Here is a 54,314-nt window from a genome sequence, read left to right on the forward strand (position 1 = left end):
GCCTGCTCTTCGCGCGGATCGGCAAGCCGCACTGTCCCGAGTGCGGCCGGCCGATCGCCCGGCAGTCGCCGCAGGCCATCGTCGACAAGGTGCTCGAACTGCCCGAGGGCAGCCGCTTCCAGGTGCTCTCCCCGCTGGTGCGCGAGCGCAAGGGCGAGTTCGTCGATCTCTTCGCCGACCTCCAGACCAAGGGCTACAGCCGGGCGCGGGTCGACGGGGAGACGATCCAGCTCGCCGAGCCGCCGAAGCTCAAGAAGCAGGAGAAGCACACCATCGAGGTGGTCGTCGACCGCCTCACGGTCAAGGACACCGCCAAGCGGCGGCTGACCGACTCCGTCGAGACCGCCCTCGGGCTCTCCGGCGGCATGGTCATCCTCGACTTCGTCGACCTGGACGCGGACGACCCGCAGCGCGAGCGGATGTACTCCGAGCATCTCTACTGCGCCTACGACGATCTGTCCTTCGAGGAGCTGGAGCCCCGCTCCTTCTCCTTCAACTCGCCCTTCGGCGCCTGCCCGGAGTGCACCGGCATCGGCACCCGTATGGAGGTCGACCCCGAGCTGATCGTCCCCGACGAGGACAGGTCGCTCGACGAGGGAGCGATCCACCCCTGGTCGCACGGCCACACCAAGGAGTACTTCGGCCGCCTGGTGGGCGCGCTGGCGGACGCCCTCGGGTTCCGGACGGACATCCCGTGGGCCGGGCTGCCGCAGCGTGCCAAGAAGGCCCTGCTGCACGGCCACAAGACCCAGATCGAGGTCCGCTACCGCAACCGGTACGGCCGCGAGCGCGCGTACACCACCGCCTTCGAGGGCGCCCTGCCGTTCGTCAAGCGGCGGCACAGCGAGGCGGAGAGCGACAGCAGCCGGGAGCGCTTCGAGGGCTATATGCGCGAGGTGCCCTGCCCGACCTGTGAGGGGACGCGGCTCAAGCCGGTCGTGCTCGCCGTCACGGTGCAGCAGAAGTCGATCGCCGAGGTCGCGGCCATGTCGATCAGTGACTGCGCCGACTTCCTGCGCGGGATGAAGCTCGACGCCCGGGACAAGAAGATCGCCGAGCGGGTCCTCAAGGAGGTCAACGAACGGCTGAAGTTCCTGGTGGACGTCGGCCTGGACTACCTCTCGCTGAACCGCGCCGCGGGCACCCTCTCCGGCGGTGAGGCACAGCGCATCCGCCTCGCCACCCAGATCGGCTCTGGTCTGGTCGGCGTGCTCTACGTCCTGGACGAGCCGTCCATCGGCCTGCACCAGCGCGACAACCACCGGCTGATCGAGACGCTGGTACGGCTGCGCGACATGGGCAACACCCTGATCGTCGTGGAGCACGACGAGGACACCATCAAGGTCGCCGACTGGGTCGTGGACATCGGCCCGGGTGCGGGCGAGCACGGCGGCAAGGTCGTGCACAGCGGCCCGATGAAGCAACTGCTGGCCAACAAGGAGTCGATCACCGGCCAGTATCTGTCCGGGAAGAAGGCCATCCCGACGCCGGAGATCCGCCGTCCCGCCGACCCCACCCGGCAGCTGACCGTCCACGGTGCGAAGGAGAACAACCTCCGCGACATCGACGTCTCCTTCCCGCTCGGGGTCCTCTCCGCCGTCACCGGCGTCTCCGGATCCGGCAAGTCGACGCTGGTCAACGACATCCTCTACACCCACCTGGCGCGCGAGCTGAACGGCGCCAAGTCGGTGCCGGGCCGGCACACCCGGGTGGCGGGCGACGACCTGGTGGACAAGGTCGTCCATGTCGACCAGTCGCCCATCGGCCGTACCCCCCGCTCCAACCCGGCCACGTACACCGGCGTCTTCGACCACGTCCGCAAGCTGTTCGCGGAGACGATGGAGGCCAAGGTCCGCGGCTATCTGCCGGGGCGCTTCTCCTTCAACGTCAAGGGCGGCCGCTGCGAGAACTGCTCCGGCGACGGCACGATCAAGATCGAGATGAACTTCCTGCCGGATGTGTACGTACCGTGCGAGGTCTGCCACGGTGCGCGCTACAACCGAGAGACGCTGGAGGTGCATTACAAGGGCAAGTCCATCGCCGAGGTGCTGGACATGCCCATCGAGGAGGCGCTGGGCTTCTTCGAGGCGGTGCCGACCATCGCCCGCCATCTCAAGACGCTCCACGAGGTCGGCCTCGGGTACGTCCGGCTCGGGCAGTCCGCACCGACCCTCTCGGGCGGCGAGGCGCAGCGCGTCAAGCTGGCGAGCGAGCTCCAGAAGCGTTCGACGGGCAGCACGGTCTATGTCCTGGACGAGCCGACCACCGGTCTGCACTTCGACGACATCAGCAAGCTCATCAGGGTGCTGTCCGGCCTGGTCGACAAGGGCAACACGGTGATCGTCATCGAGCACAACCTCGATGTGATCAAGACCGCCGACTGGGTCATCGACATGGGCCCGGAGGGCGGCAACGGCGGCGGAATGGTCGTCGCCGAAGGCACGCCGGAGGGCGTCGCGGCGGTCCCGGCCAGCCACACCGGCAAGTTCCTGCGGGAGATCCTCGGCGACCGCGTCAGCGATGCCGCGACGACGGGGAAGCCGGCGAAGAAGGCCGCGGCGGCGAAGAAGCCGGCCGCCAAGAAGGCCGCCGCGAAGAAGCCGGCCGCCAAGAAGGCGACGACGCGGGCCCGCCGGACCTCCTGACGCGCCGCCCGGCTCCGGGACGGGCCGCCGCCGATCCGCCACGGCGGACGGGGGCGGCCCGTTCCCCGTGAGGGACAGCATCCGGGGCCCGGCTCGGGAACGAATCCGGGCCGGGCGCGGCCGTCGTCGGCGGCGGGTACGAAGGAGACGCCGCCGACGGCGAGTACCGAGGGTCCGAGGGCGGCACAGGGCCGGTACGAGGGCGGGGGAGGGGCGGGGCCGGTACACCCGCCGCCCCTCCCGGCACCCTCGTGTCCGCTACGGCGCGAGCTCCGTCGCGTACGGCGGTTCCGCCCCGGCGCGGGAGCAGGTGACCGCGGCGGCGCGGGCGGCGAAGCCGAGGATGTCGCGCCAGTCGTCGGTGCCGAGCGCGGCGATGGCGGCGGGCGAGAGCGCGTCGTGGGCGTCCAGCCGGTGCAGCAGTGCGGCGTTGACCGTGTCGCCCGCGCCTATGGTGTCGACGACCTCGACCCGCCTGCCGGGAACCGTCACCGCGCACCCGCCCGGCGTCCGCACCGTCAGCCCGTCGCCGCCCCGGGTGATCACGATCGCCGCCGGGCCCGCGTCCAGCCACTGCCGCAGCGCGGCGGCGACGTCCCGGTCCGCCCCGTCGCCCGCGCCGGACCCGGCTCCGGACCCGTCCGGCGCCTCCGCCAGCCAGTACGCGTCCTCCGCCGAGAGTTTCAGCAGGGTGAGGTGCGGGAGCCAGGAGCGGAACCGGGCACGGTAGGCGTCGGGATCCGGGATCAGACCGGGGCGGATGTTGGGGTCGAGCGCGGTGCAGACGCCCCGCCCGGCCTCCCGGCGCAGCAGGGCCTCGTACGCGCTCGCGCCCGGTTCCAGGACGAGCGAGCAGGTGCCCAGGGAGAGCGCGCGGACCCCGGTGGGCAGCGAGGGCGGCAGGGTGAAGAGACGGTCTGCGGTGCCGTCCGCGTAGAAGCCGTAGCCCGCCGAGCCGTCCGGACCGACGTCCGCCAGCGCGAGGGTGGTCGGCTCGGGGCCGCGCTGCACCAGAGAGGTGTCCACCCCGCCGGTCCGCAGTCCGTGCAGCAGCGCTTCGCCGAAGGCGTCGGTCGAGATCCGGGAGCAGAACGCGGTGGGCGAGCCGAGCCGCCCGAGCGCGACCGCGGTGTTGTACGGCCCGCCGCCGCGGCGGGGCAGCAGCGCGGGCAGCCGGCCGTCCCGGGGCGGCTCCGGGGAGCTGGGGACGAGGTCGATCAGCGCCTCGCCGGCGACGACGATCACGGGGTGCGGTTCCTCTCGCGGGCGTCCCGGGCGGTGGCCGGGGCAGGGAGCGGCGAAGGCCGGTACCGCGGTCCGGCACGGCCTCGTCCAGACGATCATGCAGCTCCGTGCGGCCCGCGGTCCACCGGTCCGGGCCCGCCGGAAGCGGAAGGATCTGTGCCGGTATCGTCGGGAGCCGGAATCCGCCGGCCCGCAGCTCGCACCCCGGCACCCGACCTCTGGAGTAGCCATGAGCCAGCCCCCCGCCCGCCGAACCGTGCTGCGCGGGGCCGCGCTGGCGGGTGCCGCCGGCTTCGGGCTGGCGGCCTGCTCCGCGGAGAGCTCGGGCGGCGCCGCGTCGGCGGTGCCCACCGCGCCGGTCGACCTGGGGGCCGCCACCGCGGTACCGGTCGGCGGCGCCAAGCTCTACCGCGAGGACCGGCTGCTCGTCTCCCAGCCCACCAAGGGCGAGTTCAAGTGCTTCAGCGCCAAGTGCACCCACGCGGGCTGCGTCCTGTCCGAGGTCGACAAGAAGCAGGGCACCTGCCCCTGCCACGGCAGCCGCTTCGACGTCACCACCGGCGAGGTCATCCAGGGCCCGGCGACCGCCCCACTCCCCGAGGTCCCGGTCCAGGCCAAGAACGGCAAGCTGATCGCGGGCTGAACGGGCTGAACGGGCTGAACGGGCTGAACGGGCTGAACGGGCTGAACGGGCTGGACGGGCTGAGCGGGGGAGCGGGCGGGGCCTGCGGGCCGGTGCCGGGGATCGCGGCGGCCGGGGCCTCTCCCACCGGCCGTCCGCCCGGCCCCGTCGCGTACCGGCCGGACACCGGTAGTCCGCCACCGGTCACCGGCCGCCGCTCACCGGGGGCCGTACGCGGCCCCGTCAGCCCCAGTCCCACCTGATGCCGAGAATCCCCGGCCGGACCCCCTGCTCCACCAGATGGACGGCGCGGTGCCGGCCGTTCAGCGTCAGCTCCTGCTGGGCGCTGCGCGGCGCGCCCGCCGAGACCTGGGCGAAGCGGTGGCAGCGCACCGGCAGCGCCGTCTCGTCGAAACGCACCTGAAGGACGTACTGGCCGCCCGCGAAGCTGAAACCGCGGATGTACTCGGCGCTCGGGCCGCCGCTGCCGTCCTCGAAGGCGTACCCGAAGACATGGGTGTCACCGGCGCGCAGCCGGGCGTCGAAGAGTAACTCGGCGACGATCACCCCGGTGCCCGCGTCGCCGCGCACCCGCCCCAGCCGGCAGTTCTCCGCGGCCCGCACCGTCACCCGGGACGGATCGCAGCCCGCGTCGCCGTGGTGGATGGCGACATAGCGGTCCACGCCGTCCCGGTGCGCGCGGACGGTCTGCAACGATTCGCGTCCGCTCAGCTCACGGCGCGGCCCGATGCGGACCCGCTCATGGTGCCCGACCGTGTGCAGCCCGCCGTCCGCGGGCGCCTCCAGCGCGGCGAACAGCTGCTGGAGCGTGTCGACGGGGGCGACCAGCGAACGGTAGCTGCGGCCGGTCGGCCGGTCGGGTTCCGGGCGGGTGGCGCCCTCGGGCACCAGCAGGCGGTGCAGCGAGCGCGCGGGCAGTTCGAGGACCTCCTCCAGGGCGCGCACCGCCCGCAGGGACTCGGGGCGCTGCGGGCGCCGGGCCCCCTGCTGCCAGTAACTCAGGCTGGTCACCCCGACCTTGATGCCACGCTGGGCGAGTTTGTGCTGGACGCGGTGGAGCGCGAGGCCCCGTGCGCTGAGCGCGCTGCGCAGCGCGAGATGGAACGGGCCGGTCCGCAGCAGCTGGGCCAGCTCGGCCGACTCGGGTGTGTTCTGTGCCATTTCCTCAACCCTCCGGCGCGCGGGTGAATGTTCACAACCGGATTGCACGCCGCGCGCGCTCCCTGCCTGTTCGCTGAAGTACGCCGGGCACCGGACGTTCACATCCTTGCCCGTTCGTCCACACCCCCGTGTCACCCCGCATTGAAGCGTGTTGACCTGCATACGACAACACCCGATGCTCCTCAACAGCATCCGGATGCGCTCCTCTCCCTCGCACACCCCCTCGTTCGGGAGGAACGCCATGACCCGTGCACCGCTCATACACCGTTCGCGCCGCCGATGGCTGTCGGCCGCGGCGCTCACCGCCGCGGCGCTCATCTCGCTGCCGGGAACGACCGCCTCGGCGGTCACCCCCACGGCGCCGGTGCCCCACGCCGCCGCCGGGCAGCCCGCCGCCAAGGCCCCCGCGCTCCGTACCGCCAATCGCCTGAACATCTCCATGCAGGCCCAGGAGAAGACCAACTGGTGCTGGGCGGGCTCCGGCAACACCATCGCGGCCTGGTACGGCAGGAACTACAGCCAGAACCAGTTCTGCAACGCCGCCTTCAACCGCCAGCAGAACACCGCCTGCCCCAACAACCAGGCCACACTCGGCAATGTGCAGAATGCCTTCCGGTGGATGGGCATCAACTCCGGCTCGTATGTGACCGGTTATCTGCGCTACAGCACCGTGCAGAGTGAGATCAACGCCAACCGGCCCGTCGAGACCCGTATCGAATGGTCCTCGGGCGGCGGCCATATGCATGTGCTCTACGGCTTCGACACGAGCCGGAACTGGGTCTACTGGGGCGACCCATGGGCGACCAACAACCGCTACAACTGGGGTGATTTCGACTACTACGTGAACGGCAGCTCCTTCTCCTGGACCCACTCCCTCTACCGGATAGGAGCCTGAGGCCATGACGAAGCGCACCGTCGTCCGCACCGCCGCCACCGGGACGCTCGCCGCCGCCCTCATCGGCCTCGCGCCGCAGGCCGCACTGGCCGCCACGGCGCCCGCCCCGCCGCCGGCCCCGGCCCGTGCGAGCATCGCCGCCGCCCACGACGCGGCTGCCGCCCCCGCGACGCTGGACACCCTCGCCCGCTTCTTCGCCAGTGACGGCGCCGGCGGCGGCCGGGCTCGCGCCGCCGCGCCGGCCGGGGAGCCGGCCGCCCCGCGCATCGAGGGCGCCGCGGTCCCCGTCTACGTCCTGTCGCCGGACTTCGTCCGCGGCAAGGCCGATGCCCCCGTCGCCCGGCTGGAGTTCGTCGCCAGCAAGGCCGTCGCCGCCGACGGCCGGAAGGCTTCGGTGTGGACCGTGCAGCGGGGCGCCGCCTGGAAGGTGGTCAACATCGCCAGCGGCGACGACGAGACCCGCTACGCCGCGGCCGGCGCCGCGAAGGCCGGTACCGGCGGCACGGTCTTCCGCGAACCGCAGATCAACGCCTGGTACGTGCAGCGCGGCGACCGGATCGAGCCGCTGGACGCGGCGGCCGAGCAGGCGGTCGGCGCCGCCGGCACCACCGTCGCCGCCTACCGGCAGCGGGTGGCGAAGGCGTACGGCGACAAGCTCCCCGGCTCCGCCTACGACAAGCGTGGCGAGGCCGGCGGCTACGGGCCGCAGACCGCCCCGCGGGCGCCCGGTACCGAAGCGGGCTCCCATGAGCAGACCGTCGCGGCCGGTACCGACGCCGCCGGCGACAGCCCGGTGACCACCGCCTCGGCGGTGGCGGGCGCCGCGGCCCTGGCGGCGCTCGGCCTCTCCGGCACCGTGGCGCTGCGGCGCCGGCGCCACCGCTGAGCGCCGGCCGGGCCCCCGCCGAGCCGTCCGCCGCCCGCGGCCGGACGGCGGCATCCGCCGCCCGGCGCCCGATGAACCCGCAGGGGCCCCGGCCCGGCCATGACGCCGGGCCGCGGCCCCTGCGATCCAGCCCCGGTGCGCCGCCGCGCGCCGGGGCCGCGCCGTCGGTCCGGCCCCGGCGCGCCGTGCGCCACCCGGCCGGGCCCCGCCCGCCGCCCGGAGCGGTGCGGGCACAGTGATTGTCAGCGGCGGTCAGTAGGGTGGTGGGCATGGCAGACCCCAGCAGCTACCGACCCAAGCCGGGACAGATCCCCGACTCGCCGGGGGTCTATAAATTCCGCGACGAGCACGGCCGGGTCATCTACGTCGGCAAGGCCAAGAGCCTGCGCCAGCGCCTGGCCAGCTACTTCCAGGACCTGGCCGGCCTCCACCCGCGCACCCGCACGATGGTCACCACCGCCGCCTCCGTGGAATGGACCGTCGTCTCCACCGAGGTCGAGGCGCTCCAGCTCGAATACAGCTGGATCAAGGAGTTCGACCCCCGATTCAACGTCAAGTACCGCGACGACAAGAGCTATCCCTATCTCGCGGTGACCCTCAACGAAGAGTTCCCCCGCGTCCAGGTCATGCGCGGCGCCAAGAAGAAGGGCGTGCGCTACTTCGGCCCGTACGGCCACGCCTGGGCCATCCGGGAGACCGTCGACCTGATGCTGCGCGTCTTCCCGGTGCGCACCTGCTCCGCCGGTGTCTTCAAACGCTCCGCCCAGATCGGCCGCCCCTGCCTGCTCGGCTACATCGGCAAGTGCTCGGCACCCTGCGTCGAGCGGATCTCCGCCCAGGAACACCGCGAACTCGCCGAGGAGTTCTGCGACTTCATGGCCGGCCGCACCGGCGCCTACCTCCGCCGCCTGGAGCGCCGGATGCAGGAGGCCGCCGAGGAGATGGAGTACGAGCGCGCCGCCCGGCTGCGCGACGACATAGTGGCGCTCAAGCGGGCGATGGAGAAGAGCGCCGTGGTGCTCGCCGACGCCACCGACGCCGACCTGATCGCGCTCGCCGAGGACGAACTCGAAGCCGCCGTCCAGATCTTCCACGTCCGCGGCGGCCGGGTCCGCGGCCAGCGCGGCTGGGTCACCGACAAGGTGGAGGCCGTCAGCACCGCCGGCCTCGTCGAACACGCCCTCCAGCAGCTCTACGGCGAGGAGAAGGGCGACGCCGTCCCCAAGGAAGTCCTGGTCCCGGCGCTCCCCGAGCACGTCGAGCCGATCCAGCAGTGGCTCTCCGCCCGCCGCGGCTCCCAGGTCTCGCTGCGCATCCCGCAGCGCGGCGACAAGAAGGACCTGATGGCCACGGTCCAGCGCAACGCCCAGCAGGCGCTGGCCCTGCACAAGACCAAGCGCGCCTCCGACCTGACCACCCGCTCCCGCGCCCTGGAGGAGATCGCCCAGGCCCTCGGCCTGGACTCGGTCCCGCTGCGCATCGAGTGCTTCGACATCTCCCATCTCCAGGGCGACGACGTCGTCGCCTCGATGGTGGTCTTCGAGGACGGCCTCGCCCGCAAGAGCGAGTACCGCCGCTTCCAGATCAAGAGCTTCGCGGGCCAGGACGACGTCCGGTCCATGCACGAGGTCATCGGCCGCCGCTTCAAGCGCTACCTCCAGGAGAAGCAGAAGTCCGGTGAGTGGACCGAGGAGCCGCCCGCCGGCGCCGCCCCGGACGCGGGCGGCCCGCCGGACACCGCCGCGGATCTGGAGCCGGACCCCATGGCCGGCCGCCCCGTGGACGAGGAGGGCCGCCCCAAGCGCTTCGCCTACCCGCCGCAGCTCGTCGTCGTCGACGGCGGCGCCCCCCAGGTCGCCGCCGCCCGCCGGGCCCTGGACGAGCTCGGCATCGACGACGTCGCCGTCTGCGGTCTGGCCAAGCGGCTCGAAGAGGTCTGGCTGCCCGAGGACGACGACCCGGTCGTGCTGCCGCGCAGCAGCGAGGGCCTCTACCTCCTCCAGCGCGTCCGCGACGAAGCGCACCGCTTCGCCATCACCTACCAGCGCACCAAACGCGCCAAGCGGCTGAAGGCGTCGCCCCTCGACGCCGTCACCGGTCTCGGCGACAGTCGCCGCCAGGCACTGCTCAAACACTTCGGTTCGCTGAAGAGGCTGCGGGCCGCGACGATCGACGAGATCTGCGAGGTCCCGGGCGTCGGCCGCAAGACCGCGGAGACGGTCGCGGCGGCGCTGGCCGCGGCGGCACCGGCCGGTCCCGCGGTGAACACCGCCACAGGAGAGATCATTGAGGATGACGAGGCCCCACCGGCCGCGTTGTCAGCAGAACGGGGGCAGGACAGATGAACACGCACGAAACGCAGGAAACCGAGAGAGACGGTGCACAGGTGAGTACGGGCACGATGCGTGAGTCCGATCAGGGCGAGAGCGCCGCGATCCCCGAGCTGGTGATCATCTCCGGTATGTCGGGCGCCGGCCGGAGCACGGCCGCGAAGTGCCTGGAGGACCTCGGCTGGTTCGTCGTCGACAACATCCCGCCCGAGCTGATCCCGCCGATGGTCGAGCTGGGCGCCCGTTCGCAGGGCAATGTCGCGCGGATCGCCGTCGTCGTCGACGTCCGCGGCCGCCGCTTCTTCGACAACCTCAAGACGTCGCTCGCCACCCTCGACGCACAGAACGTCAAGCGCCGCATCGTCTTCCTGGAGTCCTCCGACGAGGCACTGGTGCGCCGCTTCGAGTCGGTGCGCCGCCCGCACCCCCTCCAGGGCGACGGCCGGATCGTCGACGGCATCGCCGCCGAGCGCGATCTGCTGCGCGAGCTGCGCGGCGACGCCGACCTCGTCATCGACACCTCCAGCCTCAACGTCCACGAGCTGCGCGCCAAGATGGACGCCCAGTTCGCCGGGGAGGAGGTCCCCGAGCTGCGCGCCACGGTCATGTCCTTCGGCTTCAAATACGGCCTCCCGGTCGACGCCGACATGGTCATCGACTGCCGCTTCATCCCCAACCCGCACTGGGTCCCGGAGCTGCGCCCCTTCACCGGCCTCAACGAAGAGGTCTCCGACTACGTCTTCAACCAGCCCGGCTCCAAGGAGTTCCTCGACGGCTACGCCGAGCTGCTCCGTCTCGTCGCCGAGGGCTACCGCCGCGAGGGCAAGCGCTATGTGACCATCGCGGTCGGCTGTACGGGCGGTAAGCACCGCAGCGTCGCGATGTCCGAGAAGCTGGCCCGCAGGCTGGTCTCCGAAGGTGTGGAGACCGTCATCGTCCACCGGGACATGGGGCGCGAGTGACCGGGCGCGCGCTGCGACTGCGCCGGGTCCGCAGGCTCGTACCGAGCGGCCGCACGGCCAAGGGCGCCACACCCAAGGTGGTGGCGCTCGGCGGCGGCATGGGCCTGTCCGCCTCGCTCGCCGCGCTCCGCCGGATCACCGGCGATCTGACCGCCGTGGTCACCGTCGCCGACGACGGCGGCTCCAGCGGCCGGCTCCGCGACGAACTGGGCGTCCTGCCGCCCGGCGATCTGCGCAAGGCGCTGGCCGCCCTGTGCGGCGACGACGACTGGGGCCAGACCTGGGCCCGGGTCATCCAGCACCGGTTCCAGAGCGAGGGCGAGCTGCACAACCACGCCGTCGGCAATCTGCTGATCGTCGCCCTGTGGGAGCAGCTCGGCGACCACGTCCAGGCCCTCGACCTGGTCGGCAAACTGCTCGGCGCGCACGGCCGGGTGCTGCCCATGTCGGCGGTGCCCCTGGAGCTCCAGGCCCAGGTCAAGGGACACCACGAGGGTCACCCGGACGAGATCGTCACGGTCCGTGGCCAGGCGACCGTCGCGCTCACCCGCGGTGAGGTGCAGTCCGTCCATGTCGTCCCCGAGGACCCCCCGGCCGTCCCCGAGGTGGTCACCGCGGTCCGCGACGCCGACTGGGTAGTACTGGGCCCCGGCTCCTGGTTCTCCTCCGTCATCCCGCATCTGCTGGTGCCCGAACTCCGCGTGGCCCTGGAGGAGACCAAGGCCCGTAAGGTCCTCTCGCTCAACCTCGCGCCCCAGCCCGGCGAAACCGATGGCTTCTCACCGCAGCGTCATTTGGAGGTTTTGGCCCGACACGCCCCTAAACTCGCCTTCGACGTGGTGCTGGCCGACAAGGACGCCGTGCCCGACACCGAAGGTCTGACGGTTGCCGCCAAGCATCTCGTCGGCAGCGAGGTCGAGCTGGCGGCGGTCGCCGCGCGGGGAGACGACTCCAGGCCGACGGCCGGGGGAGCCCCCGACCGGCACGACCCGGAGCTGCTGGCAGCCGCGTACGACCGTATTTTTCGGATGCATGGAAGGATCGGCCCATGGCGATGACGCCTGCGGTGAAGGACGAGATCTCCCGGCTCCCCGTCACCCGGACCTGCTGCCGGAAGTCGGAGGTCTCGTCGATCCTGCGGTTCGCGGGTGGTCTGCACCTGGTCAGCGGACGCATTGTGATCGAGGCGGAGCTGGACACGGGGATCGCGGCCCGGCGGCTGCGCAAGGACATCCTGGAGATCTTCGGGCACTCCTCCGACCTGGTGGTGATGGCCCCCGGCGGCCTGCGGCGCGGCAGCCGCTATGTCGTACGGGTGGTGGCCGGCGGCGACCAGCTCGCCCGGCAGACCGGTCTGGTGGACGGCCGCGGCCGCCCCATCCGGGGCCTCCCACCACAGGTGGTCTCCGGGGCGACCTGCGATGCCGAGGCGGCCTGGCGCGGGGCCTTCCTGGCGCACGGCTCGCTCACCGAGCCAGGCCGTTCCTCCTCCCTGGAGGTCACCTGCCCGGGGCCCGAGGCGGCCCTCGCGCTGGTCGGCGCGGCCCGCCGGCTCGGCATCGGCGCCAAGGCCCGCGAGGTGCGCGGCGTGGACCGCGTCGTCGTCCGGGACGGTGACGCGATCGGCGCGCTGCTGACCCGGCTCGGCGCCCACGAGTCGGTGCTCGCGTGGGAGGAGCGGCGGATGCGCCGCGAGGTCCGCGCCACCGCCAACCGCCTCGCCAACTTCGACGACGCCAACCTCCGCCGCTCGGCGCGCGCCGCGGTCGCCGCCGGCGCCCGGGTCCAGCGGGCGCTGGAGATCCTCGGCGAGGAGGTCCCCGAGCACCTCGCGGCGGCCGGCCGGCTGCGCATGGAACACAAACAGGCGTCCCTGGAAGAGCTGGGCGCCCTCGCCGACCCGCCGCTGACCAAGGACGCGGTGGCCGGCCGGATCCGCCGGCTGCTGGCGATGGCCGACAAGCGCGCCCAGGACCTCGGTATCCCCGGCACCGAGTCCAATCTCTCCGAGGAACTGGCCGACGGCCTGGTCGGCTGACCGCGCCCGGACACCTCGCCCACCCCGCTCGCCCCCGGTCTCCCAGGTGATTCCGGGGGCGCGGTGCGTCATGGGGTGCGGGCGCGCGGTGAGGGGGCGCGAGCGGCCGCTGTCAATGTCACGTACGTCTCGTATTGGAGGTAGGGTCGGAGGCGGTCGGGGACATCCCATACAGCTCGCCGGTATCTGAACCGGCGTACCAACGAGGAGATCGGTTCGTGACGATCCGCGTAGGCATCAACGGATTCGGCCGCATTGGTCGTAACTACTTCCGCGCGCTCCTGGAGCAGGGCGCGGACATCGAGATCGTCGGTGTCAACGACCTGACCGACAACGCCACCCTGGTCCACCTGCTGAAGTACGACACCATCCTGGGCCGTCTCAAGCAGGACGTCAGCCACACCGACGACACCATCACGGTCGGTGGCCAGACCTTCAAGACGATGGCCGAGCGCGACCCGGCGAACCTCCCCTGGGGCGAGCTCGGCGCCGACATCGTCATCGAGTCCACCGGCATCTTCACCAAGCGCGCCGACGCCGCCAAGCACCTCGCGGCCGGCGCCAAGAAGGTCCTGATCTCCGCGCCCGCCAAGGACGAGGACATCACGATCGTGATGGGCGTCAACCAGGACAAGTACGACGCGGCCAAGCACGACGTCATCTCCAACGCCTCCTGTACCACCAACTGTGTGGCGCCGATGGCCAAGGTTCTCGACGAGAACTTCGGCATCGTCAAGGGCCTGATGACCACGGTGCACGCGTACACCAACGACCAGCGCATCCTGGACTTCCCGCACAGCGACCTGCGCCGCGCGCGCGCCGCCGCGGAGAACATCATCCCGACCACGACCGGTGCCGCCAAGGCCACCGCGCTGGTCCTCCCGCAGCTCAAGGGCAAGCTGGACGGCATCGCCATGCGCGTCCCGGTCCCCACCGGTTCGGTCACCGACCTGGTCATCGAGCTGTCGCGCGAGGTCACCAAGGACGAGGTCAACGCCGCCTTCCAGAAGGCCGCCGAGGGCGAGCTCAAGGGCATCCTGGAGTACACCGAGGACCCGATCGTCTCCTCGGACATCGTCAACTGGCCGGCCTCCTGCACCTTCGACTCCTCCCTCACCATGGCGCAGGGCAAGAGCGTCAAGGTCATCGGCTGGTACGACAACGAGTGGGGCTACTCCAACCGCCTGGTGGACCTGACCACCTACGTCGGCGGCCAGCTCTGATCTCGCCCGCAGGCGCTGGGGACACCCCCTTTGCCGCAGGGCAGGGCACAGCGAAATGAGGACGGGGCTCGTACGGCGCGCGCAAGCGTCGTACGAGCCCCGTCCCATGACCGACCTACGCAACGGAGTCACTTCTCATGAAGACGATCGATGACCTCCAGGTAGCGGGCAAGCGGGTCTTCGTCCGCGCCGACCTGAACGTGCCGCTGGACGGTACGACCATCACCGACGACGGCCGGATCCGCGCCGTCGCGCCGACGATCGCCAAGCTCGCCGCGCGCGGCGCCAAGGTGGTGGTCGCCTCTCACCTGGGCCGTCCCAAGGGCGCCCCGGACCCGGCCTTCTCGCTCGCCCCCGCCGCCGCGCGGCTGGGCGAGATCCTCGGCCAGGACGTGGCCTTCGCGACCGACACGGTCGGCGACTCCGCCCGCTCCGTGGTCGCGGACCTGCGCGACGGCCAGGTGGCCGTCGTGGAGAACCTCCGCTTCAACGCCGGCGAGACCAGCAAGGACGACGCGGAGCGCGGCGCCTTCGCCGACCGGCTCGCCGAGCTCGCGGACCTGTACGTGGGCGACGGCTTCGGCGCCGTGCACCGCAAGCACGCCTCCGTCTACGATCTCCCGGCGCGCCTTCCACACGCCGCCGGCGACCTGATCGCCACCGAGGTCGGCGTGCTGAAGCGGCTCACCGAGGACGTCAAGCGCCCCTACGTCGTCATCCTCGGCGGCGCCAAGGTCTCCGACAAGCTCGCTGTCATCGACGAGCTGCTCGGCAAGGCCGACCGGCTGCTGATCGGCGGCGGCATGGCGTACACCTTCCTCAAGGCCAAGGGCTACGAGGTCGGTATCTCGCTGTTGCAGAAGGACCAGATCCCGGCCGTCACCGAGTACCTGGAGCGCGCGGAGAAGAGCGGCGTCGAGCTGGTCCTCCCCGTGGACATCCTGGCCGCGCGGGACTTCCCGGACCTGAAGACCAAGGCCCCCGCCGACTTCGTCACCGTCGATGCCGACAAGATCCCCGCCGACATGGAGGGGCTGGACATCGGCCCGAAGACCCGTGAGCTGTTCGCGTCGAAGATCGCGGACGCCGGGACGGTGTTCTGGAACGGTCCGGTCGGTGTCGCCGAGCACCCCGACTACGCGGGCGGCACCGCAGCCGTCGCGCAGGCGCTGCTCGACAGCCCCGGATTCACCGTCGTCGGCGGCGGTGACTCAGCCGCGGCCGTGCGCGCGCTCGGCTTCGACGAGAATGCTTTCGGCCACATTTCGACCGGTGGCGGCGCCAGCCTCGAATACCTCGAAGGCAAGACGCTCCCCGGCCTCGCCGCTCTGGAGGACTGAAGAACCGTGACATCCCGCACCCCGCTGATGGCGGGCAACTGGAAGATGAACCTCAACCACCTTGAGGCCATCGCCCACGTCCAGAAGCTCGCCTTCGCGCTCGCCGACAAGGACTTCGAGGCCGTAGAGGTCGCGGTCCTGCCGCCCTTCACCGACCTGCGCTCGGTGCAGACGCTGGTCGACGGCGACAAGCTCAAGATCAAGTACGGCGCCCAGGACATCTCGGCACACGAGTCCGGTGCCTACACCGGTGAGATCTCCGGCCCGATGCTCGCCAAGCTCAAGTGCACCTACGTGGCCGTCGGCCACAGTGAGCGCCGCCAGTACCACGGCGAGAACGAAGAGATCTGCAACGCCAAGGTCAAGGCCGCCTACCAGCACGGCCTCACCCCGATCCTCTGCGTCGGCGAGGGCCTGGACGTCCGCAAGGCCGGCAACCAGGTCACGCACACCCTCGCGCAGGTCGACGGCGCCCTGGACGGCGTCCCGGCCGAGCAGGCCGAGTCCATCGTGATCGCCTACGAGCCGGTCTGGGCCATCGGCACCGGCGAGGTCGCCACACCCGAGGACGCGCAGGAGGTCTGCGGGGCGATCCGCGGCCGCCTCGCCGAGCTCTACAGCCAGGAGCTGGCCGACAAGGTCCGCATCCAGTACGGCGGCTCGGTCAAGTCCGGCAATGTCGCCGCGATCATGGCGCAGCCGGATGTCGACGGCGCGCTCATCGGCGGCGCGGCGCTGGACGCGGAGGAGTTCGTCAAGATCGTCCGCTTCCGCGACCAGTAGCAGCTATGACGACGGGCCCGGCCCGTCGTACCCTGTCGGGGCCGGGTCCGGCGTGCAGTCGCCGCCCGGCCCCGCACCCTTTCGGTGCCGTGCCGTCGCCCCGGGCGCCCGGTAGGCGTCGGCACAACAGTTCCGTCCGTCAGTCCTAGAGAGTTGGTCAAGCCGTGGTCATCGGGTTCTCGATCGCCCTCATCGTCTTCAGCCTGCTGCTGATGATGCTGGTGCTCATGCACAAGGGGAAGGGCGGCGGCCTGTCCGACATGTTCGGTGGCGGCATGCAATCCTCGGTCGGCGGCTCCTCGGTCGCCGAGCGGAACCTCGACCGCATCACCATCGTGGTCGGTCTCCTGTGGTTCGCGTGCATCGTCGTCCTCGGCGTCCTGATGAAGCTCGGCAGCTGACATGCCGTCGGGGACGCGGCTTATCATGAGGGCGGCGTCCTCGGCCGGGGGGTAACTCCTGTCTCTGGACGCGCGTTGGGCCTTACGTAGACTGGAGCGCCCGCAACGCAGCTGCTGTTAGATGCTTTGCAGCACCATTACGCAGGGAGTTACGACCGTGGCAAGTGGCAACGCGATCCGAGGAAGTCGGGTCGGGGCGGGGCCGATGGGGGAGGCCGAGCGCGGCGAGTCCGCGCCGCGCACCCGCATCTCCTTCTGGTGCTCCAACGGGCACGAGACGCAGCCCAGCTTCGCCGGCGACGCGCAGGTTCCGGACACCTGGGACTGCCCGCGCTGTGGTTTCCCGGCCGGCAAGGACCGGGACAGCCCGCCGGACCCGCCGCGCACCGAGCCGTACAAGACCCACCTCGCGTACGTCCGGGAGCGCCGCAGCGACGCCGACGGCGAGGCGATTCTCGCGGAGGCGCTCGCGAAGCTCCGCGGTGAGATCTGACGGATCGGCGGACCTGACGAACGGCCCGGCCGGAGGGGAGTCACCCCCTCCGGCCGGGCCGTTCCGCGTGGTGGCGCGGCCGCCCCGGACCGCCCCAAGCGCCGTACCGGGCACGCTGTCCGGGGCGCCCCCGGCATCTGAGGCAGCGGATGGGGAAGGTGCCCGAGGCCCGTTGTCAGTGGTCGCCCCTACCGTTTTCGTACGCGGACGATCACGGGCGGAGGCGGTATGGCGGGCATCGGGACGGGGAGTGCGCCGGACGCCGGCGCGCTCGCCTGGCGGGGCGGCTTCGGGCGGCTGTGGAGCGCGGCCGCCGTGTCCCGCTTCGGTGACGCGCTGCGCGGTACCGCACTGCCGCTGCTCGCCTACGCCCTCACCGACTCGCCGCTGCTGATCTCGCTCGTCACCGCCTGCGGTTTCCTGCCCTGGCTGCTCTTCGGGCTGCTGGGCGGCGCGGTCGCCGACCGGGTGGATCCGCGGCGGGCGATGTGGGGCGTGGATGTGCTGCGCGGTCTGCTGATGGCCGGTTTCGCGGTGGCGGTGGCGCTCGGCCAGGCGGGCATCGGGCTGCTGATCGCGCTGGCCTTCGCCCTCACCACCCTCCAGACGCTCTTCGACAACGCCGCCACGGTCCTGCTGCCGTCGGTGGTGCCCACCGGGGCGCTGGCCACCGCCAACGCCCGGCTGATGACCGGCCAGGAGGTGCTGGGGCGGTTCGTCGGGGGCCCGGTGGCGCCGGCGCTCCTCGCGCTGGGCGCCGCGGTGCCCTTCCTCGCCGACGCGGCGACGTACCTGCTGGCGGCCGCCCTCGTCGCCTCGCTGCGGATCACCGCGCCACCCGGGCCGCCGGCCGCGCCGGGGCGCACCGTCCGGCACGAAATAGGCGACGGCATACGGGCGTTGTGGCGCGACCGGGTGCTGCGCGCGTGCTGCGCGGCCGTCGCGCTGGGCAATGTCGGCGTCGGCGCACTGATCGGCACGCTCGTGGTGCTGGTCAAGGGCCGGCTGGGTGCCGGGGACACCGGCTATGTCCTCGTGACGACCGGATACGGCATCGGCATGGTGCTGGGCGGGCTGCTGGCCGGCCGGGTGGTGGCCGCCCTCGGCGGACCGGTCCGTACCCTGCTCGGCGCGGGCCTGTCGCAGGCCGCCGCGCTGATGCTCTTCGGGATGGTGCGCTCACTGGTGGCGGCGGCCGTGCTGCTGGGCCTGTTCGGCTTCGCCGGGATGGTGTGGAACGTCCTGGAGACCACCGTCGTGCAGCAGCGCAGCCCCGCCGAGCTGCTCGGCCGGATCAGCGCCGCGTTCCGTACGGTCTCCACGGCCGGAGTCCCGCTGGGGGCGCTGCTGGGGGGTGTGGCGGCCGCGGCGTGGGGCGCCAACCCCCCGGCGCTGCTGGCCGGCGCCCTGCTGGGCGGTGGCACGCTCGCCCTGATACCCGTCCGCACCGCGTTCGACGGCAGTCGGACATCTCATACCGTGCCCTGATCAATTAGGTTGGGGACGGCGGGGCCGGTACGAGATGAGAAGGCTGATGTCCGAGATGAACGCAGAAGGCCGCAGCAGGCTCGACCAGATGCCTGAGTGGACCGCGCTGGGCAAGCACCGGGAGCAGCTGGGGGAGGTGCAGCTGCGCGACCTGTTCGCCCAGGATCCCGAGCGCGCCGGGCGCTACACCCTCCAGGTCGGCGATCTCCACCTGGACTACTCCAAGCACCTGGTCACCGACGAGACGCTGCTGCTGCTGCGCGAGCTGGCCGCGGCGGCCGGGGTGGCCGGTCTGCGGGACGCGATGTTCCGCGGTGAGAAGATCAACACCACCGAGCAGCGCGCCGTACTGCACACCGCGCTGCGCGCGCCCGGCTCGGCCGTCATCACCACCGGCGGCGAGAACGTCGTCCCCGCGGTGCACGCGGTACTGACGAAGATGGGCACCTTCGCCGAACGGGTCCGCTCCGGCGACTGGCGGGGCCACACCGGCAAGCGCATCAAGACCGTCGTCAACATCGGCATCGGCGGCTCCGACCTGGGCCCGGCGATGGCGTACGAGGCGCTGCGCGCCTACACCCAGCGGGACATGCAGTTCCGCTTCGTCTCCAACGTGGACGGCGCCGACCTGCACGAGGCGCTGCGCGACCTCGACCCGGCGGAGACGCTCTTCATCATCGCCTCGAAGACCTTCACCACCATCGAGACGATCACCAACGCCACTTCGGCCCGCGACTGGCTGCTGACCGGTCTGGGCGCCGGTGACGAGGCGGTGGCCAAGCACTTCGTGGCCCTGTCGACCAACGCCGAGAAGGTGTCGGAGTTCGGCATCGACACGACCAACATGTTCGAGTTCTGGGACTGGGTCGGCGGCCGCTATTCGTACGACTCCGCGATCGGCCTGTCGCTGATGATCGCGATCGGCCAGGAGCGGTTCCGCGAGATGCTGGCCGGCTTCCACCTCGTGGACGAGCACTTCCGCTGCGCCCCGCCGGAGGAGAACGCCCCGCTGCTGCTGGGCCTGCTGGGCATCTGGTACGGCAACTTCTGGGACGCGCAGTCGCACGCGGTTCTGCCCTACAGCCACTACCTCGCCAAGTTCACCGCCTATCTCCAGCAGCTGGACATGGAGTCCAACGGCAAGTCCGTGGACCGCGACGGCCGGCCGGTGCACTGGCAGACCGGCCCGGTCGTCTGGGGCACTCCGGGCACCAACGGCCAGCACGCCTACTACCAGCTGCTCCACCAGGGCACGAAGATGATCCCGGCCGACCTCATCGGCTTCGCCCGGCCGGTCGACGACCTCCGGCCCGGTCTGGTCGCCCAGCACGACCTGCTGATGGCCAACCTCTTCGCACAGGGCCAGGCGCTCGCCTTCGGCAAGACGCCGGACGAGGTGCGCGCCGAGGGCGTGGCCGAGGACCTGGTGCCGCACAAGACCTTCAAGGGCAACCGCCCCACCACCACGATCCTGGCCAAGGAGCTCAGCCCGTCCGTACTGGGCCAGCTGATCGCGCTCTACGAGCACAAGGTCTTCGTCCAGGGCGCCGTATGGAACATCGACTCCTTCGACCAGTGGGGCGTGGAGCTGGGCAAGGTCCTCGCCAAGCGCGTGGAGCCCGCACTGACGGACGGCGCCGAGGTGCCGGGCCTGGACGCCTCCACGGCCAATCTGGTCACCAAGTACCGTGAGCTGCGCGGCCGTTGACCGAAGGCGCCACGGCGCCGCCCGCCCGTGACAACGTCTGCGGCCCCGCCCTCCCGGAGGAGGACGGGGCCGCAGACGTTGTCCGTGCCGGCTACGCCGAGGCGGGCGGGTAGAGGCCGCGCGGCAGTTGGGCCGCCGCCGCCTCGTCCAGCAGCCAGAGCGTCCGGCTGCGGCCGCGGGCGCCGGCCGCCGGGGTCTGGACCTCCCCGGCCCCGGAGAGCGCGAGGGCCGCGGCCCCCGCCTTGTCCGCACCGGCCGCCAGCAGCCAGACCTCGCGCGCCGCGCGGATCGCGGGCAGGGTCAGGGAGAGGCGGGTGGGCGGCGGCTTGGGCGCGCCGCGCACGCCGACCACCGTCCGCTCCTTCTCGCGCACCGCGGGCAGCTCGGGGAAGAGCGAGGCCACATGGGTGTCCGGGCCGACGCCCAGCAGCAGGACGTCGAAGGACGGCACCGGGCCGTGGTCCTCGGGGCCCGCCGCGGCGGCCAGTTCGGCCGCGTACGCCTCCGCCGCGGCGTCCGCGTCGTTGCCGTACGCGCCGCCCGAGGCTGCCATCGGGTGCACCCGGGCCGGGTCCAGCGGGACGCTGTCCAGCAGCACCTCGCGGGCCTGGGTGTAGTTGCGCTCCGGGTCGCCGTCCGGCACGAACCGCTCGTCGCCCCACCACAGGTCGAGGCGGGACCAGTCCACCGCGTCCCGGGCGGGCGCCTCGGCGAGGGCCGCGAGCAGCCCGTTGCCGTTGCGCCCGCCGGTCAGGACCACGGAGGCGGTGCCGCGGGCGGCCTGGGCGTCCACGATCTTCGTGATCAGCCGGGCCGCCGCGGCCCGCGCCATCAGCTCCTTGTCGCGGTGGACGACGACCTGCGGAGTGCTCACTTGGCGGCTGCCTTCTTAGCGGCCGGCTTCTTCGCCGCCGCGGGCTTGGCCGGGGCCGCCTCGGTGCCGGCGGACTCAGCCGGTGCCGCGTCCGCCGCAGCCGCCGCCGGTTCCCCGGTCGGGCCGGTGAGCCGGTCCACGCCGAACTTCAGCGCCGCGGCGTAGGTGTCGTCCGGGTCGAGCCGACGCAGCTCCTCGGCGAGCAGTTCGGCGGTCTCCCGCCGCTTGAGCGCCACCGCGCGGTCCGGCTGGCCGCGCATGGAGAGCGTGGCCAGCGCGCCGTCCGGGCGGTCCAGCACGATCGGGCCGCCGCTGGTCTCCATGCGGACGGCCGTCAGCCCCGGGCCGGCCGACAGGCTGCGCTTGACCGGGACGTTCAGCCGGCCGGCGAGCCACATGGCGAGCAGTTCGCCGCTGGGGTTGAGCTCCTCGCCCTCGACCTCGGCCGAGGTGACCGTGCACGGCATCTGGTCCAGCGCCGCCGCGAGCATGGAGCGCCACGGGGTGGTGCGGGTCCAGGCCAGATCGGTGTCGCCGGGGGTGTAGGTGTCCGCGCGCTTGGTCAGCTCCGCGATGGGCTGCTCGGCGGTGTAGGCGTCGGTGACGCGTCGCTGGGCGAGCGCGCCGAGCGGGTCCTTCGCGGGGTCCAGCGGGGAGTTCACCGCCCACCAGACCACCACCGGGGCGTCCGGCAGCAGCAGCGGCAGCACCACGGACTGGGCGTGGTTGATCGCCTCGCCGTACAGCCGGAGTATGACCGTCTCGCCGGTGCCGGCGTCCGCGCCCACCCGTACCTCGGCGTCCAGGCGGGCCTTGGCGCGGTCGCGCGGCGACCGACTGACCCGCTTGATGACGACGAGGGTGCGCGAGGGGTGCTCGCGCGAGGCGTTGTTGGCCGCCTTCAGAGCGTCGTAGGCGTTCTCCTCGTCGGTGACGATGACGAGGGTGAGCACCATGCCGACGGCGGGGGTGCCGACGGCGCGACGGCCTTCCACCAGCGCCTTGTTGATCTTGCTGGCCGTGGTTTCCGTCAGATCGATCTTCATGGGCGACGCCAGCTCCGTCCGTCTCGTGCGAGCATTTCGTCCGCCTCGACGGGGCCCCAGGTGCCCGCCGGGTACTGCGCGGGCTTGCCGTGCGCGTCCCAGTACTCCTCGATCGGGTCGAGGATCCGCCAGGACTGCTCGACCTCTTCCAGCCGCGGGAAGAGGTTGGCGTCACCGAGCAGGACGTCGAGGATGAGCCGCTCGTACGCCTCGGGGCTGGACTCCGTGAAGGACTCGCCGTACGCGAAGTCCATCGACACGTCCCGCACCTCCATCGAGGTGCCCGGCACCTTGGAGCCGAACCGGACGGTCACACCCTCGTCCGGCTGTACCCGGATGACCAGGGCGTTCTGCCCCAGCTCCTCGGTGGCGGTGTGGTCGAAGGGGGAGTGCGGCGCGCGCTGGAAGACCACCGCGATCTCGGTGACCCGGCGGCCCAGCCGCTTGCCGGTGCGCAGGTAGAAGGGGACGCCCGCCCAGCGGCGGTTGTCCACCTTCAGCTTGATGGCGGCGTAGGTGTCGGTCTTCGACTTGGGGTCGATACCGTCTTCCTGGAGATAGCCGACGGCCTCCTCGCCGCCCTGCCAGCCGGCCGCGTACTGGGCGCGCACCGTCTCCTTGCCGAGGTTCTCCGGCAGCCGGACGGCGCCCAGCACCTTGGTCTTCTCCGCGACCAGCGCGTCCGCGTCGAAGGAGGAGGGCTCCTCCATCGCGGTCAGCGCGAGCAGCTGGAGAAGGTGGTTCTGGATGACGTCGCGGGCGGCGCCGATGCCGTCGTAGTAGCCGGCCCGGCCGCCGATGCCGATGTCCTCGGCCATCGTGATCTGTACGTGGTCGACGTACGACCGGTTCCAGATCGGCTCGAACATCGTGTTGGCGAACCGCAGCGCCAGGATGTTCTGGACCGTCTCCTTGCCGAGGTAGTGGTCGATCCGGAAGACCTCGTGCGGCGGGAAGACCTCGTGGACGATCCGGTTGAGCTCCTGGGCGCTCTTCAGGTCGTGGCCGAAGGGCTTCTCGATGACCGCGCGGCGCCAGGAGTCCTCCTTCTGGTCGGCCAGCCCGTGCTTCTTGAGCTGCTGGACGACCTTGGGGAAGAACTTCGGCGGCACGGACAGGTAGAAGGCGAAGTTGCCGCCGGTGCCCTGCGCCTTGTCCAGCTCCTGGATCGTGTCCTTGAGCGTCTCGAAGGCTTCGTCGTCGTCGAAGTCGCCCTGCACGAAGCGGCAGCCCTGGACCAGCTGCTGCCAGACCTCCTCGCGGAAGGGCGTGCGGGCGTGCTGTTTGACGGCCTCGTGCACCACCTCCGCGAAGTCCTCGTCCTGCCACTCGCGGCGGGCGAACCCGATGAGCGAGAAGCCCGGCGGCAGCAGGCCGCGGTTGGCGAGGTCGTATACGGCAGGCATCAGCTTTTTACGGGACAAATCGCCCGTGACGCCAAAGATGACCAGGCCGGACGGCCCCGCGATACGCGGGAGCCGCCGGTCCTGGGCGTCACGCAGCGGATTGCTGCTGGACAAGTTGGTCAGCCCTCCGAAGGAGCGAGGCGCTTGAGCTCCGCCTCAGTGGACTTGAGCAGGTCGTTCCAGGACGCCTCGAACTTCTCGACGCCCTCGTCCTCCAGGAGCCGCACGACGTCGTCGTACGAGATCCCGAGCGCGGCCAGCGCGTCCAGGTCGGCCTGCGCCGCCGCGTAACCGCCGCGCACGGTGTCGCCCGTGATCCGGCCGTGGTCGGCGGTGGCCTCCAGGGTGGCCTCCGGCATGGTGTTGACGGTGCCGGGGGCGACCAGTTCGTCGACGTACAGCGTGTCCTTGTAGGCCGGGTCCTTGACACCGGTCGAGGCCCACAGCGGACGCTGCTTGTTGCCGTGCGCCTTGTCGAGCGCGGCCCAGCGGTCCGAGGAGAAGACCTCCTCGTACGCCTGGTAGGCCAGCCGGGCGTTGGCCAGCGCGGCCTTGCCCTTGAGGGCCTTGGCCTCGTCGGTGCCCAGCTTGTCCAGGCGCTTGTCGATCTCGCTGTCCACCCGGGAGACGAAGAACGAGGCCACCGAGTGGATCTTGGCGAGGTCGAGGCCGGCGGCCTGGGCCTTCTCCAGCCCCGCGAGGTAGGCGTCCATGACCTCGCGGTAGCGCTCCAGCGAGAAGATCAGCGTGACGTTGACGCTGATGCCCCTGCCGATGACCTCGGTGATCGCCGGCAGACCGGCCTTGGTCGCCGGGATCTTGATGAGGGTGTTGGGACGGTCCACCAGCCAGGCGAGCTGCTTGGCCTCGGCGATCGTCGGGACGGTGTGGTGGGCCAGGCGCGGGTCGACCTCGATGGAGACCCGGCCGTCCTGGCCGTCCGTGGCGTCGAAGACCGGCCGCAGGATGTCGGCGGCGTCCCGGACGTCCGCCGTCGTGATCATGCGGATGGCTTCCTCGACGGTGACCTTGCGGGAGGCGAGGTCGGCGAGCTGCTGCTGGTAGCCGTCGCCCGCGGAGATCGCCTTCTGGAAGATCGACGGGTTGGTGGTGACGCCGACGACGTGCTGCTGGTCGATCAGCTCGGCGAGGTTGCCGGACGTGATGCGCTTGCGCGACAGGTCGTCCAGCCAGATCGCGACGCCTTCGTCGGAGAGGCGCTTGAGTGCGTCTGTCATGGGTTCTGCATCTCCTACTTGTCGTATACCGGCGTCAGCGCGCGGCGGCTTCGAGGGATTCCCGGGCGGCGGCGGCCACCGCGTCGGCGGTGAAGCCGAACTCGCGGAAGAGGACCTTGCCGTCGGCGGAGGCGCCGAAGTGCTCCAGGGACACGATGCGGCCGGCGTCCCCGACGAAGCGGTGCCAGGTCAGGCCGATACCGGCCTCGACGGCGACCCGCGCCTTGACGGCGGGCGGCAGCACGCGCTCGCGGTAGTCCTGGTCCTGCTCGTCGAACCACTCGACCGACGGCATCGAGACGACCCGCGCCGGGACGCCCTCGGCCTGGAGCTGCTCGCGCGCCTCGACTGCGAGCTGCACCTCGGAGCCGGTGCCGATCAGCACCACCTGGGGTGCGATGGGCTGCCCGTCGGCGCCTTCGGCCTCGAACAGGATGTAGCCGCCCTTGGCCGCGTCCTCGTTCGCCTCGTACGTCGGCACGCCCTGGCGGGTCAGCGCCAGGCCGTGCGGGGCGCCCTTGCCGAACTCCTTGGTGTAGCGCTTGAGGATCTCGCGCCACGCGATGACGGTCTCGTTGGCGTCGGCCGGGCGCACGACGTTCAGGCCCGGGATGGCGCGCAGCGAGGCCAGGTGCTCGACCGGCTGGTGGGTCGGGCCGTCCTCGCCCAGCCCGATGGAGTCGTGCGTCCACACGTACGTCACCGGCAGGTGCATCAGCGCGGACAGCCGGACGGCGTTGCGCATGTAGTCGGAGAACACCAGGAAGGTGCCGCCGTAGATGCGGGTGTTGCCGTGCAGCGCGATGCCGTTCATCTCCGCGGCCATGGAGTGCTCGCGGATACCGAAGTGGATCGTGCGGCCGTACGGGTCGGCGCCGGGCAGCGGGTTGCCCTTCGGCAGGAACGAGGAGTTCTTGTCGATGGTGGTGTTGTTCGAGCCCGCGAGGTCGGCGGAGCCGCCCCACAGCTCGGGGATGACCGCACCGAGCGCCTGGAGGACCTTGCCGGACGCGGCACGGGTGGCCACGGCCTTGCCGGTCTCGAACGCCGGGAGCTGGTCCTGCCAGCCCTCGGGCAGCTCGCCCGCGGCGATCCGGTCGAACTCGGCGGCGCGCTGCGGGTTGGCGGTGCGCCAGGCGGCGAACGCCTTCTCCCACTTGGCCTTGGCCTCGCGGCCGCGGTCGAGGGCGGCGCGGGTGTGCGCGATGACCTCGTCGGAGACCTCGAAGCTCCGCTCCGGGTCGAAGCCCAGGACCCGCTTGGTGGCGGCGACCTCCTCCGCGCCCAGCGCCGAGCCGTGCGCGGCCTCGGTGTTCTGGGCGTGCGGGGCCGGCCAGGCGATGATCGAGCGGGCCGCGATGAACGACGGGCGCTCGGTCTCCGCCTTGGCGGCCTGGAGGGCCTTGGCCAGCGCGACCGGGTCCAGGTCGCCGTTGGGCAGCTGCGCCACCCGCTGGACGTGCCAGCCGTACGCCTCGTACCGCTTGAGCGTGTCCTCGGAGACCGCGGTCTGCGTGTCACCCTCGATGGAGATGTGGTTGTCGTCCCACAGCAGTACGAGGTTGCCGAGCTTCTGGTGGCCCGCGAGCGAGGACGCCTCGGCGGAGATGCCCTCCTGGAGGCAGCCGTCACCGGCGATGGCGTAGATGGTGTGGTCGAAGGGCGAGGTGCCCGGCGCCGCCTCCGGGTCGAAGAGGCCGCGCTCGTAGCGGGCGGCCATCGCCATGCCCACGGCGTTGGCGACACCCTGGCCCAGCGGGCCGGTGGTGGTCTCCACGCCGGTGGTGTGGCCGTACTCGGGGTGGCCGGGGGTCTTCGAGCCCCAGGTGCGGAAAGCTTCGAGGTCGTCCAGCTCCAGGCCGTAGCCGGCGAGGTAGAGCTGGATGTACAGGGTCAGGCTGGAGTGGCCGGCGGAGAGGACGAACCGGTCGCGGCCGGTCCAGTTCGCGTCGGCGGGGTCGTGCCGCATCAGCTTCTGGAAGAGAAGATAGGCGGCCGGCGCCAGGCTCATGGCCGTACCCGGATGGCCGTTACCGACCTTCTGCACGGAATCCATGGCCAGGACGCGGACGGTGTCAACGGCCCGCTGGTCCAGCTCGGTCCACTCGAAATCTGTGGTGGTCGGCTTGGTGCTCACCCTGAGTCAGGGCTCCTCTCCACATGTCGAATGCCGCGGACCGGTATGTCCGCCAGGCGGTGTCGAGCCTACCCCCGCAAGTGCGTGCGCCTTTTCGACTCGTGGTCGGTGGCGGCACCCGGGAAGGACGTCGCTCCGGGCAACGGAACCACTGCTTCCGGAATTCCTCCCGGAGGCGGCGGTCGTACGACCAGACTGCCGGGCGGCGCCGGCATTCGCCTCCTGAACACCGGGTGATCGCGGGGAGCGCGGTGCGGCGCCGGTGCCGCGGCCCGCGCCCAACACGACCGCACCCCCGCGAAGATCGCGATATCCCCAACGTCTAAAGTGGCGTGGTACGCGCAAGCCTTGACCGGCCTCCATCGCCGGGTGTGCTTGCTGGCCTTATCTCCGCGGCGGATGCCGCAGACGTTACTTCCAGGGGTGTGCGTGACGGCCGTCGAATCCCGTCCTGCGGGGGCGCTCTCTCAGGGCCCCGGGAGTCCCGGCAACCGGCCGTTCGGGGCCCGTGTCAAGGCGTTCGTGATCCTCACCAAGCCGCGGGTCATCGAATTGCTGCTGATGACCACCGTGCCGGTGATGTTCCTGGCGGCCGGGGGCGTGCCCGATCTGTGGCTGGTGCTCGCGACCTGCATCGGCGGTTATCTCTCCGCCGGCGGCGCGGCCGCCTTCAACATGTACCTCGACCGCGACATCGACGCCCTGATGGACCGCACCGCCCAGCGCCCGCTGGTCACCGGCATGGTCTCGCCGCGTGAGGGCCTGGTCTTCGCGTCCGTCCTCACCGTGGTCTCGGTGGCCTGGTTCTGGGTCTTCGTCAACCTGCTCTCCGCGGTGCTCTCGTTCGCCGCGCTGCTCTTCTACGTCGTCGGCTACACGATGATCCTCAAGCGGCGCACCGCGCAGAACATCGTCTGGGGCGGTATCGCGGGCTGTATGCCGGTCTTCATCGGCTGGTCCGCGGTGACGAACTCGGTCTCCTGGGCCGCGGTGATCCTCTTCCTCGTCATGTTCTTCTGGACGCCGCCGCACTACTGGCCGCTGTCGATGAAGGTCCAGGAGGACTACGCGCGGGTCGGCGTGCCGATGCTGCCGGTCATCGCGGGCAACAAGGTCGTCGCGCGCCAGATCGTCCTCTACAGCTGGGCGATGGTCGCCGTCTCGCTGCTGCTCCAGCCGCTCGGCTACACCGGCTGGTTCTACACCGCCGTCGCGGTCGCCTGCGGCGCCTTCTGGCTCAAGGAGGCGCACGGCCTCCAGGCCCGCGCCAAGGCCGGGCTCACCGGCGCCAAGCTCAAGGAGATGCGGCTGTTCCACTGGTCCATCACCTATGTGTCGCTGCTCTTCGTCGCCGTCGCCGTGGACCCCTTCCTCCGCTGATTACCGGCGGGTAGCATGCTGTCCATGGCAGACACCCAGCAGGCGGACGAGCAGACGGCGGACGACGCCGTGGCCGAGGTGCGGGCCCGTCGGCGGGCCGCCCGGCGCACGGCCAGGCTCGCCAAGGAGATCCGGGCCTTCGCCGGGTCGCACGGCGGCAGCGCCGAGGGCCAGCTCGCGCACATCGGCCGCGGCCGTACCCGAATCGCTCTCGTCGGCGCCAACGGCGAGTGGGGAAACCTCGTCGCGGAGTCCTTCACCACCGCCAGGGAGGCCGCCGAACAGGCCGGCATCACCCTCCAGGAGGACTTCGACGGCCCCCTCGCCGCCAAGGTCCGCACCGGCCCCTATGAGTGGTCCCGGATGGCGGGCCTCCAGCTGGGCGGCCCGGCCAACCCCTGAGGCCGGTCCCGGACCGGTCCGCTGAACCACGGAGCCCACCGGGCGCGGAGTGCCGCGCCGGGTGGGCTTTCGGCTGTCTGCGGGAGGCGCGGGCTTCCGGCCGGGGCCGGCCGGTGCGGTCGCGGTGCGGTCGCGGTGCGGCGCCGTGGACCGCCGCGGGTGCCCGCGCGGGTCTCCCGGCGGACGGACGACGGCCCCTGCCCCCGGGGAGATGCCCGGGGGCAGGGGCCGTCCGTCAAGCCGTTGGCCGGGCCGGTGTCCGGCCGGGCCGGTGACCGCGCAGGGTCTACCGGGCGGCCGGGGCCTTCGCCGGCTGCTCCGCCGGGGGCGCGGTGTCCGTGGCGTCCCCGGCGTCCTCGGCGGGTGCCGGTGCGGCGGGTACGGGGCCGCGGTCGCGCAGCGCCAGGAAGATCCGCAGGACGCCGATCCAGACCAGCGTGGAGCCGAACATGTGCAGGCCGACGACCAGCTCCGGCTGGCCGTTGAAGTACTGGACGTAGCCGATCACGCCCTGGAAGGCGAGGCAGCCGAACAGCTCCAGGACGGCGCGGCGCGGCGCGGCGGGGGCCTTGACGGCGCGCAGCGTGAACCACAGGGCGACGCTCAGACCGACGACGATGTAGACGAAGTCGACATGGAGCTGGGTGATCTCCTGCCAGTCCAGCGGGATGCGGTGGACGTCCTTGGAGGCGTCGCCCGCGTGCTGGCCCGAGCCCGTCACGACCGTACCGATGACGGTCAGCGCGGCGGTGGCCAGCACCAGTACGAAGGCGAGCTGGCGGGCCGGCCGGGCGACCAGGTCGCGCGGTTCCCCGTCGCCTTCGCCGGCCCGCTTCCAGGACACCACGGCGACCGTGAGCAGGCCGGTGGAGAGCAGGAAGTGCGAGCTGACGATGTACGGGTTGAGGCCGGTCAGGACCGTGATGCCGCCGACGACGGCGTTGCCCATGACGATCCAGAACTGGGCCCAGCCGAGCCGGGTCAGCGAGCGGCGGCGCGGGTGGCGGGCGCGGGCGGCGATGATGAACAGCCCGACGACGACGCACAGCACGCCGGTCAGCGCGCGGTTGCCGAACTCGACGATGCCGTTGATGCCCATCGCCGGCGTCGGCGTCAGGCTCTCCGCCGTGCAGGTGGGCCAGGTCGGGCAGCCGAGGCCGGACTCGGTGAGACGGACCGCCCCGCCGGTCACGACGATGATCACGGCCATGATGACGGTGGCCAGCGCGGCCCGCTCCACGAAGCGCGCGGACGGCTGCCAGCGGCGGGCGATCAGCTCAAGGGGATTCAGCGTGTTCGGCACGGGAGCCATCGTAGGGGGCCCCTTGTGCAAACTTTCACGAGGGGTGCGTATCGCAACGGAACCGGACGGGGCGATCAGCCGTGCGGCCCCGTCCGGGTCGTCCGGGGCCGGCTGCGGCGGCTACTCCCAGCGGAAGAAGCGGGCCGCCGCGCCCAGGCCCGCCACCGCCCAGACCGCGAGGATGCCGAGGTCGGACCAGGGGACGCCGGCGCCGTGCTGGAGAACGGCACGCAGCCCGTCGGAGAGCGCGGTGATCGGCAGCAGCCCGAGCACCGCCTGGGCCGCCTCGGGGAACTTCGCCAGCGGGACGATCACGCCGCCGCCCACCAGGAGCAGCAGGAAGACCAGGTTGGCGGCGGCCAGGGTCGCCTCGGCCCTGAGCGTGCCGGCCATCAGCAGGCCCAGACCGGAGAACGCGGCGGTGCCCAGGACCAGCAGCCCCGCCACGGCGGCCGGATTGCCCTGCGGGGACCAGCCCAGTGCCAGGGCGACGGCGGTCAGCAGCGCGATCTGGAGGACCTCGGTGACCAGCACCGCGCAGGTCTTCGCCGTCATCAGCCCCCAGCGCGGCAGCGGCGAGGCGGCGAGCCGCTTGAGCACGCCGTAGCGCCGCTCGAAACCGGTGGCGATGGCCTGGCCGGTGAAGGCGGTGGACAGCACGGCGAGCGCCAGGATGCCGGGCGCGAGGAAGTCGACGGACCGGCCGGCGCCGGTGTCGATGATGTCGACGGCGGAGAACAGCACCAGCAGCAGCGTCGGGATGATGACGGTCAGCAGCAGCTGCTCGCCGTTGCGCAGCAGCATCCTGGTCTCCAGGGCCGCCTGCGCGCGGATCATCCGGGGCAGCGGGGCCGCACCGGGCCGCGGGGTGAACGTGCCGGTCGCGGTCATGCGCGCAGCTCCTTGCCGGTCAGCTCCAGGAAGACGTCCTCCAGGGTGTGCCGTTCGACGGCTATGGCGTCGGGCATGACGCCGTGCTGCGCGCACCAGGAGGCGACGGTGGCGAGGAGTTGTGGGCCGACCTTGCCGTCGACGCGGTAGGTGCCGGGGGTCAGCTCGGTGGCGGCGCTGTCCGCGGGCAGCGCCTTGAGGAGCGAGGTGACGTCCAGGCCGGGGCGGCCGGTGAAGCGCAGGGTGTTCTCCGCGCCGCCCCGGCACAGCTCCTCCGGGGTGCCCCGGGCGATGACCCGGCCGCCGTCGATGATCGCGACATCGTCGGCGAGCTGCTCGGCCTCGTCCATGAAGTGGGTGGTCAGCACGGTGCTGACACCGTCCTGCCGCAGTTCCCGCACGAGCTCCCAGGTGGCGCGCCGGGCCTGCGGGTCGAGGCCGGCGGTCGGTTCGTCCAGGAAGACCAGTTCGGGGCGGCCGACGACGGCCATCGCCAGCGCGAGCCGCTGCTGCTGCCCGCCGGACAGCCGCCGGTACGCGGTCCGGCCGCAGCTGCCCAGCCCCAGCCGCTCGATGAGGAGGTCCACATCGACCGGGTGGGCGTGCAGGCTGGCGGTGTGCCGGAGCATCTCGTCGGCGCGGGCGCCCGGGTAGACGCCGCCGGATTGCAGCATCACGCCGATCCGGGGCCGCAGTGCCGCGGCGTCGGCCACCGGGTCCAGGCCCAGCACGCGGACGGTGCCGGCGTCCGGACGGCGGTAGCCCTCGCAGATCTCGACGGTGGTGGTCTTGCCGGCGCCGTTCGGGCCGAGCACGGCGGTGACGGCACCGCGCGCGACGGTGAGGTCGAGCCCGTCCACGGCGGTCTTGGTCCCGTATCGCTTGACCAGGCCGACGACCTCGACGGCAGGCTCGGTTCGCATGCCGGGCAGTCTACGGAGAGCTGCCCCGTTTGCATTAATGGGGGCTTAGGTCCTTTCGGATTCCCGCCTCTCGGCCTTTGACAGGGGGCCCTTGGCGGGACGGCGCGGCCGGTTGCGGCGCCTAGCGTGGACGGCGTGATCAGCATCGCCGAAAACCTTGAGGAAACGTCCCGGCAGGCGGCCCACAAGGCGGCCGACCTGCGGCGGGTGCCGCGCTATTTCGTCTCCGCGATGCTGGCGGGGGCGTTCATCGGGGTCGGTGAGGTGCTGCTGGTGGTGGCCGTCTCGCCGTTCGTCGCGGAGCACTCGGCGGCGACCAGGCTCCTGGAGGGCGCGGTCTTCCCGGTGGCCCTGACCCTGGTGATGTTCGCCGGGGCGCAGCTGTTCACCAGCAACGTGATGATCATGCTCGTCGGCGCGCTCTCCGGCCGGACCGGGATCAAGGACCTGGCGGGCAGCTGGGTGCTCTCCCTGGCGGGCAATCTCGCGGGGACGCTGGCCTTCGCCGCGATGGTGCACGCCTCGGGCGTCACCGCCACGCCGTCCGCCCGTGCGATGCTCGCCGAGCTGGTGGCCGGGAAGAACGCGCTGGCCGGCGGGCAGCTGTTCTGGCGCGCGGTGCTCTGCAACATGCTGGTCTGCCTGGCCGTCTGGATGTTCTCGCGGGCCACCGGCGACGGGGCCAGGACGCTGGTGCTCTGGCTGCCGGTCGCGGTCTTCGTGGCGGTCGGCTTCGAGCACTGTGTCGCCAATATGGCGGTGTACGGCCTCGCGCTCTTCGACGGTGTCGCGGACGGCGCCGATCTGCTGCGGAACCTGGCGTACACGGTCCCGGGCAACATCGTCGGCGGCGGGCTGCTGGTGGGCGCCACGTACTGGTTCACCGGCGGTGCGCGGCGGGTCCGCCCCGCCGGCGGGGGCCGGCGGGCGGCGGTGGACGAGGCGGCCGCCACGGTGGCGCAGACCCCGGAGCGCACCGGAATTAGGTAACCCTAAGTGACTGAAGCCACCCACCGGTGATCCGGGCGAGGGTTGTGCCGTTCCGCGGAATTACGCAACAATGGTGTTGTGAAATACGCGAGCGAGGATCAGAGAGGGCCCGCGGCCGAGCAGACCGCCGGGCCCCGGTCTCCCGCGCCCGAGCGGAGCGGACGGGCCGCGCACCCCACGCCCTCCGCACACGAAGAGCACGAGGGCACCCGTAACAAGGTCGCCCGCTCCATCCTCGACCACGGTCCGTCCACCGCGGCCGAGCTCGCGCTGCGCCTGGAGCTGACCCAGGCGGCCGTCCGCCGGCATCTGGACGCGCTGGCCGCCGAGGGCGTCGTGGAACCCCGCGAGCAGCGGGTCTACGGAGCGCGTACCCGCGGCCGCCCGGCCAAGGTCTTCGCCCTCACCGACTGCGGCCGGGACGCCTTCGACCAGTCCTACGACCAGCTGGCCACCGACGCGCTGCGCTGGATCGCGCAGACCGCCGGCGGCGGCGAGATGGGCGAGGCGGCGGTCGCCGCGTTCGCCCGCGCGCGCCTCGCCGCGCAGGCCGAGGGCTACCGCCAGGCGGTCGAGAGGGCCGAGCCGGCGGCCCGCGCCAAGGCCCTTGCCGAGGCATTGACCGCGGACGGGTACGCTGCTACGGCGCGCAGCGCGCCCAATTCCCAGCTCGGTGAACAGCTCTGCCAGCACCACTGCCCGGTCGCCCATGTCGCCGAGCAGTTCCCGCAGCTGTGCGAGGCGGAGACCGAGGTCTTCTCCCGCCTGCTGGGAACGCACGTACAGCGTCTTGCCACGATCGCCCACGGCGACGGGGTGTGCACGACCTTCATCCCGAAGGCCGGCCACGCCGCCCCGAAGGCGGGCAAGGCCGCTCATCGCACCACCACCAAGACCACCACCGCATCTGCACGCACGGCCGGGAGGAAACCCGCATGACGCTCCCTACGGAGACTGCCCACCCCGAGCTTGAGGGACTGGGCAAGTACGAATACGGCTGGGCCGACTCCGACGTGGCCGGCGCTTCCGCCAAGCGAGGTCTGTCCGAGGCCGTCGTCCGCGACATCTCCGGCAAGAAGAGCGAGCCGGAGTGGATGCTCAAGCTCCGGCTCAAGGGTCTGAAGCTGTTCGACAAGAAGCCCATGCCCAACTGGGGTTCGGACCTGTCGGGCATCGACTTCGACAACATCAAGTACTTCGTCCGCTCCACGGAGCAGCAGGCCGCCTCCTGGGAGGACCTGCCCGAGGACATCAAGAACACCTACGACAAGCTCGGCATCCCCGAGGCGGAGAAGCAGCGCCTGGTCGCCGGTGTCGCCGCGCAGTACGAGTCCGAGGTCGTCTACCACCAGATCCGCGAGGACCTGGAGGAGCAGGGCGTCATCTTCCTGGACACCGACACCGCGCTCAAGGAGCACCCGGAACTCTTCCAGGAGTACTTCGGCACCGTCATCCCGGTCGGCGACAACAAGTTCGCGTCGCTGAACACCGCGGTGTGGTCCGGCGGGTCCTTCATCTACGTCCCCAAGGGTGTCCACGTCGACATCCCGCTCCAGGCGTACTTCCGGATCAACACCGAGAACATGGGCCAGTTCGAGCGGACGCTGATCATCGTCGACGAGGACGCCTACGTCCACTACGTCGAGGGCTGCACGGCCCCGATCTACAAGTCGGACTCGCTGCACTCCGCGGTCGTCGAGATCATCGTGAAGAAGGGCGGCCGCTGCCGCTACACGACGATCCAGAACTGGTCGAACAACGTCTACAACCTGGTCACCAAGCGCGCCGTCGCCTACGAGGGCGCGACCATGGAGTGGGTCGACGGCAACCTCGGCTCCAAGGTGACGATGAAGTACCCCGCGGTCTACCTCATGGGCGAGCACGCCAAGGGCGAGACCCTGTCCATCGCCTTCGCGGGCGAGGGCCAGCACCAGGACGCCGGCTCCAAGATGGTCCACATGGCGCCGAACACCTCCTCCAACATCGTCTCCAAGTCGGTGGCGCGAGGCGGCGGCCGCACCTCCTACCGCGGTCTCGTCGAGATCGGCGAGGGTGCCGCGGGCTCCAAGTCCAACGTGCTGTGCGACGCCCTGCTGGTGGACACCATCTCCCGCTCGGACACCTACCCGTACGTCGACGTCCGCGAGGACGACGTGTCGATGGGCCACGAGGCGACCGTCTCCAAGGTCAGCGAGGACCAGCTCTTCTACCTGATGGCGCGCGGTCTGACGGAGTTCGAGGCCATGGCGATGATCGTGCGCGGTTTCGTCGAGCCGATCGCCCGTGAGCTGCCCATGGAGTACGCGCTGGAGCTGAACCGGCTGATCGAGCTGCAAATGGAAGGCTCGGTCGGCTGACGGCCGCGGTACACCCCACACCGACGCGGCGGCCGTCCCCCGGGAGGGCCGAGGAACGTAACCAGAAAGTGAGCACGACGACAGCCATGGCTGAGGCTCAGAACATCCCGGCGGGTGCCACCACCGCCGGCTCCATCGCGGTGGCCGCGGAGTCCACCGTCGCCACCCGGATGAGCGCCCCGCCGTCCTATGACGTGGCGGACTTCCCCGTGCCGCACGGCCGCGAGGAGGAGTGGCGCTTCACGCCCCTCGCGCGCCTGCGGGGCCTGCACGACGGCAGCGCCGTCGCCGGTGGTGCCGACCTGAAGATCGACATCACCGCGCCCGAGGGCGTCACCCACGAGCTGGTCGACCGCGCGGACCCGCGGGTCGGCAAGGCCGGCAAGCCCGTGGACCGGGTCGCCGCCCAGGCGTACAGCTCCTTCGAGAAGGCGTCGGTCCTCACGGTGCCCAAGGAGACCGTGCTCGCCGAGCCGATCCGCATCGCCGTGCACGGCGAGGGCGGCACCGCCTTCGGCCACCAGGTCATCGAGCTGGGCGCGTTCGCCGAGGCGGTCGTCGTCATCGACCACACCGGCGACGCCGTGCTGGCCGCCAACGTCGACTACCTCCTCGGTGACGGCGCCAAGCTGACCGTCGTCTCCGTCCAGGACTGGGACGACCAGGCCGTGCACGTCGGCCAGCACAACGCACTGGTCGGCCGGGACGCCACCTTCAAGTCCGTGGTCGTCACCTTCGGCGGCGACCTCGTCCGGCTGCACCCGCGCGTCACCTACGCGGGCCCCGGCGGTGAGGCCGAGCTGTACGGCCTGTACTTCACCGAGGAGGGCCAGCACCAGGAGCACCGCCTCTTCGCCGACCACGCGGCGCCCAACTGCCGCTCCAACGTCGTCTACAAGGGCGCGCTCCAGGGCCAGGACGCGCACGCCGTCTGGATCGGTGACGTCCTGATCCAGGCGTCCGCCACCGGCACGGACACCTACGAGCTCAACCGCAACCTCGTCCTCACCGACGGCGCGCGGGTCGACTCGGTCCCCAACCTGGAGATCGAGACCGGCGAGATCGTCGGCGCCGGCCACGCCTCGGCGACCGGCCGCTTCGACGACGAGCAGCTCTTCTACCTCATGGCCCGCGGCATCCCGGCCGACGAGGCCCGCCGGCTGGTCGTCCGCGGCTTCTTCGCCGAGCTGGTCCAGCAGATCGGTCTCCCGGACGTCGAAGAGCGTCTGATGAGCAAGATCGAGGCCGAGCTGGAAGCGTCCGCGGCATGACGTACGTACGCGCAGCGGCGCTCAGCGAGCTGGAGGAGGACACCCCCAAGCGGGTGGAGATCGACGGCACGCCGATATCCCTGGTCCGTACCGAGGGCGAGGTGTTCGCGATCAACGACATCTGCTCGCATGCGAACGTCTCCCTCTCGGAGGGCGAGGTCGAGGACTGCTCGATCGAGTGCTGGCTGCACGGATCGAGTTTCGACCTGCGCACCGGCAAGCCGTCGGGTCTTCCCGCGACGCGCCCCGTTCCCGTATACCCCGTCAAGATCGAAGGAGACGGCCCAGACGCAACTGTGCTCGTCTCCATCACCCAGGAGTCCTGAGTTCCCCATGGCAACGCTTGAGATCCACGACCTGCACGTCTCCGTCGAGGCCGAGAACGGCCCGCGCGAGATCCTGAAGGGCGTCGACCTGACCGTGAAGCAGGGCGAGACGCACGCCATCATGGGCCCCAACGGCTCCGGCAAGTCGACTCTCGCCTACTCGCTGGCGGGTCACCCCAAGTACACGGTCACCGGCGGCACCGTCACCCTCGACGGCGAGGACGTCCTGGAGATGTCCGTCGACGAGCGCGCCCGTGCCGGTGTCTTCCTCGCCATGCAGTACCCGGTCGAGGTCCCCGGTGTCTCGGTCTCCAACTTCCTGCGGACGTCCGCGACGGCGATCCGCGGCGAGGCCCCCAAGCTGCGGCTGTGGGTCAAGGAGGTCAAGGAGGCCATGGAGCGGCTCTCCATGGACCCCGCCTTCGCCGAGCGCAACGTCAACGAGGGCTTCTCCGGCGGCGAGAAGAAGCGCCACGAGATCCTCCAGCTGGAGCTGCTCAAGCCGAAGATCGCGATCCTCGACGAGACCGACTCCGGTCTGGACGTCGACGCGCTGCGCACCGTCTCCGAGGGCGTCAACCGCGTCCGCGAGACCGGTGAGGTCGGCACCCTGCTGATCACCCACTACACGCGCATCCTGCGCTACATCAAGCCCGACCAGGTCCATGTGTTCGCGAACGGCCGCATCGCCGAGTCCGGCGGCGCCGAGCTCGCCGACAAGCTTGAGGCCGAGGGCTACGAGGAGTACACGAAGGGTGGCGTAACCGCGTGACACGGCTGCCGGGCCTCCTCGACACAGAGGCGATCCGTAAGGACTTCCCCATCCTGGATCGTGTGGTCCACGACGGGAAGAAGATGATCTACCTGGACAGTGCGGCGACTTCGCAGAAGCCGCGCCAGGTCATCGACGCACTCAGCGAGTACTACGAGCAGCACAACGCCAACGTCCACCGTGGCGTGCACGTGCTCGCCGAGGAGGCCACGGCGCTGTACGAAGGCGCCCGCGACAAGGTCGCCGCCTTCATCAACGCGCCGAGCCGCGACGAGGTGATCTTCACCAAGAACGCCTCGGAGTCGCTCAACCTCGTGGCCAACATGCTCGGCTGGGCCGATGAGCCCTACCGGGTGGACCGTGAGACCGACATCGTCATCACGGAGATGGAGCACCACTCCAACATCGTCCCGTGGCAGCTGCTCTCGCAGCGCACCGGGGCGAAGCTGAAGTGGTTCGGCCTGACCGACGACGGCCGGCTCGATCTGTCCAACATCGACGAGATCATCACGGACCGGACCAAGGTGGTCTCGTTCACCCTGGTCTCCAACCTGATGGGCACGATCAACCCGGTCGAGGCGATCATCCGGCGCGCCCAGCAGGTCGGCGCGCTGGTCGTCATCGACGCCTCGCAGGCCGCCCCGCACATGGTGCTGGACGTGCAGGCGTTGCAGGCCGACTTCGTGGCCTTCACCGGCCACAAGATGTGCGGCCCGACCGGTATCGGCGTCCTCTGGGGCCGCCAGGAGCTGCTGGAGGACCTCCCGCCGTTCCTCGGTGGCGGCGAGATGATCGAGACCGTGTCGATGCACTCCTCGACGTACGCCCCCGCGCCGCACAAGTTCGAGGCCGGTACGCCCCCGATCGCCCAGGCCGTCGGCCTCGGCGCGGCCGTGGACTACCTCGCCGCGATCGGCATGGACAAGATCGCCGCGCATGAGCACGCGATCACCGAATATGCCGTCAAGCGGCTGCTGGACGTCCCCGACCTGCGCATCATCGGCCCCAGCACGGCCGAGGACCGCGGTGCGACGATCTCCTTCACGCTCGGCGACATCCACCCGCACGACGTCGGCCAGGTCCTGGACGAACAGGGCATCGCGGTCCGGGTCGGCCACCACTGCGCGCGGCCGGTCTGCCTCCGCTACGGAATTCCTGCGACCACACGAGCGTCCTTCTATCTGTACTCCACCCCCGCCGAGGTCGACGCCCTGGTGGCGGGCCTGGAGCACGTCCGCAACTTTTTCGGTTAACCACGCACAGCGGATGAGGATGAGGACTGACTGAGCCGTGAAGCTGGATTCCATGTACCAGGACGTCATCCTGGACCACTACAAGCACCCGCACGGGCGCGGTCTTCGGGACGGCGACGCCGAGGTGCACCATGTCAACCCCACGTGCGGTGACGAGATCACCCTGCGCGTGCGGCTCGACGGCGCCACCATTGAGGATGTGTCCTACGAGGGCCAGGGCTGCTCCATCAGCCAGGCCAGCGCATCGGTGCTCAACGAGCTCCTGGTCGGCAAGCAGCTCGGGGACGCGCAGAAGATCCAGGAGACCTTCCTGGCGCTGATGCAGTCCAAGGGCCAGGTGGAGCCGGACGACGAGATGGAGGAGGTGCTGGAGGACGCGGTCGCGTTCGCCGGTGTCTCGAAGTACCCGGCGCGAGTGAAGTGCGCGCTGCTCAGCTGGATGGCCTGGAAGGACGCCACGGCCAAGGCCCTCTCCGAGGAGGCGAAGACCGCATGACCGACACCCCCGACACCCTCACGACCACCAAGCCGGCCTCGGAGGAAGAGGTCCGCGAGGCGCTGTACGACGTCGTCGACCCCGAGCTGGGCATCGATGTCGTCAACCTGGGCCTGATCTACGGCATCCATGTCGACGACGCCAATATCGCCACCATCGACATGACGCTGACCTCCGCGGCCTGTCCGCTGACCGACGTCATCGAGGACCAGGCGAAGTCCGCGACGGACGGCCTCGTCAGCGAGCTGAAGATCAACTGGGTCTGGATGCCCCCGTGGGGCCCCGACAAGATCACCGACGACGGCCGTGAGCAGCTTCGCGCGCTGGGCTTCAACGTCTGACCGGTCTCCCTCGCACCGCGAAACGGCCGTATCCGCTGGTCACCCACCGGCGGGTACGGCCGTTTCGCGGTGCCGGAGCACCGTCGGCCCCGCGGCGCCCGGTCGCCCGCCCGTTCTTGTGTACGGGTGTACGTAACGCTGCGTACACTCGTACACATGGTCTATGTGACGCTGGCCGGCGCGATCCTGTCCGAGATCCTCGCCACCACGGCGATGAAATACAGCGAGGGCTTCAGCAAGCTGTGGCCTTCCCTGGGGACCGTCGCCGGATACCTGATCGCCTTCGCGCTGCTGTCGCAGACGCTCAAGTCGATGAGCGTCGGCACCGCGTACGCCATCTGGTCGGGCGCCGGCACGGCCGTGATCGCGGTGATCGGCATGGTGTTCCTGGGGGAGACCGCGAGCGCGCTGAAGATCCTCGGGGTGCTGCTGGTCATCGCCGGTGTCGTGACGCTGAATCTGGGCGGTGCGCACTGATGGCGCGGCGCTACGACCCGGACCGGCGGCAGCGGATCATCGACGCGGCGATCGCGGTGGTGGCGGAGCGCGGGATCGCCGCCCTCAGCCACCGGGCGGTGGCCGCCGCAGCGGATGTGCCGCTGGGCTCCACGACGTACCACTTCGCGACGCTGGACGAGCTGCTGGTCGCCGCGCTGCGGCAGGTCAACCGCGGCTGGCTGACGGGTTTCGCGCGCTGGGTGGACGGCATCGACACGGCGGCGCCGCTGGCCGACGAGGTCATCCGGCTCGTCGAGGAGACCCTCGCCGGTGACCGCTCGCGGGTGGTGCTGGAGTACGAGCTGTATCTGGCGGCGCTGCGGCACGAGGCCGTGCGTCCGATCGCCGCCGACTGCCTGGACGAGATGGTGCGGCTGCTGGGCCGGCGCACCGGTGATCTGCCGACCGCGCGGGCCGTGGTGGCGTTCGCCGACGGGCTGCTCATCCAGCATCTGCTCACCGGACGGCCCTTCGACCGCGCCACGGTGCGCGCCGGGCTGGACGGGGTGCCGGCCTGAGCCCGCCGCCGGGCGACGGGCCGGGCGGGCAGGGCGGACCGCGGGGGCCGGGCCCGGTCGCTGAGACCGGTTCGCCTCCGCGGGCACCCTCCGGTTAGGTTTTCGGCATGACCGATGCTGCTACTCCCCGTACTCCCCGTGCCACCGGCGCCGTCGCCGCCGGGCTCGCCACCGTCACCCCCGACGGCACCGTTCTCGACACCTGGTTCCCGGCGCCCGAGCTGGTCGCCGAGCCCGGACCCGCCGGGACCGAGCGGCTGACCGGCGAGCGCGCCGCCGAACTGCTGGGCGCCGCCGCGCCGCAGGCGACCGGCCCCGATCCGGTCCGCGGTGTCGAGGTCGTGGCCGTCCGTACGGTCATCGCCTCGCTGGACGACAAGCCGCTGGACGCACACGACGCGTATCTGCGCCTGCACCTGCTCAGCCACCGGCTGGTCAAGCCGCACGGGCAGAACCTGGACGGCCTCTTCGGGCTGCTGGCGAACGTCGCCTGGACCTCGCTCGGCCCGGTGGCCGTCGGCCGGCTGGAGACGGTGCGGCTGAACGCCCGCGCCGCCGGGCGGCACCTCCAGGTCACCAGCATCGACAAGTTCCCGCGGATGACCGACTATGTCGCGCCCGGCGGGGTGCGGATCGCGGACGCCGACCGGGTACGCCTCGGCGCCCACCTCGCGGCCGGTACCACCGTCATGCACGAGGGCTTCGTCAACTTCAACGCCGGGACGCTGGGCACCTCCATGATCGAGGGCCGGATCAGCGCGGGGGTCCTCATCGGCGACGGCTCCGACATCGGCGGCGGCGCCTCCACCATGGGCACCCTGTCGGGCGGCGGCAAGCAGATCATCTCCATCGGCGAGCGCTGCCTGCTCGGCGCCGAGTCGGGCATCGGCATCGCGCTCGGCGACGAGTGCGTCGTCGAGGCCGGCCTCTACGTGACCGCGGGCACCCGCGTCACGCTGCCCGACGGCCAGATCGTCAAGGCGCTGGAGCTCTCCGGCGCCGACAACATCCTCTTCCGCCGCAACTCCACCACCGGCACCGTCGAGGCCCGGCCGAACAAGGCGGTCTGGGGCGGCCTCAACGAGATTCTGCACAGCCACAACTGACACCGTGCCGCTCCGGGCGGCAGCCGCGGCCCGGTGGGGGAGATCCGCCGGGCCGCGGTGCCGTCTACGCTCTGCCCATGCGTGATCTTGTAACGGGGATGCGGTACCTGGGCCGGGGCCAGCGCTGGGTCGCCCGGCACCGCCGGTGGTGGGGCTTCGGACTGCTCCCGGCGCTGATCACCCTGGTGCTGTACGCCGCGGCGTTCGCCGTCCTCGTGTTCCGGGCCGATGCCGTCGCCGCCTGGGCGACGCCGTTCGCCGACGGCTGGGGCGCCCCCTGGCCGGCTCTGCTGCGCGGCCTGTTCGTGGCACTGCTGTGCGCGGGCGGGCTGCTGCTGGCCGTCCTCACCTTCACCGCCGTGACCCTGCTGGTCGGCGAGCCCTTCTACGAGTCGTTGTCGGAGCGGGTCGAGGAGTCCGCGGGCCACTGCCCGCCGGGCCCGGACCTGCCGCTCTGGCGGGAGCTGTGGGTCGCACTGCGGGACGGTGTCCATGTGCTGCTGCGGGCCGCCGGTTTCGGCCTCCTCATGTTCGCCCTGGGGTTCGTCCCGTTCCTCGGGCAGACAGTCGTCCCGGTGATCGGCTGCTGCGTCTCCGGCTTCTTCCTCGCCGTCGAGCTGACCTCGGTGGCGATGCAGCGCCGGGACATCCCGGTACGTGCCCGGCTGCGGCTGCTGCGCGGCCGCACGGCGCTCGCCGTCGGCTTCGGCACGCCGCTCGTGCTGCTCTTCCTCGTCCCGTTCGCGGCGGTGGTGCTGATGCCGGGCGCGGTGGCCGGCGCCACGCTGCTCGTACGGGACCTGGCACCCGGCGAGGCGGAACCGTCGTCGCCGGACCGGGAGGGGCGGGGCCGGGACCACGGCGGCCCCGGCCCGGACGGGAGCGGTACGGGCCCGGACGTCCGCGCCGGGGGGCGGGTCCCGGCCGGGGCCTGACCGGGGCCGCCGCGGCGGCCCCTCCGTCGGACCGCGGCCGCCCGTCTCACGGCCGGATGCGCAGTACCTGCGGATCGTGGTCGCTGGCCTGGTCGGCGTACTCGGCGTTGATGTGCACGATGTCGTAGTCGGGGCGGGTGAGGTGGCGGCTGGTGAGCATGTGGTCCAGGACCTGCGAGTTGCCGTTGTAGACGTAGCCGTAGCGCTCGGCGAGCGGCAGCCGGTCGACGAGATCGGTCAGCACACCGCCCTGGGTCAGGGTCTTCAGGGCCGGTGAGAACTGGTAGTCGTTGAGGTCCCCGGCGACCACCACATCGGCCTTCGGGTCGGTGGCCAGCAGGCTCTTGACGAAGGTGTTCACCAGCCGGGCCTGCGCGGTCCGCTGGGTCTCGGAGGTCCGGGCCGGCGGCTGGAAGCGGCTGTCCAGCCCCTGGTCACCGCCCTTGGAGTTGAAGTGGTCGGCGACCACGAACACCCGGCTGCCGGGACGGTTCCGGAACGAGAACTGGCCGACCAGCGGCTTGCGGCTGTCGCGCCACGCCGGATCACCGGGCGCGATCCGGCCCGGGGACGCGGAGAGCGTGGCCTTGCCGTGGTCGGCGAGCACCCGCACCGGAGTGGTGGCATCGCCGCCCGCGATGTCCGTGAACGCGACCCGGTCCGGGTTGAAGAGGAACGCGACCCGGATGTTGCCGCCCGGCTGGCCGCCGTCCTGGCCGTCCACCGGGTCGATCTGCCGCCACTCGTACGCCGGGCCGCCGGCCGCCTTGACGGCGTCGGTGAGCTTCCGGAGGGTGACCCCGGCGGAGACGACGCCGTCATCCGTGGGGCCGTCGTCGTCCTGGACCTCCTCCAGCGCCACCACATCGGGGGCCGCCAGCCGCCGCACCAGCGCCGACGCCAGCCGGTCGAACTTGGCCTGCGGGGTCTTGGGGGAGAGGTTCTCGACGTTGTACGTGGCCACCGCCAGCTCGTCGGCCTGCTGCTTGCGGGTGGTCTCGGGGGCCGGGCCGCGGCCGGTGACGGTGCCCAGTCGGGTGGCCTGGATCGTGTAGCCGCCGTAGTTGTCGTAGTCCAGCGGCCCGGTGGTGGTGCCGGTCAGCCGCTGGCCGACATCGGCCACCGGGAACGGCTGCCGGCCGGCGGTGCCGAGCCCCGCTGCCGGCGGCGGGATCAGCGACGTCACCTTGATCCGGCCCGGGTTGGGGTCCCCGTAGGAGCTGTAGAGCGTGCCGCCGCGGGCCGTGCGGTGATGGTCCGGCTGCGCGGTGACCCACAGCTCCCGGTGGGTGTTGGTCGGGCCGACGACCGGGGGTCGGTGACCGAGACGCGCATGCCCTCCAGGGACTCGAAGCGGTCCAGCGCGTACGAGCGGGGGCGCAGCGGCAGCGACTCGATGCTCCCGCCGCCCGCCGAGGGGGCGTAACGGGCCGGTATCGAGGCCGCGTTGAGCTTGACGGGGGCCGGCAGCGGGACGCCGGAGGCCAGGACGTCCCAGTCGGCGCCGGTGAGCTCGGTGACGGACTGGAGGCCGGCGTCCTTGCCGCCCGGGTAGTACTCGGTGACCTTCCCGGTGACCGTGACCGAGTCCCCGACCGCGACGTCCGGCGTCTCCTTGCCGGTGAAGACGAAGATGGCCTCGCTGGTCGCCGGGTCGTCGTCCGGGTGCGGGTCCTGCACCCAGAAACCGCGCGCCGAACCGAACGCCCGGATCGCGGTGACGGTGCCGGGCACCCCCGTGACACGCTCCCCGGCGAGCGGGGAGATACGGGTGGTGCCCTGGATGTCATGGATGCGGACGCCCGAGGCGGCGGCGGGCTGCGGGGCGGTGAGCAGTCCGGTGGCGAGAGCGGCGCAGGTCACCGCGGTGACGGCGGCGGAGCTGCGGAGCGGACGACGGGACGGCATGAATGCCTCCGGGGGAGAGGGCGGGACGAGGAGCGGACGGGCGGGCTGCGGGCAGCGCCGTACGCGGCGCGGAACGGTGCTTTCTACGCGCGTCAATCTCTTGTGTGGCCACGGGAGTTGTCAAGGTGCGCCGGGCGACCGGTGAGGGGCGGGCGGGTGAACCGCCCGGGACGCGGAGAATTCCGTCTACGCTTGGGCGTCGCACGAGTCCGTAGTCCGTTCGAGGAGCTGAGCCCCAGATGTCCGCAGACCGTCCGACCCTGCCGCCGGTGCGGCTGCACTCCGAAGCGGAGCTGGCCCGGGACGCGCTCAGCGCGCCGCTGATGGCGCGGGCCGCGAAGCTCGCCCGCTGGGCCGAGCGCGGCGTCCCGGTCGGTGTCGGCGGCGAGATCCTCCAGGAGTCGCTGGGCGCGGCCACCGAGCACCTCGGCCTGGCCGCCGACGAGGACGGCCCCGGGTACGCCGCCGAGGCATGGCAGCTGGCGGTCGACACCGGCCTGGTGGAGATCGAGGAGAGCGCCGACGCGGACGGCACGGCGGGCGCCGCACTCCTGGACGATGCCGCGGTCGGCACCGCCACCCCCGGCGAGGAGCTCGCCCTGCTCACCTCCGGCAGCCCGCGGGACATCCTCGACATCTGGCTCGGCGGCATGGAGACCGTGCTCGCCGACGCGGTCGCCCCCGACCTTGCCGATATCGCCGACCAGCTCGCCGACGGCGGCGAACTGGACCTGGACGCGATCGACTGGAACCCGGAGGAGGAGGCCGAGCTGCTGGAGGGCATCCTCGGCAACCTCTACCTGCTCACCGCCCTGAACGAGAGCCCCGACCAGGACGTACCGCTGCCCGCGCTGGCCGCGTCGATGATCGTGCCGGACGATATGGACGAGCCCACCGACGACATCCTCGAAGAGGTCTCCGAGGCGATGATGCGCCTGGACGACCAGTTCCGGTTGCTGGAGCCGATCGGCCTGGTCGCCTACACCCCCGTCGACGAGGCGCTCATCGAGGAGCTGGACGAGGACGGCGAGACGGTACGCGCCGCCGAGCCGCTGGACGACGAGGACGTCTCCCGCTACGGCCTGGTCCGCCTCACCCCGCTCGGCATCTACGCGGTACGCGCCCGCATGCAGGACGCCGGCGTGTACGCCCCGGCCGTCGGCGACCTCGCGGACAAGGGCGCCGATGTCCTTCTGGAGGCGCTGCCCGACTACCCCGAGGCGCTCGCCCAGGCCGAGTCCGAACAGTGGCTGGCGGCCCGTACGCCCGTGGACGCCGCCCGGGACCTGCTCGCGGCCGCCCGGGGCGACGACGCGCACGCCCCGCTGCGCCGGCTCGCCGCCCAGCAGGCGCTGTCCCTGGTCGCCCGGGACGCGGAGCCCGCGCTGCGCGAGGTGCTGGACGACCGGCAGCTCGGCGGTCTGGCCCGGGTCTGGCTCGCCGAGCGTGCCGTGCCCGGTATCCCCGAGCCCTCCCAGGACATGATCTTCTGGCTGACGGTGGACACCATCGCGGCGCAGCTGGACACCGAGGACGAGGAGGCGACGGCCGAGCTGCACGAGCTGGTGCGGAGCCTCACGGACCAGCACAGCGGGTTCTTCGAGACCGCCTGGCGGGTGGACCACCCGGCCACCGCCGACGTCCTGGAGGCCATGGGCCGGCTGCACCCGGACAAGAAGGCCGCCAAGGAGGCCCGTAAGGCCGCCTTCAAGGCGCGCTCCCGGCAGGCGGGCTGATCGCGGGCTGCCCGGCGCGGCCGGCGGCGGGGTGACACCTGGCGCGGGAGCCGCAGGGAAGTGCGGTCCGGCGGGCGGTGCGGGCAGGCGGCGCGCACCGCCCGCCGCGCCGTGCCGAGACGGCGGGCGCGGCGGCCGGGATCACCGGCCGCGGTCGGCGGCAGCGGTGGCCGTGGCGGCGGTGGCCGTGATGACGTAGTAGTCCAGCAGGCCCGAGGTGTACGCCGTCAGAAACCGGCGTGGCCACGCGTCGCGGAACTGTGGCTGCTGGGACATATAGCGGTCGTAGCCCGCCCAGACGCCGTCCCCGATCGCCGTCACCCGGACGTCCCGCAGACCGGCCCCGGTGAGCGTCGCGGCGGCGTCGTCGATCACATGCGGGACGTCCAGACCGTCGGCGTACGTGGGCAGCAGCTCGGGCAGGGCGCGGGCGGCGGCACGGTCACGGGCGAAGAACGTCGTCAGCGCCAGCCGGCCGTCCGGGCGCAGCAGCCGCGCCGCCTCCCGGGCGAAACCGGTCAGTTCGCGGAAGTGCTGGGCGGCCTCGACCGAGTAGAGGAAGTCGGTGCCGGCGTCCGGCAGCGGGACGCGGTCGGCCGTACCGCGGACGAAGTCCAGCCGGGGGGACGGGGTGCGGTCGCCGGGCGCCGGTTCGCCGGTGGGCGGCCCGAGCAGCACCGCGTTGGCACGGCGGGCGCGGGCGATCTGGTCCGGGTGGGCGTCCAGGCCGGTGACCGACCCGAATCCGAACTCGCGCAGCGCCAGCGCACAGCCCAGCCCCCGGCCACAGCCGACCTCCAGCGCGGTGCGCCCCGCCGGGCGGTCGAAGGTGCCGAGTACCAGACGGTAGAGATCCTGCTCGCTGCGGATACGGTCGGCCTCGGTCAGCGGCCGGTCCGCCGTACCGGGCAGCCGCGCCCAGTAGCCGAAGTTGATGAAGCCGCCGGCGAACACGGGGACGGTGCTGAGGTCGGACGCGCCGTACGCCTGCGCGACGCGCGGGGGGAGGCCCGGGGGCGCCGGCGGGTCCTGGCGGTCCGGGTGGCCGGGGGCACCGGCCGGGGACGGTCGCTGCGTCATCACACACTCCTCGTGCGTGCTGTGGGGCGGCCTGCCGCGGGGTGTCCCGCGGCGGGTGCCCCACGGTGGGGTGGCCTGGTGGACGGGCGGGTGACGGGTGGAATCCTGGGCGCGCGCGCGGACGTTGAAGCAGAGGTGAGCTCGACGATACGGACGACACGATTCTCGATCCTGGACCGCTCCCGCACCAGAGAGGGGCATCCGGAGGGGGCCGCGCTGCGTGACACGGTGGCCCTGGCCCGGCGCGCGGAGCGGCTCGGCTACCACCGCTTCTGGGTGTCCGAGCACCACAGCGTGCCCGGGGTCGCCGGCTCCGCGCCCACCGTGCTCGCCGCGGCGGTGGCCGCGGCGACGTCCACGATCCGGGTCGGCACCGGCGGGGTGATGCTGCCCAACCACCGGCCGCTGGTGGTCGCCGAGCAGTTCGGGGTGCTGGAGTCGCTCTTCCCCGGCCGGATCGACATGGGGCTCGGCCGGTCGGTGGGGTTCACCGACGGCATCCGCCGGGCACTGGGCACCGAGAAGGACGCCGTCGGGGACTTCGGCGACCGACTCGCCGAACTGCTGGGCTACTTCACGGGCACTCAGACGGCCCATCCGCAGGTGCACGCCCGGCCCGCCGAGGGGCTGCGGGTGCCCGCCTTCGTCCTGGCCACCGGCGCGGGCGCGCAGCTCGCCGCGGCGGCCGGGCTGGCCCTGGTCATCGGTGATCTGCGCGGCCGGGACCGGATGCTCGACGCGATCGACGGCTACCGCGCGGCGTTCCGGCCCTCGGCGTTCTGGGACCGGCCGTATGTCGTCGTCTCCGGGACGGTCGCGGTGGCCGGGACGGCCGAGGAGGCGCGGCGGCTGCTGATGCCGGAGGCCCGGTCGCTGGCGTACTCCCGTACCCACGGGGTCTTCCCGGCGCTGCGGCCGGCGGGGACGGGGGAGGAGATGTCCGCCCGGGAGCGGGGGTTCTACGAGGAGGCGCTGCGCGGCCATGTCCATGGCACGGAGGACGAGGTGGGCGCGGCCCTCGGCGCCCTGATCGCACGCAGCGGGGCGGACGAGGTGCTGGTGACCACCAGTACCTACGACCGGGCGGCGCTGGTGGAGTCGTACGAGCGGCTGGCCCGGGTGGTGGGGCTCGGGGCGGACGGGTGCCGCTGAGCGCCGTGCCGTCCGCGGGGGCGCGTGACCGGGGGCGGGCCGGCGCCGCCCCGGGGGCACTGGCCCTGCCCCCGGCCGCCCGGTGCCGCCCCGGCTCCGGTGGTACGCCCCCTCCCGGGCCGTGCGGGTGACCGCGGGCCGGTGGGGGAGGAGCGGTGGAGCCGGGTGTACGGCGGCCGGTTCAGAGCGCCTGGGCCGCCGGCTTGATCATGCCGCGGACCGTACGCGAGTCGACGAATTCGCCCATGGCCGTCATCTCCCACTCGCCGGAGAACTGCCGGATGAGCTTGGCCATCATCACGCCCGTGCGTTTCTCCGAGCCGGTGAGGTCGAATCGGACCAGCTCTTCGCCCGTCCGGGCGTCCGTCAGCCGGCAGTACGCCTTGGCGACCTCGGAGAACTTCTGGCCCGAGAAGGAATTCACCGTGAAGACCAGGCCGGTCACCTCCGGCGGCAGTCCGCCGAGGTGGACGGTGATGACCTCGTCGTCGCCCGAGCCCTCGCCGGTGAGGTTGTCGCCGGAGTGCTGGATGGCGCCGTTGAGGATCGACAGCTTGCCGAAGAAGCAGTTGTCGACCTTCTTGCGGTCCGGGCCGTAGGCGATGACGGAGGCGTCCAGGTCGATGCTCTTGCCGCGGTACGCGGGCTCCCAGCCGAGGCCCATCTTGACGGAGGTGAGCAGCGGCTGACCGTTCTTGACCAGCGACACCGTCTGGTTCTTCTGGAGGCTGACCCGGCCCTTGTCCAGATTGATCCGGCCGGCGCCCGGCGCGGGCGGGGCCGGGGGTGCGGCGGCCTGCGGCGGGGCGATCGGCGCGGGGGCTCCGGTGGGCGGTCCCCACTGGTCCGCGGGCGCCGCGGCGGGGGGTGCCGGAGGGGCCTGCGGTGCGGCGGGGGCGGGCACCATGGCAGGTGCGGCAGGTGCGGCAGGTGCGGCGGGTTCTTCGACGCTGACACCGAAGTCGGTGGCGATACCGGCGAGGCCGTCGGCGTACCCCTGCCCGACAGCGCGGACCTTCCAGACGCCGTTGCGGCGGTAGAGCTCGACGACCACCAGCGCGGTCTCCGCGCCGAGTTGCGGCGGGGTGAACGAGGCGAGGACGCTGCCGTTGTCGGCGTCGCGGACCGTGCCGGTCGGTTCGGTGCCGGCGAACGTCGCACCGGCCGCGTCCAGGCTCGCGGTGACGACGACCTTCTCGATGCCGGCGGGCACCGCGGCGGTGTCCACCGTGATGGTGTCGCCCCCGCCGCCGGCCGCGGCGGTGTGCGTCACTCCGGGGCCGTGGGGCTGGTTGTAGAAGACGAAGTCGTCGTCGGAGCGCACCTTGCCGTCGGCGGTGAGCAGCAGTCCCGACACGTCCAGCCGCACGGGGGCGGTGACATCCACCGCCACCCGCGCGGCGGTGAGCGGGAGGTTCGAGCCAGGAGTCATAGCGGTCATACCAGCAGTAACGAGCGGTTCGGCTTTGCGGTTCCATTACCCGAGCCCTTTACCGCGCCCCTTGTCGCGTTCCTGATACGCGTTCCTGGTCCGGCGTTTCCTGCCTGGACAAGGGGACCGTCCTGCGTGGCCCCGCGGTCAGCGGCGGGAGTTGCCGAACAGCAGCCGGTAGGCGATCAACAGGACCAGGGCCCCGGCGATTGCGGCGATCCACATCGACGGATCGTAGAAGTCCCGGGGGATCGGGCGGTGCAGGATCTTGGTGGAGAGCCAGCCGCCGATGAACGAACCGACGATGCCGATGAGTGTGGTGCCGACGATCCCGCCCGGGTCGCGCCCCGGCAGCAGGACCTTGGCGATGATGCCCGCGATCAGGCCCAGTACGAGCCAGCTGACGATGCCCATGATGCGATTCCTCGTTCCCGCGTGGTGATGCGCTCCGCCGTGCCGCGCCGTGCGGCGTTGCCGTGGCGCCCCGCGGCGGAGCTGTGTTCCCAGACAAGGACGCGAGGGAGCGGCGGCAAGTTCCGTGCGGTGGCGGATCGGCCAGGTGAGCGAGCGGCGATGCCGCGCCGCGTGGCCGGTCGGCCCGCGGCGGGGGTGGCCCGGGTGACCGGCCCTGGCCCGGGTGCCCTGCCCTGGCCTGGATACGGAGACCGGGCGGGGGCGCGCCGGGCGGGCCCGGGAGGTGTGCCGCGCCCGGCCGCCGACAGCCGGGCAGGCCACGGACGGCCGGTGACGGGCGGGCGGCGAGGGACGAGGGGCGGGGGACGGGGAAGACGGGGAGCGCGGGGCGGGCGGCGGCCGCCCGGTCAGTACGGCCAGCGGGGCGGATCGGTGCAGAACGCGCCCCCGAGGTGGGCGTGTTCGGGGTTCTCGGGGTCGAGTTCGCCCTGGGCGGCGATGAGTTCGGCGGCGTACGGCTCGGAGTCGTCCTGGGGTGCGTAGCCGAGCGCGCGGGCGGTCGTCAGGTCCCACCACAGACGGGTGTTGGCGGACGAGGCGTAGGCGACGGTGTGGCCGACGCCCTCGGCGGTGAGCGCCGCGTGCAGCAGCCGCGCGCAGTCCGCCGGGCTCATCCAGATCGACAGCATCCGGACGGTCGTCGGCCGGGGGAAGCAGGAGCCGATGCGCAGCGAGACGGTCTCGATGCCGTGCAGGTCCCAGTAGAGCGAGGCGAGATCCTCGCCGAACCCTTTGGACAGGCCGTAATAGGTGTCGGGGCGACGCGGGGTGCCGATACCGATCGCGCCGGAGCCGTCCGCGGGGCGCGGGGTGAAGCCGACGGCGTGGTTGGAGGAGGCGAAGACGATCCGGCGTACGCCCTCTTCGCGCGCCGCCTCGTAGAGGTGGTAGGTGCCCTCGATGTTGGCCCGCAGGATCTGCTCGAACGGCGCTTCCAGGGAGATGCCCGCGAAATGAATGATCGCGTCGACGCCGCGTACCGCCTCGCGTACCGCCCCCCGGTCCGCCAGATCGGCGGTGATCGCCTCCGGTTCTCCGTCGACGGGCCGCTGGTCGAAGAGGCGCAGCCGGTATCCGTAGGGCGGGAGCAGTTCGCGCATCAGGGTGCCGAGCCCGCCGGCGGCGCCGGTGAGCAGGACGGTGCGGGGTGCGGTCATGGGCGGGTACTCCTCGGGCTGAGCTGCGAGGCCGTATGCGCGGACGGCATTCAGGGATGTGGACACGGTAGGGAGCGGTATCGCGGCCGGTCAAGACAGTGGACGGACTCGTCAAATCCGCTTGCGGGGCGGTCGTTTCGGACCCTTGACCGGCGCGGGAGGGCTGCTCTAGCGTGGCCGCGTTCAGAAATATGGACGCTGATCAGAGACATGCACATGCATGCCAGGGAGAGCCCGTGACCTCAGACTCGCCGCTCGCCGGTCGCCTCGACGGACTGCTGTTCTTCCCCGTGACCGCGTACACGCCGGACGGCGCCGTGGACCTGGCGGCCTTCCGCGCCCATGTGCGCGGCGGGATCGACGCGGGCGCGGCCGCCGTGTTCGCCTGCTGCGGCACCGGCGAATTCCACGCGCTCACCCCCGAGGAGTTCGCCGACTGCGTCGCCGCCGCCGTCGAGGAGGCCGCGGGCCGGGTCCCGGTGATCGCCGGTGCGGGCTACGGCACCGCGCTCGCCCTCCGGTTCGCCCGCCTCGCCCACGAAGCGGGCGCCGACGGGCTGCTCGCCATGCCGCCCTACCTCGTCGCCGCCGGCCAGCGAGGACTGCTGCGGCACTACACCGCACTCGCCGCCGCCACACCCCTCCCCGTCATCGTCTACCAGCGCGACAACGCCGTCTTCGCACCGGCCACCGTCGTCGCGCTGGCCAGGACCCCCGGCATCATCGGCCTCAAGGACGGGCTGGGCGATCTGGACCTGCTCCAGCGCATCATCAGCGCCGTCCGTACCGAGGCCGCCGACGCGGACTTCCTCTACTTCAACGGTCTGCCCACCGCCGAACTCACCGGCCCCGCCTACTTCGGCCTGGGCGTCCGCCGCTACTCCTCCGCCGTCTTCGCCTTCGCCCCCGAGATCGCCCTCGCCTTCCACCGGGCGCTGACCACCGGCGACCAGGACACCGTCGCCCGGCTGCTGGACGGCTTCTACCGGCCGCTGGTCGAACTGCGCAACCAGGGCCACGGCTACGCCGTATCGCTGGTCAAGGCGGGCGTGCGGCTGCGCGGCACGGACGTCGGCGAGGTCCGGCCGCCGCTGAGCGAACCGGACCCGGCGCATGTCGAGGAGCTCGCCGCGCTGATCGACCGCGGACTCGCGCTGGTCGCGGGCGCACCGGGGGCCCGCGCCTGATGCGTACCGCCGCCTTCCTCTATCCCTGGGACGTCGTCGGCGACCCGGACGCCGCCCGGCGCCTCGCCGGTCTCGGCGTGCAGCAGGTCACCCTGGCCTCGTCGTACCACTCGACCCGCGCTCTTACCCCCCGTCACCCCCGCCACCGCATCGTCACCGCCCGGCACGCCGCCGTCCTCTACCCGCCGGACGCCACGCGCTGGGCGGGCCGGACGCTGCGGCCGTACCCGCAGGACTGGGTGGCCGGTGCGGACCCCTTCGGCGAGGCCGCGCGGGCGCTGGCCGACGCCGGTCTGGAGGTGCACACCTGGGTCGTACTGGCCCACAACTCCCGTATGGGCGCGGAACATCCGGCCATCGCCGTCCACAACGCCTACGGTGATCCGTATCCCTGGGCGCCGTGTATCGCCCGCCCCGAGGTGCGCGACTACCTCGTCACCCTCGCCGCCGAGGCGGCCGTGCGGCCGGGCGCCCGCGGCGCCGAGCTGGAGTCCTGCGGCTGGTACGGACTGGCGCATCCGCACGCCCACGACAAGACCGGCCAGCTGCCGCTCTCCGGCGCCGCGCAGTATCTGATGTCGCTGTGCTTCTGCCCGGTCTGCTCGGCCGGGTACACCGGACTCGGCGTGCCCGCGGCGGAGTTGCGGGGCGCGGTGGTACGGGCCCTGGAACCGGTGTGGGCGGGCGCCCCGGCCGCCCCGGCCGCCCCGGCCGACCGGGCGGGCGAGCGGGCGGAGATCGGGGCGCTGCTCGGCGCCGACCTCGCCGGGGTGGCGCACGCCTGGCGCGAGGGGGCCGCGCGCACCCTTCAGCGCGCGGCCGTCCGCGCCGTACGGGACGCCGCCGCGGGGGAGTTCCGGGTGCTGCTGCACGCCGACCCCGCCGCGCACCGCTGCGGCGCCAACGCCGGTGTGGACCCGGCGGATGTCCTCGCGCACGCCGACGGTGTGGTCGTCCCGTGCACCGGCGACGACGCGGCCCGTGCGGACGCGCTCGGGCCGTTCGCGGACCGGCCGGCCGGCGCCACCGTCGCCGCCAACCTCACCGTCGTCTCCGGGATGGGCGGCCGCCCCGGCGCCCTCGCCGCCGACGCCGCGCACGCCGCCTCGCTGGGCGCCGGTGAACTGCGGCTCTACCACGCGGGACTGGCGAGCGACCGCGACCTGGCGGCCGTACGGACCGCTCTTGGCGCCCTCAGGGAGCCGGCGCCGGAGCGGGCCGTGCGCTGAGGGCCGCCCGCGGACGTGCCCGGCGGCCCGGCTCTTCCCCCGGCAGGGACCGGGCCGTCCGCCTCGTGGCTCCGTTGATTTCCAGGGACAGCGTCCATCGACGGTCTTTGTCCTTCGACAGCGAAGTTAGGCCGTGTCCTACATGGTGAGCTTGAGTAGTCGCTTGTAGCAGCAGAGGGCGGCTGCCAGTCCGAGAAAGGCCAGGTAGTTGCCTGGTCTCCGTTCGTAGCGGTGGTTGAGGCGCCGATATCCGGT

At 71.9% G+C, this 54,314-nt stretch carries 48 protein-coding genes and 2 pseudogenes (1 of these 50 only partly in view); 34 read left to right on the forward strand and 16 right to left on the reverse strand.

The window, feature by feature from the left end; all coding sequences use genetic code 11:
• Positions 1 to 2,645: the 3' portion of an excinuclease ABC subunit UvrA gene (gene uvrA / locus ACLJWH_RS07775; protein WP_411140834.1), read on the forward strand. 328 nt of this gene lie to the left of the window's left edge; 2,645 of the gene's 2,973 nt are visible here — the last part of the coding sequence; its start codon lies beyond the left edge, outside the window; the stop codon is at positions 2,643 to 2,645.
• A gap of 258 nt (positions 2,646 to 2,903) precedes the next feature.
• On the opposite strand, the gene ACLJWH_RS07780 is transcribed toward uvrA, so the two are convergent.
• Positions 2,904 to 3,890, reverse strand: coding sequence for a carbohydrate kinase family protein (locus ACLJWH_RS07780; RefSeq protein WP_411140835.1), 987 nt, complete (start codon positions 3,888 to 3,890; stop codon positions 2,904 to 2,906).
• A 229-nt stretch (positions 3,891 to 4,119) separates the two neighbouring features.
• Between ACLJWH_RS07780 and ACLJWH_RS07785 the strand changes: the two genes are divergently transcribed.
• Positions 4,120 to 4,533: a Rieske (2Fe-2S) protein gene (locus ACLJWH_RS07785; protein ID WP_411140836.1), complete on the forward strand. Its 414-nt coding sequence runs from the start codon at positions 4,120 to 4,122 to the stop codon at positions 4,531 to 4,533.
• Positions 4,534 to 4,755: 222 nt separating this feature from the next.
• Here ACLJWH_RS07785 and ACLJWH_RS07790 read toward each other — a convergent pair whose 3' ends face one another.
• Positions 4,756 to 5,694 carry a hypothetical protein gene (locus ACLJWH_RS07790; protein ID WP_411140837.1) on the reverse strand — a complete coding sequence of 313 codons (939 nt, stop codon included), beginning with the start codon at positions 5,692 to 5,694 and terminating at the stop codon, positions 4,756 to 4,758.
• Positions 5,695 to 5,935: 241 nt separating this feature from the next.
• On the opposite strand from ACLJWH_RS07790, the gene ACLJWH_RS07795 reads away from it, so the two are divergent.
• From ACLJWH_RS07795 to pgi, 13 genes are all read left to right on the forward strand, one after another.
• Positions 5,936 to 6,589, forward strand: a complete 654-nt coding sequence (locus ACLJWH_RS07795) for a papain-like cysteine protease family protein (protein ID WP_411140838.1) — start codon at positions 5,936 to 5,938, stop codon at positions 6,587 to 6,589.
• A 4-nt stretch (positions 6,590 to 6,593) separates the two neighbouring features.
• A complete protein-coding gene (locus ACLJWH_RS07800; protein WP_411140839.1) occupies positions 6,594 to 7,475 on the forward strand; it encodes a hypothetical protein in 882 nt (293 codons plus the stop codon).
• 269 nt (positions 7,476 to 7,744) lie between these two features.
• On the forward strand, positions 7,745 to 9,820 hold the full coding sequence (uvrC, locus tag ACLJWH_RS07805) for an excinuclease ABC subunit UvrC (protein ID WP_411140840.1): 2,076 nt from the start codon (positions 7,745 to 7,747) through the stop codon (positions 9,818 to 9,820).
• A 56-nt stretch (positions 9,821 to 9,876) separates the two neighbouring features.
• Entirely contained in the window at positions 9,877 to 10,767 is an 891-nt protein-coding gene (rapZ, locus tag ACLJWH_RS07810) for an RNase adapter RapZ (protein WP_411140841.1), read from the forward strand.
• The gene (locus ACLJWH_RS07815; RefSeq protein ID WP_411140842.1) at positions 10,764 to 11,825 is read left to right on the forward strand and encodes a gluconeogenesis factor YvcK family protein; all 1,062 of its coding nucleotides are present in this window, start codon (positions 10,764 to 10,766) and stop codon (positions 11,823 to 11,825) included. Before rapZ ends, ACLJWH_RS07815 begins: the two co-directional genes overlap by 4 nt.
• Positions 11,816 to 12,805, forward strand: a complete 990-nt coding sequence (whiA, locus tag ACLJWH_RS07820; protein WP_052854677.1) for a DNA-binding protein WhiA — start codon at positions 11,816 to 11,818, stop codon at positions 12,803 to 12,805. Before ACLJWH_RS07815 ends, whiA begins: the two co-directional genes overlap by 10 nt.
• Positions 12,806 to 13,023: 218 nt before the next feature.
• Entirely contained in the window at positions 13,024 to 14,028 is a 1,005-nt protein-coding gene (gene gap, locus ACLJWH_RS07825; RefSeq protein WP_411140843.1) for a type I glyceraldehyde-3-phosphate dehydrogenase, read from the forward strand.
• Positions 14,029 to 14,165: 137 nt separating this feature from the next.
• Positions 14,166 to 15,368, forward strand: coding sequence for a phosphoglycerate kinase (locus ACLJWH_RS07830; RefSeq protein ID WP_411140844.1), 1,203 nt, complete (start codon positions 14,166 to 14,168; stop codon positions 15,366 to 15,368).
• Between the two features lie 6 nt (positions 15,369 to 15,374).
• Positions 15,375 to 16,151, forward strand: a complete 777-nt coding sequence (tpiA, locus tag ACLJWH_RS07835; protein ID WP_411140845.1) for a triose-phosphate isomerase — start codon at positions 15,375 to 15,377, stop codon at positions 16,149 to 16,151.
• 164 nt (positions 16,152 to 16,315) lie between these two features.
• Positions 16,316 to 16,552: a preprotein translocase subunit SecG gene (gene secG, locus ACLJWH_RS07840; RefSeq protein ID WP_345082886.1), complete on the forward strand. Its 237-nt coding sequence runs from the start codon at positions 16,316 to 16,318 to the stop codon at positions 16,550 to 16,552.
• Positions 16,553 to 16,709: 157 nt separating this feature from the next.
• The gene (locus tag ACLJWH_RS07845) at positions 16,710 to 17,045 is read left to right on the forward strand and encodes an RNA polymerase-binding protein RbpA (RefSeq protein WP_006606296.1); all 336 of its coding nucleotides are present in this window, start codon (positions 16,710 to 16,712) and stop codon (positions 17,043 to 17,045) included.
• 228 nt (positions 17,046 to 17,273) lie between these two features.
• Positions 17,274 to 18,533 (forward strand): MFS transporter, encoded by a 1,260-nt coding sequence (locus ACLJWH_RS07850; RefSeq protein ID WP_411140846.1) that lies wholly within the window; start codon positions 17,274 to 17,276, stop codon positions 18,531 to 18,533.
• A 55-nt stretch (positions 18,534 to 18,588) separates the two neighbouring features.
• Positions 18,589 to 20,241 (forward strand): glucose-6-phosphate isomerase, encoded by a 1,653-nt coding sequence (gene pgi / locus ACLJWH_RS07855; RefSeq protein WP_411140900.1) that lies wholly within the window; start codon positions 18,589 to 18,591, stop codon positions 20,239 to 20,241.
• Between the two features lie 91 nt (positions 20,242 to 20,332).
• On the opposite strand, the gene pgl is transcribed toward pgi, so the two are convergent.
• The 5 genes from pgl to tkt are packed head-to-tail and all read right to left on the reverse strand — an operon-like array spanning position 20,333 to position 26,942.
• Entirely contained in the window at positions 20,333 to 21,115 is a 783-nt protein-coding gene (gene pgl, locus ACLJWH_RS07860) for a 6-phosphogluconolactonase (protein WP_411140847.1), read from the reverse strand.
• Positions 21,112 to 22,161, reverse strand: coding sequence for a glucose-6-phosphate dehydrogenase assembly protein OpcA (gene opcA / locus ACLJWH_RS07865; RefSeq protein WP_411140848.1), 1,050 nt, complete (start codon positions 22,159 to 22,161; stop codon positions 21,112 to 21,114). The genes pgl and opcA overlap by 4 nt, the downstream gene beginning before the upstream one ends.
• Positions 22,158 to 23,681: a glucose-6-phosphate dehydrogenase gene (gene zwf / locus ACLJWH_RS07870; protein WP_411140849.1), complete on the reverse strand. Its 1,524-nt coding sequence runs from the start codon at positions 23,679 to 23,681 to the stop codon at positions 22,158 to 22,160. The genes opcA and zwf overlap by 4 nt, the downstream gene beginning before the upstream one ends.
• Positions 23,682 to 23,686: 5 nt before the next feature.
• Entirely contained in the window at positions 23,687 to 24,805 is a 1,119-nt protein-coding gene (gene tal, locus ACLJWH_RS07875) for a transaldolase (RefSeq protein ID WP_411140850.1), read from the reverse strand.
• A 34-nt stretch (positions 24,806 to 24,839) separates the two neighbouring features.
• The gene (gene tkt / locus ACLJWH_RS07880) at positions 24,840 to 26,942 is read right to left on the reverse strand and encodes a transketolase (protein WP_411140851.1); all 2,103 of its coding nucleotides are present in this window, start codon (positions 26,940 to 26,942) and stop codon (positions 24,840 to 24,842) included.
• A 429-nt stretch (positions 26,943 to 27,371) separates the two neighbouring features.
• Here tkt and ACLJWH_RS07885 point away from each other — a divergent pair, with 429 nt between their 5' ends.
• Positions 27,372 to 28,322 carry a heme o synthase gene (locus tag ACLJWH_RS07885; protein WP_411140852.1) on the forward strand — a complete coding sequence of 317 codons (951 nt, stop codon included), beginning with the start codon at positions 27,372 to 27,374 and terminating at the stop codon, positions 28,320 to 28,322.
• A gap of 15 nt (positions 28,323 to 28,337) precedes the next feature.
• The gene (locus ACLJWH_RS07890; RefSeq protein WP_411140853.1) at positions 28,338 to 28,724 is read left to right on the forward strand and encodes a hypothetical protein; all 387 of its coding nucleotides are present in this window, start codon (positions 28,338 to 28,340) and stop codon (positions 28,722 to 28,724) included.
• A 286-nt stretch (positions 28,725 to 29,010) separates the two neighbouring features.
• Here ACLJWH_RS07890 and ACLJWH_RS07895 read toward each other — a convergent pair whose 3' ends face one another.
• The 3 genes from ACLJWH_RS07895 to ACLJWH_RS07905 form a co-directional block, all read right to left on the reverse strand.
• Positions 29,011 to 30,027: a COX15/CtaA family protein gene (locus ACLJWH_RS07895; protein WP_411140854.1), complete on the reverse strand. Its 1,017-nt coding sequence runs from the start codon at positions 30,025 to 30,027 to the stop codon at positions 29,011 to 29,013.
• A 120-nt stretch (positions 30,028 to 30,147) separates the two neighbouring features.
• Entirely contained in the window at positions 30,148 to 30,918 is a 771-nt protein-coding gene (locus ACLJWH_RS07900) for an ABC transporter permease (protein WP_411140855.1), read from the reverse strand.
• Positions 30,915 to 31,841, reverse strand: coding sequence for an ABC transporter ATP-binding protein (locus ACLJWH_RS07905; RefSeq protein ID WP_411140856.1), 927 nt, complete (start codon positions 31,839 to 31,841; stop codon positions 30,915 to 30,917). The genes ACLJWH_RS07900 and ACLJWH_RS07905 overlap by 4 nt, the downstream gene beginning before the upstream one ends.
• A 135-nt stretch (positions 31,842 to 31,976) precedes the next feature.
• Between ACLJWH_RS07905 and ACLJWH_RS07910 the strand changes: the two genes are divergently transcribed.
• From ACLJWH_RS07910 to ACLJWH_RS07970, 13 genes are all read left to right on the forward strand, one after another.
• Positions 31,977 to 32,831, forward strand: a complete 855-nt coding sequence (locus tag ACLJWH_RS07910) for a formate/nitrite transporter family protein (protein ID WP_411140857.1) — start codon at positions 31,977 to 31,979, stop codon at positions 32,829 to 32,831.
• Positions 32,832 to 32,909: 78 nt separating this feature from the next.
• The gene (locus tag ACLJWH_RS07915) at positions 32,910 to 33,770 is read left to right on the forward strand and encodes a helix-turn-helix transcriptional regulator (RefSeq protein WP_411140858.1); all 861 of its coding nucleotides are present in this window, start codon (positions 32,910 to 32,912) and stop codon (positions 33,768 to 33,770) included.
• Positions 33,767 to 35,188: a Fe-S cluster assembly protein SufB gene (gene sufB / locus ACLJWH_RS07920; protein ID WP_052854640.1), complete on the forward strand. Its 1,422-nt coding sequence runs from the start codon at positions 33,767 to 33,769 to the stop codon at positions 35,186 to 35,188. The genes ACLJWH_RS07915 and sufB overlap by 4 nt, the downstream gene beginning before the upstream one ends.
• 86 nt (positions 35,189 to 35,274) lie before the next feature.
• Positions 35,275 to 36,459, forward strand: coding sequence for a Fe-S cluster assembly protein SufD (gene sufD / locus ACLJWH_RS07925; RefSeq protein ID WP_411140859.1), 1,185 nt, complete (start codon positions 35,275 to 35,277; stop codon positions 36,457 to 36,459).
• Positions 36,456 to 36,785, forward strand: a complete 330-nt coding sequence (locus ACLJWH_RS07930; RefSeq protein WP_052854635.1) for a non-heme iron oxygenase ferredoxin subunit — start codon at positions 36,456 to 36,458, stop codon at positions 36,783 to 36,785. The genes sufD and ACLJWH_RS07930 overlap by 4 nt, the downstream gene beginning before the upstream one ends.
• A gap of 7 nt (positions 36,786 to 36,792) precedes the next feature.
• Complete coding sequence (gene sufC / locus ACLJWH_RS07935; RefSeq protein WP_411140860.1) at positions 36,793 to 37,557, forward strand: Fe-S cluster assembly ATPase SufC; 765 nt, start codon at positions 36,793 to 36,795, stop codon at positions 37,555 to 37,557.
• Complete coding sequence (locus tag ACLJWH_RS07940) at positions 37,554 to 38,810, forward strand: cysteine desulfurase (protein WP_411140861.1); 1,257 nt, start codon at positions 37,554 to 37,556, stop codon at positions 38,808 to 38,810. The genes sufC and ACLJWH_RS07940 overlap by 4 nt, the downstream gene beginning before the upstream one ends.
• A 37-nt stretch (positions 38,811 to 38,847) precedes the next feature.
• Positions 38,848 to 39,306 (forward strand): Fe-S cluster assembly sulfur transfer protein SufU, encoded by a 459-nt coding sequence (sufU, locus tag ACLJWH_RS07945; protein ID WP_411140862.1) that lies wholly within the window; start codon positions 38,848 to 38,850, stop codon positions 39,304 to 39,306.
• Positions 39,303 to 39,647: a metal-sulfur cluster assembly factor gene (locus ACLJWH_RS07950; protein ID WP_381681205.1), complete on the forward strand. Its 345-nt coding sequence runs from the start codon at positions 39,303 to 39,305 to the stop codon at positions 39,645 to 39,647. Before sufU ends, ACLJWH_RS07950 begins: the two co-directional genes overlap by 4 nt.
• A gap of 156 nt (positions 39,648 to 39,803) precedes the next feature.
• Positions 39,804 to 40,124, forward strand: a complete 321-nt coding sequence (locus tag ACLJWH_RS07955) for a DMT family transporter (RefSeq protein WP_411140863.1) — start codon at positions 39,804 to 39,806, stop codon at positions 40,122 to 40,124.
• Positions 40,124 to 40,663 carry a TetR/AcrR family transcriptional regulator gene (locus ACLJWH_RS07960; protein WP_411140864.1) on the forward strand — a complete coding sequence of 180 codons (540 nt, stop codon included), beginning with the start codon at positions 40,124 to 40,126 and terminating at the stop codon, positions 40,661 to 40,663. Before ACLJWH_RS07955 ends, ACLJWH_RS07960 begins: the two co-directional genes overlap by 1 nt.
• A gap of 107 nt (positions 40,664 to 40,770) precedes the next feature.
• A complete protein-coding gene (gene dapD, locus ACLJWH_RS07965) occupies positions 40,771 to 41,769 on the forward strand; it encodes a 2,3,4,5-tetrahydropyridine-2,6-dicarboxylate N-succinyltransferase (RefSeq protein WP_411140865.1) in 999 nt (332 codons plus the stop codon).
• Positions 41,770 to 41,846: 77 nt separating this feature from the next.
• Complete coding sequence (locus tag ACLJWH_RS07970) at positions 41,847 to 42,704, forward strand: EI24 domain-containing protein (protein ID WP_411140866.1); 858 nt, start codon at positions 41,847 to 41,849, stop codon at positions 42,702 to 42,704.
• A gap of 46 nt (positions 42,705 to 42,750) precedes the next feature.
• Here ACLJWH_RS07970 and ACLJWH_RS07975 read toward each other — a convergent pair.
• A pseudogene (locus tag ACLJWH_RS07975) lies at positions 42,751 to 44,612 on the reverse strand (endonuclease/exonuclease/phosphatase family protein).
• A 239-nt stretch (positions 44,613 to 44,851) separates the two neighbouring features.
• On the opposite strand from ACLJWH_RS07975, the gene ACLJWH_RS07980 reads away from it, so the two are divergent.
• Complete coding sequence (locus tag ACLJWH_RS07980; RefSeq protein WP_411140867.1) at positions 44,852 to 46,348, forward strand: hypothetical protein; 1,497 nt, start codon at positions 44,852 to 44,854, stop codon at positions 46,346 to 46,348.
• Between the two features lie 141 nt (positions 46,349 to 46,489).
• Here the strand turns inward: ACLJWH_RS07980 and ACLJWH_RS07985 are convergent, their stop codons facing one another.
• Complete coding sequence (locus tag ACLJWH_RS07985; protein ID WP_411140868.1) at positions 46,490 to 47,428, reverse strand: class I SAM-dependent methyltransferase; 939 nt, start codon at positions 47,426 to 47,428, stop codon at positions 46,490 to 46,492.
• Positions 47,429 to 47,563: 135 nt separating this feature from the next.
• Here ACLJWH_RS07985 and ACLJWH_RS07990 point away from each other — a divergent pair, with 135 nt between their 5' ends.
• Positions 47,564 to 48,580, forward strand: coding sequence for an MsnO8 family LLM class oxidoreductase (locus tag ACLJWH_RS07990; RefSeq protein WP_411140869.1), 1,017 nt, complete (start codon positions 47,564 to 47,566; stop codon positions 48,578 to 48,580).
• 181 nt (positions 48,581 to 48,761) lie between these two features.
• On the opposite strand, the gene ACLJWH_RS07995 is transcribed toward ACLJWH_RS07990, so the two are convergent.
• From ACLJWH_RS07995 to ACLJWH_RS08005, 3 genes are all read right to left on the reverse strand, one after another.
• A complete protein-coding gene (locus ACLJWH_RS07995) occupies positions 48,762 to 50,012 on the reverse strand; it encodes a TerD family protein (protein WP_411140901.1) in 1,251 nt (416 codons plus the stop codon).
• A gap of 147 nt (positions 50,013 to 50,159) precedes the next feature.
• Positions 50,160 to 50,426 carry a GlsB/YeaQ/YmgE family stress response membrane protein gene (locus ACLJWH_RS08000; protein ID WP_411140870.1) on the reverse strand — a complete coding sequence of 89 codons (267 nt, stop codon included), beginning with the start codon at positions 50,424 to 50,426 and terminating at the stop codon, positions 50,160 to 50,162.
• Positions 50,427 to 50,833: 407 nt separating this feature from the next.
• Positions 50,834 to 51,643: an NAD-dependent epimerase/dehydratase family protein gene (locus ACLJWH_RS08005; RefSeq protein ID WP_411140871.1), complete on the reverse strand. Its 810-nt coding sequence runs from the start codon at positions 51,641 to 51,643 to the stop codon at positions 50,834 to 50,836.
• A gap of 236 nt (positions 51,644 to 51,879) precedes the next feature.
• Here ACLJWH_RS08005 and ACLJWH_RS08010 point away from each other — a divergent pair, with 236 nt between their 5' ends.
• Together ACLJWH_RS08010 and ACLJWH_RS08015 are read left to right on the forward strand one after the other, a co-directional pair.
• On the forward strand, positions 51,880 to 52,830 hold the full coding sequence (locus ACLJWH_RS08010) for a 5-dehydro-4-deoxyglucarate dehydratase (protein ID WP_411140872.1): 951 nt from the start codon (positions 51,880 to 51,882) through the stop codon (positions 52,828 to 52,830).
• Positions 52,830 to 54,059, forward strand: a complete 1,230-nt coding sequence (locus tag ACLJWH_RS08015; RefSeq protein WP_411140873.1) for a hypothetical protein — start codon at positions 52,830 to 52,832, stop codon at positions 54,057 to 54,059. Before ACLJWH_RS08010 ends, ACLJWH_RS08015 begins: the two co-directional genes overlap by 1 nt.
• A 138-nt stretch (positions 54,060 to 54,197) precedes the next feature.
• On the opposite strand, the pseudogene ACLJWH_RS08020 reads toward ACLJWH_RS08015, so the two are convergent.
• A pseudogene (locus ACLJWH_RS08020) lies at positions 54,198 to 54,314 on the reverse strand (IS5/IS1182 family transposase); the annotation flags it as partial.

This window comes from Streptomyces sp. x-80, assembly GCF_046549095.1.
Lineage (GTDB): Bacteria > Actinomycetota > Actinomycetes > Streptomycetales > Streptomycetaceae > Streptomyces > Streptomyces celluloflavus.

Excerpts from the sequence above, each read along its gene's own strand:
- ACLJWH_RS07785 (WP_411140836.1), top strand. The coding sequence starts at position 4,120 with ATGAGCCAGCCCCCCGCCCGCCGAACCGTGCTGCGCGGGGCCGCGCTG.
- ACLJWH_RS07790 (WP_411140837.1), bottom strand. The coding sequence starts at position 5,694 with ATGGCACAGAACACACCCGAGTCGGCCGAGCTGGCCCAGCTGCTGCGG.
- ACLJWH_RS07795 (WP_411140838.1), top strand. The coding sequence starts at position 5,936 with ATGACCCGTGCACCGCTCATACACCGTTCGCGCCGCCGATGGCTGTCG.
- ACLJWH_RS07800 (WP_411140839.1), top strand. The coding sequence starts at position 6,594 with ATGACGAAGCGCACCGTCGTCCGCACCGCCGCCACCGGGACGCTCGCC.
- uvrC (WP_411140840.1), top strand. The coding sequence starts at position 7,745 with ATGGCAGACCCCAGCAGCTACCGACCCAAGCCGGGACAGATCCCCGAC.
- rapZ (WP_411140841.1), top strand. The coding sequence starts at position 9,877 with ATGCGTGAGTCCGATCAGGGCGAGAGCGCCGCGATCCCCGAGCTGGTG.
- whiA (WP_052854677.1), top strand. The coding sequence starts at position 11,816 with ATGGCGATGACGCCTGCGGTGAAGGACGAGATCTCCCGGCTCCCCGTC.
- ACLJWH_RS07830 (WP_411140844.1), top strand. The coding sequence starts at position 14,166 with ATGAAGACGATCGATGACCTCCAGGTAGCGGGCAAGCGGGTCTTCGTC.
- ACLJWH_RS07850 (WP_411140846.1), top strand. The coding sequence starts at position 17,274 with ATGGCGGGCATCGGGACGGGGAGTGCGCCGGACGCCGGCGCGCTCGCC.
- pgi (WP_411140900.1), top strand. The coding sequence starts at position 18,589 with ATGAACGCAGAAGGCCGCAGCAGGCTCGACCAGATGCCTGAGTGGACC.
- opcA (WP_411140848.1), bottom strand. The coding sequence starts at position 22,161 with ATGAAGATCGATCTGACGGAAACCACGGCCAGCAAGATCAACAAGGCG.
- tal (WP_411140850.1), bottom strand. The coding sequence starts at position 24,805 with ATGACAGACGCACTCAAGCGCCTCTCCGACGAAGGCGTCGCGATCTGG.
- ACLJWH_RS07890 (WP_411140853.1), top strand. The coding sequence starts at position 28,338 with ATGCTGTCCATGGCAGACACCCAGCAGGCGGACGAGCAGACGGCGGAC.
- ACLJWH_RS07900 (WP_411140855.1), bottom strand. The coding sequence starts at position 30,918 with ATGACCGCGACCGGCACGTTCACCCCGCGGCCCGGTGCGGCCCCGCTG.
- ACLJWH_RS07905 (WP_411140856.1), bottom strand. The coding sequence starts at position 31,841 with ATGCGAACCGAGCCTGCCGTCGAGGTCGTCGGCCTGGTCAAGCGATAC.
- sufB (WP_052854640.1), top strand. The coding sequence starts at position 33,767 with ATGACGCTCCCTACGGAGACTGCCCACCCCGAGCTTGAGGGACTGGGC.
- sufD (WP_411140859.1), top strand. The coding sequence starts at position 35,275 with ATGGCTGAGGCTCAGAACATCCCGGCGGGTGCCACCACCGCCGGCTCC.
- ACLJWH_RS07930 (WP_052854635.1), top strand. The coding sequence starts at position 36,456 with ATGACGTACGTACGCGCAGCGGCGCTCAGCGAGCTGGAGGAGGACACC.
- sufC (WP_411140860.1), top strand. The coding sequence starts at position 36,793 with ATGGCAACGCTTGAGATCCACGACCTGCACGTCTCCGTCGAGGCCGAG.
- ACLJWH_RS07950 (WP_381681205.1), top strand. The coding sequence starts at position 39,303 with ATGACCGACACCCCCGACACCCTCACGACCACCAAGCCGGCCTCGGAG.
- ACLJWH_RS07955 (WP_411140863.1), top strand. The coding sequence starts at position 39,804 with ATGGTCTATGTGACGCTGGCCGGCGCGATCCTGTCCGAGATCCTCGCC.
- ACLJWH_RS07960 (WP_411140864.1), top strand. The coding sequence starts at position 40,124 with ATGGCGCGGCGCTACGACCCGGACCGGCGGCAGCGGATCATCGACGCG.
- dapD (WP_411140865.1), top strand. The coding sequence starts at position 40,771 with ATGACCGATGCTGCTACTCCCCGTACTCCCCGTGCCACCGGCGCCGTC.
- ACLJWH_RS07970 (WP_411140866.1), top strand. The coding sequence starts at position 41,847 with ATGCGTGATCTTGTAACGGGGATGCGGTACCTGGGCCGGGGCCAGCGC.
- ACLJWH_RS07980 (WP_411140867.1), top strand. The coding sequence starts at position 44,852 with ATGTCCGCAGACCGTCCGACCCTGCCGCCGGTGCGGCTGCACTCCGAA.
- ACLJWH_RS07985 (WP_411140868.1), bottom strand. The coding sequence starts at position 47,428 with ATGACGCAGCGACCGTCCCCGGCCGGTGCCCCCGGCCACCCGGACCGC.
- ACLJWH_RS07995 (WP_411140901.1), bottom strand. The coding sequence starts at position 50,012 with ATGACTCCTGGCTCGAACCTCCCGCTCACCGCCGCGCGGGTGGCGGTG.
- ACLJWH_RS08000 (WP_411140870.1), bottom strand. The coding sequence starts at position 50,426 with ATGGGCATCGTCAGCTGGCTCGTACTGGGCCTGATCGCGGGCATCATC.
- ACLJWH_RS08005 (WP_411140871.1), bottom strand. The coding sequence starts at position 51,643 with ATGACCGCACCCCGCACCGTCCTGCTCACCGGCGCCGCCGGCGGGCTC.
- ACLJWH_RS08015 (WP_411140873.1), top strand. The coding sequence starts at position 52,830 with ATGCGTACCGCCGCCTTCCTCTATCCCTGGGACGTCGTCGGCGACCCG.